Source organism: Pseudomonas sp. NPDC086581 (assembly GCF_044746165.1).
Classification (GTDB): Bacteria; Pseudomonadota; Gammaproteobacteria; order Pseudomonadales; family Pseudomonadaceae; genus Pseudomonas.
In genome coordinates this window covers 168,241-225,911 of sequence record NZ_JBIVBR010000007.1, presented here as the reverse complement: position 1 = coordinate 225,911, position 57,671 = coordinate 168,241, and the positions used below count along the sequence as shown (strand labels likewise).

Genomic DNA, 57,671 nt, shown 5'->3' with positions numbered 1-57,671 from the left:
GCCGTTGGCGCCGCCGCGCTTGTCGGAGCCACGGAAGGTCGACGCCGAGGCCCAGGCGGTGGAGACCAGTTCGGACACAGACAGGCCCGAGGCCAGCACCTTGGCCTTGAGCGCGGCGATATCCTGCTCGTCGACCAGCGGGTGATTGACCGCCGGGATCGGGTCCTGCCAGACCAGTTCCTCGGCCGGCACTTCCGGCCCGAGGTAACGGGCGCGCGGGCCCATGTCGCGGTGGGTCAGCTTGAACCAGGCGCGGGCGAACGCGTCGGCGAAGGCGTCAGGGTCTTCGTAGAAGCGCCGGGAGATCTTCTCGTAGGCCGGGTCGACACGCAGCGAGATGTCGGTGGTGAGCATCGACGGTGCGCGGCGCTTGGACTTGTCGTGGGCATCGGGAATGCTGCCGGCGCCCGCACCGTTCTTCGGCTGCCACTGGTGGGCGCCCGCCGGGCTCTTGGTCAGTTCCCATTCGTAGCCGAACAGATTCCAGAAGAAGTTGTTGCTCCAGCGCGTCGGCGTGGACGTCCAGGTGACCTCCAGGCCACTGGTGATGGCATCGCCGCCAGAGCCCGTTCCGAAGCTGCTGACCCAGCCCAGGCCCTGGTTTTCCAGGCCGCCGGCTTCCGGGTCGGCGCCGACGTGGTCCGCCGGACCCGCGCCGTGGGTCTTGCCGAAGGTGTGGCCGCCGGCGATCAGGGCGACGGTCTCCTCGTCGTCCATGGCCATGCGCGCGAAGGTTTCGCGGATGTCGCGGGCGGCGGCCAGCGGGTCGGGGTTGCCGTTGGGGCCTTCGGGGTTCACGTAGATCAGGCCCATCTGCACGGCAGCCAGGGGGTTTTCCAGGTCTCGCTCGCCGGTGTAGCGCTTGTCGCCGCCCAGCCAGGTGGTTTCCTCGCCCCAGTACACGTCCTGGTCCGGTTCCCAGACGTCCTCGCGACCGCCGGCGAAGCCGAAGGTCTTGAAGCCCATGGATTCCAGGGCAACGTTGCCGGTGAGGACGATCAGGTCGGCCCAGGACAGCTTGGCGCCGTACTTCTGCTTGATTGGCCAGATGAGCCGGCGCGCCTTATCCAGGCTGACGTTGTCCGGCCAGCTGTTGAGCGGGGCGAAGCGCTGCTGGCCGCGACCGGCGCCGCCACGGCCGTCACCAATGCGATAGGTGCCGGCGGAGTGCCAGGCCATGCGGATGAACAGCGGGCCGTAGTGGCCGAAGTCTGCCGGCCACCAGTCCTGGGAATCGGTCATCAGGGCGCGCAGGTCGGCCTTGACCGCTTCCAGATCAAGCGTCTTGAAGGCTTCGGCGTAGTTGAAGTCCTCGCCCATCGGATTGGACTTGGAGGAATGCTGGTGCAGCAGGTCCAGCCTCAGCTGGTTCGGCCACCAGTCGCGGTTCGAGGTGCCGCCACCGGCGGTGTGGTGGAAGGGGCAGCTACCTTTCTTTTCTTCACTCATTGCAGGCTCCTTGTGGACGCCTGTGCGGCGCCTCGTATTCGCACAACTCATCAGAAGATAGATCAAACGGGACGGGCTGCTATTGCAGTTATTGATTGGCTCAAGCGGTAAAAGGCTATCGATGCGGGGGGCAGCCTGGATCGCACGCCGGGAATCGGGAATGCAGGAGCGAGCTTGCTCGCGAACGCTCCGGAACCGAAGCATCCGGAAACTCTGTTCGCCAGCAAGGACTAGGCGTCCCCCTCGGTCCTACGAAGAGCCCGCCGTGCCGGGCGGCAAGGCAGGCTCCAGCTCACCATCAGAACGCGAAGCAGGAACAGCCGAACGCGCCCCAGAACCCGGCGAAGTCACTCACCGGCACGTCCTTGGTACGTGCCCGCTCGTGGCTGTGGCCATGTACGCCGCAGGAGCCGATGCACTGGTGCACGGCCTGCTGCAGCGGCGCCTGCGGGCGCCAGTGGCCGGGAACCATGGCCACCGGGGACCACTCCGGCACCACCGGGATGCTCGGCGGGGCGAGCTTGTCGAATTCGCGGTCGCCGTGGACGATCTTGCCGCCCACCACGGTGAGCACCGACTCGATGGTCTTGATCGCCTCTTCCTCGACGCTGAAGAAGTCATCCGAGAGCACCGCCAGGTCCGCCAACTGGCCGGCCTTGAGCATGCCCTTCTTGCCCTGCTCACTGGAGAACCAGGCGCTGCCGTGGGTGAACAACTGGATCGCCACCTCGCGGGACAGCCCCTCGGGGTAGAGACTCAGACCACCCACGGTTTTGCCGCTAACCATCCAGTACAGTGAGGTCCAGGGGTTGTAGCTGGACACGCGGGTGGCGTCGGTGCCGGCGCCGACCGGCACACCTTCGGCCAGCATGCGCTTGATCGGCGGCGTGGCCTCGGCGGCCTGCTTGCCGTAGCGGTCGACGAAGTACTCACCCTGGAACGCCATGCGGTCCTGAATGGCGATACCGCCGCCCAGCGCCCTCACCCGCTCGATGTTCTTCGGCGTGATGGTCTCGGCGTGGTCGAAGAACCACGGCAGGCCGTTGAACGGGATATCCAGGTTGACCTTCTCGAACACGTCGAGCATGCGCGAGATGGACTCGTCATAGGTCGCGTGCAGGCGGAACGGCCAGCGCTGCTCGACCAGGTGGCGCACCACAGGCTCCAGCTCCGCTTCCATGGTGCCGGGCAGGTCCGGGCGCGGTTCGAGGAAATCCTCGAAGTCGGCGGCGGAGAACACCAGCATCTCGCCGGCGCCGTTGTGGCGCAGGAAGTCGCTGCCCTGGCCGTAGGTCACGCTGGAGGTCCAGTTCCTGAAGTCGGCCAGTTCTTCCTTGGGCTTCTGGGTGAACAGGTTGTAGGCGATGCGTACGGTGAGCTGGTCGGCGTCGGCCAGCTGCTGGATCACCTGGTAGTCGTCGGGATAGTTCTGGAAGCCGCCGCCGGCGTCGATCACGCTGGTCAGGCCGAGGCGGTTCAGCTCGCGCATGAACTGGCGGGTCGAGTTGACCTGGTACTCCAGTGGCAGCTTCGGCCCCTTGGCCAGGGTCGCGTAGAGGATCATCGCGTTGGGCCGGGCGATCAGCATGCCGGTGGGTTCGCCATTGCTGTCGCGGACGATCTCGCCGCCGGGCGGGTTCGGCGTGTCTTTCGTGTAGCCGACGACGCGCAGCGCCGCTCGGTTGAGCAACGCCCGGTCATACAGGTGCAGGACGAACACCGGGGTGTCCGGCGCCGCCTTGTTCAGCTCCTCGATGGTCGGCAGGCGGCGTTCGGCGAACTGGAATTCGTTCCAGCCACCGACGACCCGTACCCACTGCGGCGACGGCGTGCGCTGGGCCTGCAGGCGCAGCATTTCCAGCGCGTCGGAAAGCGACGGCACACCCTCCCAGCGCAGCTCGAGGTTGTAGTTCAGGCCGCCTCGGATCAGGTGCAAGTGCGAGTCGTTGAGGCCGGGGATGACGGTGCGGCGGTTAAGGTCGACCAGTTGGGTCGAGGCGTCGCGATAGGCCATCGCCTGGGCATCGGTGCCAACGACCAGGAACTTGCCGTCGGCGATGGCCACGGCGGTGGCGTGCGGGCGTTCCGGGTCGACGGTGTGCAGCTTGCCGTTGAACAGGATCAGGTCTGCGTTGCGCTCTGCATTACTCATGCTCGTGCCCCTCAGCGTTGCAGGAAGGCCAGCAGGTCTTCGTTGAGTTGCTGCGCGTGGGTGACGGCGAAGCCGTGGGGTGCGCCAGCATAGACCTTCAGTTCGGCGCCCTTGATCTGCTCGGCGGCCAGCTTGCCGGTGGTTTCGAACGGCACGATCTGGTCGTCGTCGCCGTGGATCACCAGGGTCGGCACGTCGACCTTGGCGAGGTCCGCACGAAAATCGGTTTCCGAGAAGGCGCCCACGCAGTCCACGGTGCCCTTGAGCGAAGCCAGCAGGGCGATGTTGAGGGTCTGGGTCAGCACGCCGTCGGAGACCTTCTGGCCGTGGTTGGTGCCGTAGAACGGCGCGGCGAAGTCGGCGATGAACTGCGCACGGTCCTGCAGCAGGCCGGCCTTGATGCCGTCGAACACAGCAGTGTCCACACCCTGCGGGAAGTCGGCGGCCTTGCCGAAGATCGGCGTGACGGCGCCCAGCAGCACCAGGCCGGCGACGCGGGAGGTGCCGTGGCGGCCGATGTAGCGGCTGACGTCGCCACCGCCCATGGAGAAGCCGACCAGGGTGACTTCGCGCAGGTCCAGGTGCTCGATCAGCCCGGCGATGTCATCGGCGAAGGTGTCGTAGTCGTAGCCGTTCCAAGGCTGGCTGGAACGACCGAAACCGCGGCGGTCGAAGGCGATGGTGCGGTAGCCGCGGCTGCTCAGGTACTGCATCTGGTATTCCCACATGTCGCCGTCCAGCGGCCAGCCGTGGCTGAACAGCACGGGTTTGCCGCTGCCCCAGTCCTTGTAATAGATCTCGGTGCCGTCGCGGGTAACGAAAGTGCTCATGGAAACTCCTCTGCCTGCCATGCAGGACAATGTGGGTACGGGCGCCACGCGGGCGCCGCGGGAGGGGACGTCAAGGGAAAGGATCAATCGGCGTTGAGCCAACCGGCGCAGCGACGTGTTACCCAGGGCATGATCAGATAGACCACCAGCAGGACGATGCACAGGGTCACCAGCAGGTTGCTGGGCACCACGCCGGCCAGCACCGGGAAGCGTTCGAACGCCGGCCCCCAGAGCGGCGGGATGAGCATGGTCAGCGGGCTGATCACCAGGTAGGTGAGCAGCGCCTGCTTCCATTTCGGCGGCTGGCGCACGTTGCCGTGCTCGGGGGTGAACCAGAATTCGGCGTCGTTGTGGATCAGCGGGTGGTCGCCCTCCTCCAGCAACGGGAGAACTTCGGCGACCAACTCGGCGCGCTCGCGGGAGTCGATCCACGCCTGTAGCTGCGCGGCGGCGGCGAAGCGCACCACGGTGGTATACATCGCGCCGTCGCCGTCCGGGCGGATCACGTTCACCCCCAGGTGCCCCGGCTGCCGGCGCGCGGCCGAAACCGTGCGGCGCAGCCAGGCCTCGTAGCTGGGCAGGGCTTCGCAACGCACCTTGTGGTGGACCACCAGCGTGACCACGCTGTTCAGATCGATGGTTTCGGCGCTCATGGGGGACCCGGACTCATGATTGAGGTCCGGACACTATGGCGGCGGCTACGGTCGTCCTATTGGACGCATGTGCTGAATAGCTGCTCGACCATGGAGGTCTGCAGGTGCGTAGGAGCGGACTCCGTTCGCAATGGTGTCCGGCGCGATGCGAACCTATCGCGGACAAAGTCGCTCCTACGCCAGGGTGAAGCCAGGTAGGGCGCATAACCCGGAACGGGTTATGCGCTGGCGGCCGAACGGCGGATAACGCTGGCGCGTTATGCGCCCTACGCCGCTCGAGTCACAGCTCGCACCGGAGTCAGGGGATACATGAACGCAAGATGCCGGCAGCTGCAGCAGAAGGCGATTCAGGCAGCGGTGATGGCGAGCTCGGGCAAGGTCACCTGGCGCATGTAGGCGCGGGCGGTGTGGGGCACGCGGTAGCGCACTTCGCTGTCGCCCTGCTCCACCCACAGCAAGGACTTGTCCGCCAACTGCCGCACCGCGGCGAATACGCTCTCCCGGCACCAATGCTGGTCGTCCAGCGAGGCGACTGCGTTGTCCAGGGTGAAGTCATCCGCCATCTGGGCGAGCAGCCCCAGGCAGCGTTGCTCGGCGGTGTCCAGCAGGCCGTAACTCCAGTCGTAGGTCGCGCGCAGGCTTTGCTGCCGCGCGGGAGCAGTCCGGCGGCCGGGCATCAGCAGTTGCATGGGCGTGTCCAGCAGCGCCGGCAGCCCGGCGAGGCCAAGGATGCCCACCTGCCGCGCGGCCATCTCGATGGCCAGGGGAATACCGTCCAGGCGCCGGCAGATGTCGATGATCGCGCGCACCTGGCCGGCCTTGAGTTCAAAGCGGTCGCAAACCTCCCGCGCGCGCATCACGAACAGTTGCACCGCCGAACTACACATCGCCAGCGCCAGCGGCGCGTCGTCCTGCCCGGGCACTTCCAGCGGCGGCAGGCGCACCACGTGCTCGCCCTCCGTCCGCAGCGGTTCACGGCTGGTGGCGAGGATGCTCAATGACGGGTGCAGGCGCAGCAGGTGCTCCACCGCCTCGGCGCAGCGGTCGGCGAGGTGCTCGCAGTTGTCCAGCAACAGCAGGGTTGGTTCATAGGCCGGCTCGCGGAGCAGGATGGCGAGGCTCTGGCTGAGGGAGACGCCATCCGGGTCGGCGGACAGGTCGAGGAAACGCACCTGGCTGAAATGTTTGCCGAGCTGTTCGGCGGCGTGGATCGCCAGGGAGGTCTTACCCATGCCTCCCGGGCCGACCAGGGTCATCAGGCGAGTGACAGGCATCTGCTTCACCACCCGTTCGAGCAGCGTCTGGCGGCCGACCAGCCCCATCAGTAGAACCGGCAAGTTGCTGGCGCGCACTTCACACGGCAGCACCGAGGTCTGAGCCGGAGCGACCACGCTCTCCACCACACCGACGAAGCCGTAGCCGCGCAACGGCACGTTGGCGATGTAGCGCTCACCGGTACGACCTTCGCCGAGAGCACGCCGCAGGGCCGCGATGTGCACGCGCAGGTTGATCTCCTCGACCACGGTGTCGCCCCAGACCTGGGCAATGATCGTGTCCTTGCCGATGATCTCGCCGGGTTGGCGAATCAGCACCTGGAGAATGTCCAGCGCCCGGCTGCCAATACGCACTGGGCGGTCGCCCTGCAGTAACTGCCGCTTGTAGGGATGGAACTGGAAGCGACCGAACTGCAGGATGGTCTCAGTGCGGTTTTCCGTGCTTGCGCTCATGTTCTGCTCACGTCTGTGGTTCTGACGGATCGCTCTACAACGGGTCCTCCAGGCGATCTGGCCAGTACCGAGGTGACGCGCCCCTGATTATTGGTCAGGCTATTTTCCCGCCCTCGTGTGACAGTGCAATTCCCACAGGGGGAAGGATTCGGCCAACTTGGGTGCGCCGGACGGTCAACCGGCCGGAAATACGGCTTGTTGCCATCAGGCAAAGCCGAATTGCTCGCGGTACTGGCTCGGCGTCATGCCGATCCGCTCGCCGAAAACCGTGCGCATGTGCCGCGGGCTGCCGAAACCGCTGCGGCAGGCCACCTGTTTGAGCGGCAGGTCGCTGCTTTCAAGCAACTTGCGCGCGTGGTCGATGCGCGCGCTCTGCACGTACTGCATGGGCGTCATGCTCGTCTCGCGCTGGAAGGCGCGGGCGAAGTTGCGCGGGCTCATGGCTACCAGTTCGGCCAGGCGGTTCACCGTCAGAGGCTCGTCGATATGGTCCACCACGTAAGCCTGGGCGCGGGCGATGACCGAGCCATCGCGCACCACCGATACCAGCAGCGGGCCGAACGGCGTCTGCCCGCCCTGGCGCTTGAGCACCACCAACAGCACCTTGGCGACCTCCAGGGCGACCTCCTTGCCGTGGTCCTCGGCGACCACCGCCAGCGCCATATCGATGCCCGCGGTGACGCCACCGGAGGTGATCAGGTTGCGGTCGATGACGTAGATGCGTTCGGCCTGCACCTGGGTGCGCGGGTACAGCTGCGCCAGGCGCTCGAGGTAGTTCCAGTGGGTCGTGCAGCGGTAGCCGTCGAGCAGCCCGGCGGCGCCAAGCAGGAAGGCGCCGGTGCATACCGCGCCATAACGCTTCGCCGCGCGCGCCGCTGCCGGCAACCAAGCCTCGAGCGCCTCGTTGTTGCCGTTGTAGGCACCGGGTCCGCCGGGCACCAGCAGCAGGTCCACGCCCGCCAGCAGCGCTTCCAGTGGCAGGTCGGCGCTCAGCTTAAGGCCGCTGGAGGCACGCACGCCCTCGGGCTTCGCCGCCACCGTCAGCAACCGGTAATGCCGCTCAGGCGGGAGGTAGCGGTTGGCCATGGAGAACACCTCCATCGGCCCCGTCACATCCAGCGCCAGCACATCGTCGTACAGCACCATGGCCACTGTTTTCATTCTTCTACTCGCACGCAAACGGGGCTTGGCGGTCTCGCGTGCCCCGGTATAGGAAACCGTCACTGTAGCGACTCGCCGCGCTGGCGAATCGCACGTTTGCATCATTCTGCGCCGCGCAGCCCGAGCACACAGGTCCAATAAATACCGCGCCGGCGAAACCATAGTTTGCCTATCGACGCGCCCGGAAGGCCCTTGCAGAACTGCAAAGCCACCCTGCAGACCTGTCTGTTCCGCGCCTCGCAGCGTTCGGCAAAGATGTCTCCACGGTTTGCAGCCAAGCCCCGCAGGCCGACAAGACGATCCAGCCGCCGCTCTTCCCATCACGCAACCCAACAGGAAATCCGACCATGACCGCCATCGCCAAAGCCGTTCCCGGCAAGACTCTGCTGAACCCCACCGACCACACCCTGATCATGATCGACCACCAGTCGCAGATGTCCTTCGCGACCAAATCCATCGACGCGGTGACCCTGCGCAATAACGCAGCATTGGTTTCCAAGGCGGCCAAGGAATTCGGCGTTTCCACCATCCTCACCACCGTTGCCGAGAAGAGCTTCTCCGGCCCGATCTTCGACGAGATCAAGTCGGTCTTCCCCGATCACAACGTCATCGACCGCACCAGCATGAACACCTGGGAAGACCCGCGCATCGCCGTGGAAGTGAACAAGTTCGGCAAGCAGAAGATCGTCCTGGCCGGCCTCTGGACCTCGGTTTGCATCGTCGGCCCGGCCCTGTCGGCCATCGACCAGGGCTTCGAGGTCTACGTGATCGCCGACGCCTGTGGCGACGTTTCCAACGAAGCCCACGAGATGGCCCTGCAACGAATGATCCAACTGGGCGCGCGCCCCATGACCTCCCTGCAGTACCTGCTGGAACTGCAACGCGACTGGGCCCGCGGTGAAACCTACGACCAGACCGTGAAGACCTCCATCGAGCACGGCGGCGCCTACGGCCTGGGCCTGATCTACGCCAAGACCATGTTCAACGCCAGCGAAGGCCACTGAGCCTGAGCAGTAGAAAGGGGCGGCATTGCCGCCCCTTTTTCATTTCCGGGAAAACACCATGCCGACCCAAGACCGCTCCGGCGCCGTGGCGCTCCTATTCATGCGCGTCAGCGCCGCCCTTCTGCTGCTCCAGGTGCACGGGCTACCCAAGCTGCTGCACTGGCACACCGAGCTGCAACACATCGAAGACCCGTTCGGCCTCGGCGCCACATCGACCCTGGCGCTGGCGGTGTTCGCCGAAGTGCTCTGCCCGATCCTGTTGATCCTCGGCGTGTTCGCCCGCCTCGCCTGCCTGCCGGTAATCGCCGTGCTGCTGGTGGCACTGCTGTTCGTGCACCCGCAGTGGTCGCTGGAGGAAGGCCAGTTCGCCTGGTGGATGCTGATCCTCTTCACCGGCCTGGCGATGGCCGGCCCTGGCAGCTATCGCCTCCCCCTGCCCCGCCTGGGTGAACTTCGGACGGAGCCCAGACCATGAAAAACCTACTGATCCCCTGCGCACTGGCGCTTGCCTGCGTCCAGGCCCACGCTGCTGACTGGTCGCTGTTGTCACGCAACTACTTCCTCGACAACGACTACCGCAGCCCCGGCCCCAACGGCCAGAGCCTACGCCGTGAATGGGCGCAGGGCTTTATCGGCAAGTTCAGCAGCGACATCACACCCGGCACCATCGGCCTGGGCGTCGATGCACATGCCTTCCTCGGGCTGAAGCTCGACGGCGGGCGCGGCCACGCCGGTACCGGCCTGCTGCCGCTGGACAGCGACGGCCGCAGCGAGAGCGAGTACTCCGACGCCGGCGCGGCGCTGCGCCTAGTGCATGAAAAGACGTCCCTGGCCTGGGGCGAGATGGAAGTGGAAACCCCGGTATTCGACACCGGCGACAAACGCCTGCAGCCCGAGTACGCCACCGGCTGGTTCCTCGACGATCGCAGCCTGCCCAACCTGCGCCTGCAAGCCGGGCGCTTCACCGCCTTCAAGAACCAGGACTCCAGCTCCAGCCACGGCGAGTTCGAAGGCTACGGCGCCAGTACCCGCTTCGGCGGCCTGAGCCTGGCCGGCGCCACCTGGAGCGCACCCGATGCCACCTGGGGCGGCGCGCTCTACGCCAGCCAGCTGGACGATGTCTGGCGCCAGGCCTACGCGAACCTCAACGGCCATTTCGGGCGCTGGTCGGTGGACGCCAACCTGTACAAGACCGGCGATACCGGCAGCGCCCGCGCAGGCGAGATCGATACCCTGGCCTGGAGCCTGCTGGGCAAGGTCGCCCTCGGCAGCCATGCGCTGAGCCTCGCCTACCAGAAGATCGACGGCGACACGCCCTTCGACTTCGTCGGCGGCGACTCCATCTACCTCGCCAACTCGATCAAGTACGCCGACTTCAACGGCCCCGGCGAGCACTCCTGGCAGGCGCGCTACCAGTGGGATGGCACCAGCGCCGGTCTCGCCGGCTTTACCCTCTCCGCGCGCTACGTTCGCGGCAGCGGTATCGATGGCACCCACGCACCGTGCGGCGGCGCCTACAACCCCATGGAGGGCGGCGCCTGCCAGCCCGCTTATGGCGACGGCGGGCGCCACTGGGAGCGCGATCTCGACCTGCGCTACGTGGTGCAGTCCGGTCCGGCCAAGGACCTGGCGCTGAGCTTCGCGCAGGTCTCGCACCGCGCCAACGACGCCCAGGGCGGCGCGGATATCGACCGCATCTACGTGATCGTCGAATACCCGCTCAAGGGCATGTTCTGAACCGAGCCGACAGACATCCGGACCTGCAAAAAGGCCGACGCGCCGGGAGGGATCAGCCACGCGCCGGCTCACCGATGTTGGGCGCCACCTTGAACAGCAGCGCCGTTTCCATCAGTAGGGCCAGCACGACGGCTCCCGCCGCCACCGCGAAGAGCAGCGCGTAATGACCGTGGCTTGCACTGAACAGCGCCGAGTAGGCGTAACCGGCGATGGCCTGGAAGCTGGCGAAGGACACTGTCGCGCGGCTCCAGGTGGCATTCTGCGCGGCGTGACCGGGTACCAGTTGATGCACCCGCGCCAATGCCAGCGGCACGATGCCCGGCGGGAACGAGCCGATCACCACGCTCGCCACGCCCAGCAGGCGCAGGTCGCCGGTTTCCAGCAGCAGGACGAGGGCGATTAATTGCGCCATCAGCACCAGCCGAATCGCCGCCCGCGCGCCCAGATGATCGGCAAGGAAGCCATAGACCACCGGCCCGACGATGGCGCCGACGCCGTACAGCGTCCAGATCAGCGCGCCGCCGTGGGTGCCGGCGCCGAGGCCTCGCGCCACGTAATCCACCAGGAACATCATCGGCGCCACCAGCGCGGCGGCCATCAGCGCGTACTGCGCGAACAGCACGTAGATGCCTGCCGAGGCGCGTGGCCCTTCGACATTGTGCGCCTGGGCATGAGCCTGTTCCTGCGGCCAGCCGAACCAGCTGCTCAAGCTGAGCGACAGGGCCAGCGCGCCAAGGCCGAGCCAGGTCGGTACGAGCCCCAGGGCCAGCAACAGTGGCACCAGGGTGCCGGACGCGGCGATGCCCAGACCGATGCCGAGGAAGATCGCCCCGCTTGCCAGCCCACGCCGATTGGCCGCCACGTGCGGGAGAATGGTGCTGGCGGCCAGCACCATGATCACCCCGCCGGAAATCCCCGAGACCAGGCGCCAGAAGAAGAACCACGCCTGGTTCAGTGGCCAGGCACAGGCGAAGAACGACAGCGTGACCAGCAGCATCATGCCGCGCAGTACCAGCGTGCTCGACCAGCGCGCTGCCAATGGACGCCCGGCCAGCGCGCCGACGAGATAGCCGGCAAGATTGGCGGCGCCCAGGTAGACCACGGCGGATGCCGAGAACCAGTGCGCCTCGATCAGCGCCGGGATCAGCGGCGTGTAGGCGAAACGCGCCAGGCCGATGCCGACCAGGCTGGCGCAGAGGCCCGCCCAGATCGGCAACCAGAGGGAGCCTCGGCTGGCGAGGCGGGACGCATCGGTATTCATGACAACCCCTATCGCGCCGTCAGGGCGGCGCCGTTGAGTGGTGATGGGGGGATCATAAAGTTACGCGAAGATGAAATAATGCAGCGAGTTTTCACAGCAGCAATGCATTTCTGCATCACAAGGATTTCGCCATGATGAACTGGGACGATGCCCGGGTGTTCCTCGCCCTGTGCCGCGAACAGACCTTGCGCGGCGCCGCCCGCGTGCTCGCGGTGGACCAGGCGACGGTCGGCCGGCGCCTGGCATCGCTGGAGCGCTCACTGGAGGCGACGCTGTTCCTGCGCACCTCGGTCGGCTACAGCCTGACCGCTGCCGGGGAGATCGCCCTTGCCGCGGCGCAGGCCATGGAGTCGTCCGCCGCCGAGCTGCAACGGCAGATCCTCGGCATGGACGACCGCATGAGTGGCGTGGTGCGGGTCACCACCACCGACTCCTTCGCCGCCGATTTCGTCATCCCCGCGGTCGCCGCCTTGCACCGCGAGGAACCGGGCGTCGAAGTGCAGCTGCAGACCTCCACGCACATGCTCAACCTGAGCAAGCGCGAGGCCGACATCGCCGTGCGCACCCATCAGCCGGAGAACCCCGACCTGATCGTGCGGCGTCTGGCTCGCTGGGGCAGCGGGCTGTTCGCTTCCGCGCAGTATGTCGAGGAGCGCGGAATTCCCGAGCCGGGAACCGCCTTCGCCGGGCACGACCTGGTGGTCTATCAGCCGTACATCGACGCGGGCAAGGAAGTGTTCCTCGCCTCCGAGCCGACCATCCACGGGCGCATCGCCATGACCTGCACTTCCGGCTTCATGGTTCGCCGCGCGCTGGTCGCCGGACTCGGTGTGGGGGAGTTGCCGCTACCGCTGGGCGAGGCGGACGGGCTGGTCCGACTGTGGCCGGAACGCCCGCCCCTGCCGTACGACGTTTGGCTGGTGACCCACAAGGACGTGCGCCATACAGCGCGGGTGCGGGCAGTGATCGACGCCATCGCGCGGGCGTTTGCCGCAGCAACCGGGAGTGCATGAAGGCTCGCTCCTACAGGCTCGTGCCTGCGCCTGGCGTCACTGAATGAACGGCACCTTGTCCGCACGCTGGTAAGGCCCGTACACAGCGGGTGCCCAGTTGAACGCCTTGCCGTCGCGGGTGACATGGCCAATGCCGGGGAACGGCAGGTGCGCGGCAGCGACCCAGGCACCGTTTTTCGCCAACGAACTGAACTCGGCGTCGCGCGCCTTCACCGCCTGCTTCGGGTCGGTGTCGAAGCGGATCGCGACTTCCGGATGGGCGAACTGCACCGCGACGTTATGGATCAGATCGCCGATGAAGACAATCGCCGCGCCGTTGGATTCGAAGCGGTAGCTGGTGCTGCCCGGCGTATGGCCGCTGGTGGCCTCGGTCTTCAGTTCCGGCAGTGGCGATGCAGGCGGCACAAAGGTCTGCAGGCGGTGGGCGGCGCGGTACGGCGCCAGCGAATGCTGTGCCACTTCGAAGAACTCGCGAGCCTTTTCCGGCGCCTGGTCGCGGCGATGCTCATCCAGCCAGTAGTCCGCCTCGGCCCGCGCCGCATAAACAGTGGCGTTGGCGAACAGCGCCTTGCCCTGCCCGTCCACCAGTCCACAGACGTGGTCCAGGTGCATGTGGGTGAGCAGGACGCTGTCCACCTGCTCAGGCGCATATCCCGCCGCCTTCATGTTCTCCAGCAGGTGCCCGGCGGTACCGCCGATGCACTGGCCGGCGCCGCTGTCCACCAGCACCAGGTGCTTGCCGGTGTTGACCAGGAAGGCATTGAAATTGGTCTGCACGCGCTCGCCACTCATGGCGTTGCGTGCCAGCAGCGCGCGGATGCGTTCGCGGCTCAGGCCCTGCAGCAACCCCGGAGACAGGTCGTTGTAGCCGTCGTAGAGCGCGGTGACTTCATACTCGCCTACCGCCAGGCGGAAATAGCCCGGCGCCTGGGTTTTCAGCGGCACCGGCGGCTCGGCACAGGCAAAGGTGGAGACCAGCAGTGCGCTGGCCAGGAGCGGGAAGCAGTGGTTGCTGCGGGATGCCGGCATGGTCGGCGCCTCCTTGGGAAATGGTGGCGTCATGCTGCCCTGCGTTGGTCGGGCGGTTATTGGACGTCTGTGCCGCAAGCGCTCGGCGCAAGGGATCACTGCAGGAGCGCCTTGCGCGCCGGCTGACGCCGAGGTCGCAGTCTTCGACGAACGCCCCCTCTCCGCTTGAGGAGCGGGGCGCACAACCAGTTCGTTGTGCGCATACGGCTCCTCCTGCAACCGCTGAATCCATACGAATAACACGTCGCACAAAGTCGATGTGCGCCGCTTAGGGCACCGGCGCGCTCATGTACTCGACCATCCGCTCGCGCAGCCAGCGCTCGGCCGGGTCGTTGTCGTGGGCGGCGCTCCACACCAGCGAGAGCTCGGCCGGCTTGATCTCCAGCGGCGGGTCCTCGGCACGCAGGCAGCTGTCTTCGACCAGCGCGCAGGCCGCGTAATCGGGGACGGTGGCGATCATCTCGGTGTTGCGCAGCAGAGCGCGCAGGCTACCGAACTGCGGCACGGCCAACACCACGCGACGGCGGCGGTCGATGCGCTCCAGGTCCAGGTCGATGGCGCCGTTCAGGTCGCCGGAGAAGGACACCATCACATGCGGCCGCGAGCAGTATTCGTCGAGTGTCAGCGGACCGGGGCGGTCGTCGCCGCGCAGCACCTTCACACCGATATCACGCAGCTTGCGGCGCTTGGCGTTGGCCGGCAGGTCGGTGGTGTAGCTGACCCCGGCGGTGATCTCGCCGGAGGACAGCAGCGCCGGCATCAGCAGGAAGTTGGCGCGGCGCACCACCACGGTGATGTTCGGAGCCTCCTGCTGCAGGCGCGCCAGCAGCGCGGGGAACAGGCCAAACTCGGCGTCGTCGGAAAGCCCCAGGCGGAAGATGTTGCAACTGCTCTCGGGCTCGAATGACTTCGCGCGGCTGACCGCGGCGGAGATCACGTCCATTGCCGGGCGCAGCTCTTCGAAGATGTGCAGCGCCCGGCTGGTGGGCTCCATGGCCCGGCCTGCGCGCACCAGCAGCGGGTCGTCGAACAGGTCGCGCAGGCGCGCCAATGCGGCGCTGACGGTGGACTGGGTGATGAACAGCTTCTCGCCGACGCGGGTGAGGTTCCGCTCCAGCATCAGGGATTCGAAGATCACCAGCAGGTTCATGTCCAGGCGGCGCAGGTCGTTTCGGTTCATGGCTGGTCGCTCGGGGCAGTGGGAGTGGGCATCTTTGCACAAGACGAGGACCGCGCCAGTCGATCATGAAACGGGGCGTTTTTCTTGGACGTGTGTGCTCATTCACCTGCCGTTTGGCTTAATCCGATTGAGCAACGGATCACCTTGATTTACCTTGATTTTTTTACATTCCGAAGCGGCATTTCGGCCGCCGACAAAACCAGAAGAGAGACGCCATGCCCGCACCTGCCCACCAGGTAGCGACCATGCTCGCCCCCCAGACCCACCGCCTGATCCTGCAGCTCATGGAGGAGCTGGAAAGCCAAGGCGACGGCCTCCACCAGGCCAGTCAGCGCCTTTGCCAACATCTGCTGGAACATTACCGGATGCCCGAGCCCAGCAACGATGGGGCGGAGACTGGCGAACGCCTCGCCCTCGCCCCCTGGCAGGAGCGCAAGGCCAAGGACATTCTCGCCGGCAGCCTGCTCAGCCGCCTGTACATCGCCGATGTCGCCGAGAAATGCGGCATGTCACGCAGCCACTTCTCTCGCGCCTTCAAACAGGCCACCGGGCTCGCGCCCCGGGAATGGGCGCTGCGCCTGCGCATCGACCGCGCCCGCGAGCTGTTGGCCAGTGACGACACGCCAATCTCCCAGGTCAGCCAGGAATGTGGCTTCGCCGACCAATCGCACTTCTGCCGCAGCTTCCGCAAGCTGGTGGGCTGCACGCCGAACCGCTGGCGGCAGGCCAGTCGGGTGGGCGGGACGGATGAGATGGCGGCGAGCGTTTCATAGAACCGTAGGGCGGATAACGCTGGCGCATTATCCGCCCTACGATCTCCGTAAAGAGTCCTACGTCGTTCAGGAAGCGTTCAGCCAGGAATCGAAGAACTTTGAGGTATGACAGTTCCGGTGTAATCCCCGCGGTCTAGTCTGGGGGCAGTCCCACTTACCCAGCAGGCAGGAGCCGGGAGTCAGCGCATGACTGCACAGCAAACCACCGACGGCAAACCGCAAGGCACCGAACTCAAAAGCACCGACTGGTACCGCAAGAGCGTCGATCAGACTCTGGCCGATCTGCAGACCAGCGCGGAAGGCCTCTCCCCCGACGAAGCCGAGGCGCGGCTGTTGCGCTTCGGCCCCAACGCCTTGCCGGCCAAGGAGGTCGATCCGCTCTGGCTGCGCTTCGCGCGGCACTTCAACGACGTACTGATCTACATCCTCCTGGCCGCCGCCGTGGCCACCGCGCTGATGGGCCACTGGACCGACACTGTCGTCATCCTGCTGGTAGCGGTGATCAACGCCGGTATCGGCTTCTTCCAGGAGAACAAGGCGGAGAAATCCCTCGCCGCCCTGCGCGGCATGCTCAGCAGCACCGCCCACGTCGTGCGCAACGGCAAGAAGATCGAGATGGACGCCACCCAACTGGTGCCCGGTGACATAGTCATCCTGCGCCCCGGCGACAAGATTCCCGCCGACGTGCGCCTGTTCGACGTTCACCACCTGCAGGTCGAGGAATCCATGCTCACCGGTGAATCCCTCACCGTGGGCAAGCACTCCGACGCGCTCGACAAGGAAGCGCTGCTGGCCGACCGCACCAACCTTGGTTTCTCCGGCACTAACGTCAGCGCCGGCAACGCGCGCGGCGTGGTGATCGAGACGGGCGCAGCCACGGAGCTTGGGCGCATCAACAAGCTGATCGCCAACGTCGATGAGGGCGAGACTCCGCTGCTGCGGCAGATCGCCGAGCTGGGCAAGCGCATCTTCGGGCTGATCATCGGCATGATGGTGGTGCTCTTCATCATCGGTTTCTTCTGGCACGACTACCCCTTCGGTGAGCTGCTGCTGTCGCTGATCAGCCTGGCCGTCGCCTCTGTGCCCGAGGGCCTGCCGGCTATCGTCTCGATCATCCTGTCGCTGGGCGTGCAGCGCATGGCGCAGAACAAGGCGATCATCCGCAAGCTGCCCACCGTGGAAACCCTGGGCGCCATGAGCGTGATCTGCTCGGACAAGACTGGCACCCTGACCATGAACGAGATGACCGTGAAGGGCGTGCTGCTCGCCAACGGCCTCTACGCGGTCGAGGGCCAAAGCTACGAGCCCAAGGGCCGCATCACCTTCGGCAGCACCAGCGACGAGCTGGATTGGTCGCAGCACGCCGCACTGGAGTCCTTCATCCGCGCCGTGGACATCTGCAACGACAGCAGCCTGCAACTGGGCGATGAGGGCCGCTGGGGCGTAGTCGGCGGTCCCACCGAGGGTGCGCTGAAGGTCCTGGCGCGCAAGGCGAACCTGCCGGACGTCGAGTTCCAGAAGTTCGGCAAGATTCCCTTCGACTCCGCCTACAAGTACATGGCGCGGCGCTGTGACGTTGCCGGGCAGAGCCTGGTCTACCTCAAGGGTGCGCCCGACGTGCTGCTGCGCATGTGCCAGCAGCAGCTGGGCGCCAATGGCGTGGAGCCGCTGGACCACGAATACTGGGAGCGCGAAATGAGCTTCATCGCCGGGCAGGGGCTGCGCATGCTCGCCGCTGCCTACAAACCGGTGCAGCCCGATGACGGCGTGATCGACCACGAGGACGTGCGGGACGGCATGATCTTCCTCGGCGTCGCCGGCCTGCTCGACCCGCCGCGCCCCGAAGCCATCGAGGCCATCGCGCTGTGCAAGCGCGCCGGCATCCAGGTGAAGATGATCACCGGCGACCATCCGGACACCGCCGTGGCTATCGCCGGCATGCTCGGCATGGGCAATGACCTGCGCGCCATGACCGGCCAGGAGCTGGAACAGGCCGATGACGCCCAGCTGAAATCCCTCGCCATGCAGTACTCGGTGTTCGCCCGCACCAGTCCCGAACACAAGCTGCGCCTGGTGCGCGCACTGCAGGCCAACGAGGAAGTGGTCGGCATGACCGGCGACGGGGTCAACGACGCCCCGGCGCTGAAGCAGGCCGACGTCGGCATCGCCATGGGCATCAAGGGCACCGAGGTAACCAAGGAAGCCGCCGACATGGTGCTCACCGACGATAACTTCTCCACCATCGCCGGCGCCGTGCGCGAGGGCCGGCGCGTGTACGACAACCTGAAGAAGACCGTGCTGTTCATCCTGCCGACCAACATGGCCCAGGGCCTGCTGATCGTCATGGCGATTCTCGCCGGCGCGGTGATCCCGCTGGCGCCGCTGCAGATCCTCTGGATGAACATGGCGACCTCCACCACCCTGTCCTTCGCCCTGGCCTTCGAGCCTGGCGAGCCGGGGATGATGCGCCGACCGCCGCGCAATGCGAAGGAGTCAATCCTCAACGGTTTCGCGGTCTGGCGGGTGCTCTACGTTGGTGGCCTGCTCACCGCCGCGGCCTTCCTGCTGGAAGCCTGGATGGTCAGCAACGGCCAGGACACCGACCATATCCGCACCATGATCCTGCACACCCTGGTCACCGCGCAGTGGGCGTACCTGTTCAACTGCCGCCTGCAGGAGGAGTTCTCGCTGAACCTGGCGCTGCTACGTAATGGCGCACTGCTCACCGTGACCCTGGCGCTGATCCTGCTGCAGTGCTTCGTGATCTACGTGCCCTTCATGCAGACTGCCTTCCATACCGTCGCCCTGCCCTTCAGCGGCTGGCTGATCTCGCTCGGTATAGGTATTGCGGTGTTCTTCGCGGTGGAACTTGAGAAGCTGGTGATCCGTCGCTGGAAGGCTTCGCGGCGGTAGACCGGAGGGTGCACGACGTCGAACATCGTGCACCAGCGCCTCATGTCCCATAGCAGCGGATTCCATCCGCTGCTATGGGACAGCCAGCAAGCCGGCATCGGCAATCGCCAACCCTCCCGGCGCACGGCGGACAAGGTCCGCCCCCTCTAACGCGAAGTCCCGGCTCAACCCTCAAGCGGCATCCGATATTCGATCACCCCCGGCCGTTCAGCGATCCAGTCATAGAGCCGCTGCGCCCTGTGGTTGGTTTCCTGGGTATGCCAATACAACCGGTCGCACTGGTGCTCCCGCGCCTGGCCTTGCACGTACTCGATCAGTTTCTTGCCAATCTGCTGGCCTCGCACACTGGAGGAAACGTAGAGGTCTTCCAGGTAACAGAATTGGTTCCGTCCCCAGGTCGAACGGTGGTAGACGAAATTGACGAAGCCGAATATCCGCTCGCCATCCGTAGCAACGGCACAATGCATCGGTTCGGCGCTATCGAAAAAGCGCGCCCACGTGATCCGGGTGACTTCCTCGCCCAGGTCCACACCGTAGAAATCCTGATACCGGGCCCAGTACTCGGACCACTTCTCGAAGTCTTCCTGCACTACCGGGCGAATCGAGATGAGCTGTTGTATCGCTGTCATGTCCTGTCTCCTTGATCACGGCGGGAGCGTGTCCTCTTCATCCATCCACGATGACGGACAATCGTCCCGGTCTGCAGACCCCCTGCTTGACCGGGCTGATTTATATCGCCCTAATGGCATGCAAAGCCCAGCCAATTCACGGATGAGTAACAGACCAATTGTTCAAGACCGCCCTGCTCGAATCGGTCAAGGCCGCGATGGCCCATCCGGAACTTCTGTCCCTGCCGCTGCATTCGCGCATCCAGCGGACGCTACGCCAACTGATTCTCGAAGGTGCGCTGGGCGCCGGTAGCGCTCTTCCTGCTTCACGTCTGCTGGCCCGATCGCTTGGGGTATCGCGCGACACCATCGAATCCGCCTACTCGCACCTGCATGCCGAGGGTTTCATCGAGCGCCGTGTCGGCAGCGGTAGTTTCGTCGCCGAAGCCACGCGCCTGTCGCCAGGCCGCCGTACCCGGAGGCGCCTGAGTGGCGCGCCACCCGGTGCGGCAAACCTCAGCCAGCGCGGCCAGGCAATGCTCGACAACGGCGGAGTACGCGAGCAGCTCACGCCCCGTCCCTTCGCGCCCGGCGTGCCAGAGACCCGCACCTTCCCGCTGTCGACCTGGGAGCGTCTGCAACGCCAGGTGCTGAAGGAGTTCGGCCCACGCGCGCTGCTGCATGGCGATCCGCAAGGCATGCAGCCCTTGCGGCAGGCCATCGCCGACTACGTCAACCTGGAGCGCGGTGCCCGAACCACGGCGGATCAGGTGCTGGTGCTGACCAGCTCGCAGCAGGCGCTGGGCCTTTGCGCCAACGTGCTGCTGGATGCCGGCGAGAGGATTTTCATCGAAGACCCGGTCTACTACGGTGCGCGCAAGGCATTCGCCGCGGCAGGGCTGGACTGCCAGGCGATCCCCGTCGACGCACAGGGCATTCGAGTGGATGAGTTGCTAGCCCACCCACATCCGGCCAAGGTCGCCTACCTGACCCCGTCGCACCAGTTCCCCAGCGGGGCCACCCTGTCCCTGGAGCGGCGCTTGTCGCTGATCGAATGGGCGCGGCGCGAGCAGGCCTGGATCATCGAGGACGACTACGACAGCGAATTCCACTACGCCGGCAAACCCACGGCCTGCGTGCAGGGCCTGGACGCCCATGAGCGCACCCTATACATCGGCACCTTCACCAAGTCGCTGTTTGCAGGCTTGCGTATCGGATACCTGGTCCTGCCGCCTTCGCTGGTCGAGCCGATGACCATTGCCCGCTCGCTGCAGGACGGCCACACCGCCTCCATTGCCCAGCTGACGTTGGCCCGCTTCATCACTGGCGGCCATTTCGGCGCCTACGTGCGCGCAATGCGCAACCTCTACGCAGAGCGGCTGGAACTGCTGGCAGACCTGCTTGAGCAGCGCCTGGGTGGGATTCTGCAACCACGTCGGCCCGCTGGCGGCCTGCAGATGCCGTGCCTGCTGAATGGCGAGATGACGGAGCATGCGGTGCTGGGTGCAGCGCGCACGGCGGGTATCGAGTTACTGGGGTTGAGCGGACTCTTTGTTACCCGGCCTCCGCAGCCCGGGTTCCTGATGGGATTCGCCGCCTATACGCCACAGGAACTGCAGCGCGCCGTTGATGATCTGGCGCGCGGCCTGGAGATGCTGAAACCAGCGGCGCCGCGGCCGCGATGAGGCAAAGGTGGCTCCGGCCGCCGTAGGAGCGAGCCCCCGCGCAAGCCCCGCCCGGACAACCATGACAGGCAGGCTCGCCCCTACAGGTGTCACGCCCTTGTCCTCCCCAGGTTCCCGGCCCTTCGGCAGTTGCGCAAAGGGGGCGTTTGCCGGGTGTTCCCGCGTCTACTGAAATCTGCTGCTTCGTGTTCCTTTGAGGGCATCCGCCTCGATCCGTTCCCGCCTGGTTGTGAATCGACACCGGCGCCGGGCGCAGAATGAACAAGGCCCGCCAATGGCGGGCCTTGTTCTACAGCGAAATTCGGCTCAGAGCGCCATGTCGCTGGAAGCCTTTTCCGAGGCTGGCGCGGCATCGGTCGACGTCTCAGTCGGAGCCTGGTCGATGGCCGGCGGCGGGGCCAGTTGCAGGACCTTGGTGGTGTAGCTCCACTCGGCGAAGGTCTTCTCCGGGCTGTCGTTGAGCTTGGTGCCGTAGCTCGGGACGATCTGGTGGACCTTGGCCTGCCATTCAGGGGTGGCGAGCTTGTCCTTGAACACCTTCTCCAGCACGTTGAGCATGATCGGCGCGGCGGTGGAGGCACCCGGCGATGCACCCAGCAGGCCAGCGATGCTACCGTCGGCGGAAGAGACGATCTCAGTGCCGAGCTTCAGCACGCCGCCCTTGTCCGCGTCACGCTTGATGATCTGCACGCGCTGGCCGGCCTGCCACAGGCGCCAGTCCTCGGCCTTGGCGTCGGGGAAGTACTCGCGCAGAGCAGCGAGGCGATCGTCGTCGGAGAGCATCAGTTGGCCGGCGAGGTATTCCACCAGCGGGTACTCGTCGATGCCCACGCGGGTCATCGGCCAGACATTGTGGATGTTGGTGCTGCCCAGCAGGTCGAGATACGAGCCTTCCTTGAGGAACTTGGTGGAGAAGGTGGCGAACGGCCCGAAGAGGATCACGCGCTTGCCGTCGAGCACGCGGGTGTCCAGGTGCGGCACGGACATCGGCGGCGCGCCGACCGACGCCTTGCCGTAGGCCTTGGCCAGGTGCTGCTGGGCGATGGTCGGGTTCTCGGTGACCAGGAACGAGCCGCCCACAGGGAAACCGGCGTAGTCCTTGGCTTCCTCAATGCCGGACTTCTGCAGCAGACGCAGGGCACCACCGCCAGCGCCGATGAAGACGAACTTGGCGTCGGTCTCGGTAACGCTGCCGTCCTTGAGGTTCTTGTAGCCGACGCGCCAGGTGCCATCGGCGTTGCGGGTGATGTCCTCGACCTCGCTGGAGAGCTTCAAGCTGAAGTTCGGCCTGGTCTGCAGGTAGCCGGCGAACTGGCGGGTGATCTCGCCGAAATTCACGTCGGTGCCGATCGGCGTCCAGGTGGCGGCGATCTTCTGCGACGGGTCGCGGCCCTGCATCATCAACGGGACCCACTTGGCGATCTGCGCCGGGTCCTCGGAGTACTGCATGCCGCGGAACAGCGGGCTGGCCTGCAGCGCCTCGTAGCGCTTCTTGAGGAAGGCGATGTTGTCGTCGCCCCAGACGAAGCTCATGTGCGGGGTGGTGTTGATGAACGAGCGCGGGTTCTTCAGCACGCCGTTCTGTACCTGCCAGGCCCAGAACTGACGGGAGATCTGGAACGACTCGTTGATCTCCACGGCTTTGGCGATGGTGACGTTGCCGTCCTTGTCCTCTGGGGTGTAGTTCAGCTCGGCCAGGGCGGAGTGGCCGGTGCCGGCGTTGTTCCAGCCATTGGAGCTTTCCAGGGCGACGCCGTCCAGGCGCTCGACCATCTCCATGCTCCAGCCCGGCTCCAACTCGTTGAGCCAGACGCCCAGGGTGGTGCTCATGATGCCGCCGCCGATCAGCAGCACATCGACTTTCTTGGGTTCCGCGAACGCGGGCGCGCAATTCACTGCCAGAGCGAGGCCCAGCAGCGCCCCGCTAACTTTCTTGATCATCGAAAGGTTTCTCGTCGTTAGGGCTTGGCCTTCCCCACCGGCGTCATTCAGCGTGAAGGCCGCGCCCGGCGCGCAGGGCGCGAAAGGCAAGGCGACAGATGACGAGGATGAGTCGGGACTCAGTTCCCTCCTCCGCCGGCTCTGGGGCCTGCTTGATGGAATGAGGGACGTCCTGCGCAGAGAGACACGCAAAGCCTTCGGCCTTGGCTTTTGTTGTGGGAGGGATGCATGGTCTGCTGAAACGTTTGCGCATTCTATCGAAAGCGAACTGCATCACCAACCTTTGTAGTCAACTATCAATGGTCCGAGTGATGCGCAGGCCGTTTCGTCTTGTTTCAACGCGCGCGTTCCGAGATGCGTGGACTCCGTCCGCGATAGGTCAGCATCGCGCCACAACGATCGCGAGCCCTCGCACCATAACGTTACCGAAGCGCACCGTGAGCGCGCACGAATAACCCTGTGCGTTACGGTTCCGCCCCGTTCCCGCACGCTCAGCCCCACGCCATATTCCTACGTCTGCCGCTCTATCCCGCCCAATTCCATTCACATCGCCCTCATTGGCACGGCATCTGCTTTGCTGCATGCATGGATAATTGGATCCAAAAATCCACGAGGAAACATCCCATGCGCCTGGTACCCGCTGCCCGCCCACCGATGAGCGCCGAAGACGAGGCCTACGACTACCTGCTCCAGGCCATCTGCACCGGTCGCTACAAGACCGGTGACCGCCTGGTGGCCGAAGACATCGCCAGCGACATCGGCATGAGTCGGATGCCCGTGCGCGGCGCCTTCAAGCGCCTTGACGCCGAGGGGCTGGTGACCCTGCGACCCAACCGCGGCGCCATTGTCAGCGGCCTGAACATCGAGGAAATGCGCGAAGTCTTCGAGATGCGCAGCGCTCTGGAAGGCTTGGCCATCCGTATCGCCGTGCCGCAACTGACCGACCGCGACCTGTCCCGCCTGGAGCGCATGCTCGACGAGATGGACGACTACCGCGACGACAGCGCCGAGTGGGTCAGCCGCCACCGCGCCTTCCACGAATACCTCTGCAGCCTCGCCGGGCGTCCGCGCCTGCTGCGCCAGATCACTGCGCTGTACTCGGTGATCGAGCCGCACATGCGCCTGTGGCTGCAGCATGTCGACAAACCCATGAGCGCCCGCGAGGAACACACGGTGATCCTCGACGCCCTGCGCTCGGGCGATGCCCGCGAAGCCGAGCGGGTCATCTGCGACCACATCGAGGGGACGATCCCGTCCCTGGCCAGGTTTCTGGAGGCGCAAGCCACCTGAAAGCGCGTGCCACCCACGTGCAATCCACCCCAACGCAATCCACGAAGAAGCGAATCGAAGCAACGGGCGCCTAGACCCGTACTTCTGTGTCCCTGAACTGCCCCTGGCAACCCCACCCTGGAGCTCAATATGTTCGAACGCAGGATCCCGCAGTGCCTTCTCGCCCTTTGCCTGGCCGCCCCGCTGGCGCACGCCGATGTGAAGATTCCCGACCGCCTGCAGAACGCCAGCAAGGTGACCTTCTGCGGCGGCATGGATTCCCCGCCCATGGGCTTCTATGACGCCAACCAGAAGCTCACCGGGGTCACCATCGACCTGGGTGAAGCCATCGCCAAGCGGCTGGGCGACAAGAAGATCGACTGGCGCATCACGCCCTTCTCCGGGCTGATCCCGGCGCTGCTGGCCGGCCAGTGCGACATGCTGGTGGATCAGCTGTTCGACAAGCCCGAGCGGCGCGAAGTGATCGACATGGTCAACTACATGTACTCCAGCCAGGCCGTGGTGGTCGCCAAGGGCAACCCCGAAGGCATTCGTACCCTCGACGACCTCTCCGGCAAGAAGGTCGCGGTGCTCAACGGCTCGACCATCCGCACCTTGCTCGACGCCCACAACGAGAAGCTGGCCAAGGCCGGCAAGCCGCCGATGAAGGTGGTGGTCTACAACACCGACACCGATGCCTTCCAGTCCCTGCGCATCCGCCAGACCGACGCCTACGGCACCACCGTGGAAACCGCCGGCTACTACCAGAGCATGGCGCCGGACCTGTTCGAGATCGGCGTGCCGGCCTTCGCGCGCATCCTCACCGGCCTGGGCATCCGCAAGGAGGACAAACAGCTGAGCGAGGCCGTCACGCAGATCATCAAGGACATGCAGGCCGACGGCAGCTACGCCGCGCTGCTGGCCAAGTGGCACATCGAAGGCGACAAACTGGACTGAGGTAACGAGACATGAACTTCAGTTGGGACGTGTTCTGGCAATACCTGCTACGGCCGAGCGACATCTACCTCTACGGCCTCTGGTTGACCTGCGTGATCGCCGTCAGCGCCATGCTGCTGGGCTGCGTGCTCGGGCTGCTGGCAGCGCTGATGCGTCTGTCGACCAATCCGCTGCTGCAATACCCGGTGCGCTTCTACGTATGGCTGATGCGCGGCACGCCGCTGCTGGTACAGATCGTCTTCCTCTACACCGCGCTGGCCGCCGGCGGGATCTTCCGCTTCGAGGACTTGGACCTGGGGCTGTTCATCCTGCCCGGCAACATCCAGGCAGCGATCATCGCTCTGAGCCTCAACGAAGGCGCCTACATGGCCGAGATCATCCGCGCCGGCATCGGCGCGGTGGACAAGGGCCAGTACGAGGCCGGCAAATCCCTGGGGATGACTTTCCCCAAGCTGATGCGCCGCATCGTGCTGCCGCAGGCCTTCCGGGTGATCGTTCCGCCGCTGGGCAACGAGTTCAACGTGATGCTGAAGAACACCACGCTGGTCAGCGTGATCGGCGTGCAGGAACTGCTGCTGAGCACCCAGATGGTCACTTCGGCGACCTTCCGCGTGTTCGAGCTGTACCTGGTCGTGGCGATCTACTTCCTCGCCCTGACCACCCTGTGGGGCTTCTTCCAGCGCTGGCTGGAAGTGCGCTTCGGCAAATCCGACGGCCAGGCCGCCGCACCGAACCGCATGTTCGGCCGGCAGGCGATGAAACTGCTGAGGGGGCGTTGAGATGATCCCGGACATGAAAGATGTAGTGATCCAGGCCCGCGATGTGCATAAGGCGTTTGGCGAGCTGGAAATCCTCAAGGGCGTTTCCCTGGAAGTGCACCGTGGCGAAGTGGTGGTGCTGATTGGCGCCTCGGGCTCGGGCAAGACCACCTTCATCCGCTGCATGAACCACCTGGAAGACATCCAGGGCGGCAGCATCCGCGTCAATGGCGAGCTGATGGGCTACCGCGAACGCCCGGACGGCAAGCTGGTGCGCGATTCGGAAAGCAACATCGCCCGCCGCCGCCGCGACATCGGCATGGTGTTCCAGCGCTTCAACCTGTTCCCGCACATGACGGTGCTGGAGAACATCATCGAAGCGCCGACCCAGGTGCTCGGCGTACCCAGGGGCGAAGCACTGGACCAGGCCCGCCGGCTGCTGGCGCGAGTGCGCTTGTCGGACAAGGCCGAGCACTACCCCGGCCAGCTTTCCGGCGGCCAACAGCAGCGCGTGGCCATCGCCCGCGCCCTGGCGATGAAGCCCCAGGCCATGCTCTTCGACGAACCCACCAGCGCCCTCGACCCGGAAACCGTCGGCGAGGTCCTTCAGGTGATGAAGGAGCTGGCCGACGAAGGCATGACCATGGTGGTCGTCACCCACGAGATGGGCTTCGCCCGCGAAGTGGCCGACCGCGTGGTGGTGCTGCACCAGGGTGAACTCATCGAGGAAGGCCCGCCCGCGCAGGTCTTCGGCAATCCGCACCACCCGCGTACGCGGGAATTCCTAAGCCGCGTTCTCTAACGATAAGGACAAGTCATGCGTAAACGCGTTCTGTTCGCCAGCACTCTGACCCTCCTCGCCTGCGCCACCGCAGCCCAGGCCAACGACAAGCTGGTGCGCTTCTACAACTGGTCCGACTACATGGGCCCGGACACCCTGAAGAACTTCGAAAAGGACAGCGGCATCAAGGTCCAGTACGACGTCTTCGACACCAACGAGATGCTTGAGGCCAAGCTGCTCTCCGGCCACTCGGGCTATGACCTGGTGGTGCCGTCCAGCCAGTTCCTCACCAAGCAGATCAACGCCGGTGTCTACCAGAAGCTCGATCGTGCCCAGCTGAGCAACTGGAAGCACCTCGACCCGCGCCTGATGAAGCGCCTGGAAGCTGCCGATCCGGGCAACCAGTATGCCGTGCCCTACATGTGGGGCACCGTCGGCATCGGCTACAACTACGACAAGGTCAAGGCCGCCCTGGGCGACAGCGCCCCGCTGGATTCCTGGGACCTGATCTTCAAGCCGGAAAACCTCGCCAAGCTGCACGGCTGCGGTGTCGCCTTCCTCGACGCGCCAGTGAAGATCATCCCGCAGGCGCTGCACTACCTCGGCCTGAACCCGAACAGCACCAACCCGGACGACTACACCAAAGCCTCCGCCCTGCTGCAGAAGCTCGCCCCGTCGATCACCTACTTCAACTCCTCCAAGTACACCACCGACCTCGCCAACGGCGACATCTGCGTGGCGGTCGGTTACTCGGGCGATGTGATGCAGGCGCAGACCCGCGCCCAGGAAGCCGGCAAGAAAATCGACGTGCGCTACGTGATCCCCAGGGAAGGCGCCAACCTGTGGTTCGACATGCTCGCCATCCCGCGCGACTCGAAGAACCCCAAGGGCGCCCACGAACTGGTGAACTACCTGCTGCGTCCTGAAGTAATCGCACCGATCAGCGACTATGTCGGCTACGCCAACCCCAACCCCGACGCCACCTCGCTGCTCGACGCGAAGGTGCGTGACAACCCCGGCATCTACCCCAGCGACGCGGTGATCGAGAAGCTCTACGTCTCCGCCGACCTGCCGCCGAAAATCCAGCGCGTGATCACCCGCGAATGGACCCGGATCAAGACTGGCCAATGACCTTCGAAGAGCCCTGCCATGCTTAAGTTTTCCGCTCACGAGTATCCCTACGCCTCCCAGCGCCAGAGCGTGTTCGCCCGCAACGGTATGGTCGCCGCCTCGCAGCCCCTGGCTGCCGAGGCCGGCATCGCCATGCTGCGTGCCGGTGGCAACGCCATCGACGCCGCCATCGCCACCGCCGCCGCGCTGACCGTGGTCGAACCCACCGGCTGCGCCATCGGTGGTGACGCCTTTGCCCTGGTCTGGGTCAAGGACCAGCTGCACGGCCTGGACGCCAGCGGCCATGCGCCCGCCTCCATCTCCATCGACAAGGTCAAGGCCGCCGGTCACGACAAGATGCCCGTGCACGGCTGGCTGCCGGTCACCGTGCCGGGCATTCCCTCGGCCTGGGCCGAGCTGTCCGCGCGCTTCGGCAAACTGCCCTTCGCCGACCTGCTGCAACCGGCCATCGTCCTGGCCCGCGACGGCTTCCCGGTGTCCCCGGTGGTGGCCCACCAGTGGGAAATCGCCCGTTGCGAATACCAACAAAGCCGCGCCGCCGTGCCGGCCCTGGAAGCCTGGTTCGACACCTTCACCGTCAACGGCGAGGCACCGCATGCCGGTCAGCTGTTCCGTAACCCGGCCCAGGCGAAAACCCTCGCCGAGCTGGCCGAGACGAAGTGCGAAAGCTTCTACCGTGGCGCCATCGCCGAGCGCCTGGCCGCCCACTCCGCCGCCACAGGTGGCGAGCTGAGCGCGGCGGACCTGGCCGGCTACAAGCCCAAATGGGTCGAGCCGATCAAGACCAACTACCGTGGCTATGACGTCTGGGAAATCCCGCCGGCCGGCCAAGGCCTGATCGCCCTGATGACCCTGAATATCCTCCAGGGTTACGACTTCGACCAGCGCGATAGCCAGCTCACCTGGCACCGCCAGCTCGAGGCGATGAAGAAGGCCTACGCCGATGGCCTGCACTACATCACCGACGCCGAGCACATGCGCGTCAGCACCGCCGCGCTGCTGTCGGACGACTACGCCGCGCGCCGCCGCGCCGAGATCGACGAAAAGGCTGCCGAGCCCAGACATGGCGACCCGCACGCCAGCGGCACCGTGTACATCGCCACCGCCGACGGCGAAGGCAACATGGTCTCGTTCATACAGAGCGCCTACCACGGCTTCGGCTCCGGCGTGGTGCTGCCCGACAGCGGCATCGGCTTGCAGAACCGTGGCTCGGAGTTCAGCCTGGACCCTGCGCATTCCAACGCCCTGGCACCGGGCAAAAAGACCTTCCACACCATCATCCCCGGCTTCCTCAGCAAGGATGGCGTGGCCGTCGGCCCATTCGGCGTGATGGGCGGCTACATGCAGCCGCAAGGCCACGTGCAGATGGTGATGAACCTGGTGGACTTCGGCCTCAACCCCCAGGCCGCGCTGGACGCCCCGCGCTGGCAATGGCTGGGCGGCATGAAGGTAGGCATCGAGCAGCACGCCAACCGCGATCTCGCCTTCGGCCTGGCGCGGCGCGGCCACGAGGTGGAGATCGCCTGTGACCTGACCGACTACGGCCGCGGCCAGATCATCGTCCGTGATCCGCACACCGGCGTGCTCTGCGGTGGCACCGAACCGCGCGCGGACTCGCACATCGCAGTCTGCTGACGCCACACCCTCACCGAAAGCCGGTCACGGCTGGCCTTCGGTGAGGGTCGAAACTCAGGTCTCCGGCGTTTCTCCGGCCTTGCTGCAGGCACCGCCTTCGGGAACCAGGGTAATCTCGACCCGTCGGTTGGCGTTGCGTCCCTCCTCCGTTTCATCGCTGGCCACCGGTTGGCTGTCTCCGGCTCCCCGCACCTCGAAACAATCGCTCGGGATATCGCCCATCCGCTGCATCCAGTCACGCACTGCCGCCGCACGATCGCGGGACAGCTCGAGGTTGCGCCGCGCATCCCCGGTAGAGTCGCTGTGCCCGGTGATGACGATCAGCCAACCCGGCTGAGCCTTGATGTCGATCAGGCTGTTGATCAGCACCTTGTCCGACTGCGATCGCAGTTCCGCCTTGCCGGGCGGAAACAGCAACTGGCCGTCCAGTTGCACGGCCTTGCTTGCGGGCGGCGGCGCGGGCTCGACGCGCACGACCTGCCAGCCCTGGCCCAACCAACCGTGAGCGTGTGCCCAGGCAAACAGCCCCGACAGCACGATCGACAGGACCAACGTCAGCAGCCACGGCCAAAGTCTGCGGCGCCTTTCCGGTACCGGCGCTTCCTCGCGATCCAGCTTGAGCACCACCACTTGCGGCACATCACCACGCTGTGGCTGTCCCGGCAGCTGCTCCTGCGCCGGCAGGGTGACCGTGGTCGGTTCCGGCCTGGGCTCCGCCGGAGCGATACTGACCACCCAGTTGGTGGTGGCGTCCTGCTCCGGCGAGAGGCGCCGGACCAGGCCCTGCAACTGACTACGCAGCGCCTCCAGCGCAGGCAGGCCAGCCTGCTCCCGCCGTGCCAGCAGTTGTGCCAGTTCCTTGAGCGGCTCCTCCAGCTGCAGGAGGTCCGGCACGTCCGTTTCCGACAGTGACAAACCCCGCAGCCAGGGGCGCAGCTGGCTGAACAGCCAGCCGAGCATCTCCAGGCGTACCGCCGGCGCGGGCGGCCAGAGGCTGTCCCAGTCATCGGCAAACAAGGTGCAGGCCAGGTTCAGGCCCTCGTCCAGCCCCTGCAATCCGTACAGATGTGCCCTGGCGAGGACGAACGCGGTAATCGACTGCAACTCCATGCCGTGCTCGCGGAACAGCGCCAGACACAGGCGCTCCACCCGCGGCCAGTCCACGTCCGGGCGTGCCGGATGATTCAGTTTCGCCAGCTCGGCGCCCAGCGCCGCCGACTGCTCGTGCCCCTGGGGATCACCACCCAGGCGCAGTTTTTCCTCGACCACCGTCATCCCTTCACTCCACTCCCTTGTTTTCAGCGTTGCAGGTAGTCGCGCTGTTTCAGATGTCGCATGAGCACCTTGCCCTGCGGTTCCAGCGTCGTGCCGAAGGTCGCGCGGGCGCCGTCGCGCAACTGCACTTCCAGGCTGTACTCCAGGTGCCCCGGCAGTACCTGCGGCAACAGCACCACCTCCACCGAGGCCAGGCGCGGCTCGTACTTGAGCAGCATGCCGCGCAGCGTCGCCATCAAGCCGTGGGCGCTGCCCGGCATGCCGTGGAGGATCTGGCTCATGTCCGGCAGGCCATAGTCGGGCAGGTGGCTGAGGGTGCCGGCGCGGCAGTTGAGGATGCGCTGCAAGTTGTCCAGCACCGACAGCATCAATTGGTCCTCCTCGCGCACCTGATGCAGGTCGAGCTCTCCGCTGAAGTTCTGCAGCAGCAGTTCGTAGAGCGACGGGGTCTGTTCGCTCACCACCAGGAATCCTTCTTCGGCAACGGCACCAGGCTCAGGGCGTTGTCGCCCAGCTCGATCAACCGCGCCTTGTCCGGGTCCAGCTCATCGCGAGCCAGTACCAGGCGCCAGCTGTCGTCCTGCTTGTCGGGCGAGCGGAACAGCGCCACCACCGCCACGAACTGCGCCTCGCTGGCCATCGGCACATTCAGCTGCGCTCCCTCCTCCGGCTTCACCACAAGGCGGCGCTGGTCCAGCAGGTCGGCGGACAGCACCTGGTCGCCATCGCCCAGCAGATCCTGGTAACTGGCCTTGTCCAGCGCCTTGCGGTCGCGCAACTGATAGACGCGCACCAGCGTCGACACCGACAGCCCGCTCATGTCGCGGGTGTCGGTGTTCAACGCCGCACGGCCGCTGAAGTCCAGGTGCAGGTCCTTGACCTGCTTGTAGAAGATGGCGTTGCCGACGGATTTGCCGGCATCCATGGTGCGCTGCGTCAGGCCGCAGCCAGCCAGGATCGACGCCAGCAGCAGTAGCGCCAGGCGCGATCTAGAAACGGTAAGTGACATCTCGTGTCTCCCTGCTCATGATGTTTTCGCTCAATCCCTGGTAACGCCCCAGGTTCACCGTGACGCACTGCTTCCCCGCCGTTTGCCGCCTGCGCTCGTCCAGCCCTGGCACCGCCGTCATGCCCAGCAGCACGACTGAGCTGCCCAGGCTGGGAGCCGGCAGGCAGCCCAGCGGCAATGACAGCTGCAGTCGCGCCGTGCAACGCCAGCCGAGGTAGACCCGCAGCAGCACCAGCAGGTCGCTGTGCAGCTGGCCGCCGGGCAGCCAGCCACGGGCTTCGTCCAGGTCCTCGGTGCTCAGCACCAGCAGCAGCTGGCTGTTGGCATCCGCACCACTGGCGCCCAACGGCGTGCCCTGCCCCAGGCGCACCGGCTGGTTGCGCGACAGGCTGGCCGGACTCGCCAGCGGCACCTTGCGCGGCCAGTGCGGCGTTACCCGGGCATCTGTCCCCGGTGCGAGCAGCTTCACCAGCGCCACGACGCCTTCGGCATTGCGCGTCGGCAGGCGCATCACACCCAGCAGCGCGAGGAAGCGCGACACCGGTGTGGCAATGTGCTCTGCCGTGCCGGGAATGCCCAGGCCGATAAGCCCCAGCAGGCACTGCGATGTGGCGTCCGCGCCACCCGCCTCGAACGAAGCGGGATAAGAGTACTTGCGCCAGATCCGGTAGAACTGGGTGAAGACCCGGTGGTTGAAGATATCGAGGAAGGCCTCCAACGCCTCGTGCCCCTCGCGGCGCTGGGCGATGTCGTCCAGGTAGGCGGTGGGCATCGGCGAATCGACGCCATAGAGCCCGAGCAGGCGCGTACGCACCGTGACCGGACGCAACGGATGCTCCTCATCCTCTTCGAAGCCCTTCAGTTCGCTTGCCGGGAACCCCATGCCCGGATGCGGGCGGAAGCGCACGGCATCGTCCGCCGGGTTCGCCGTACTGCCCAGCGGCGGATTGCCCGGCAACGCTGCCTCCAGCAACTGGCAGAAGCGATACAGGCCGGCCTCGGGCAGCCGATCACCGATTGCCTCCAGCAGCCCGCTGGCCTTCAGCCGGGAATACGCTGACTGTGGTTCTCGTTCCATCGCAGGCACTTTCCAGTGGGTTGCAGGATCAGCGTGAGCTGATTGAACAGGTGAATATCGGCGTACAGCGCGAAGAAGCGGTTGAGCATTTCGCCGAACAGGTAGATATCGCCCTCGCCCGAGAAGCCGTTGGCATCGAGCGTCACCTCGATGTCCACGCCACGCAGCAGAAAGCCTTTTTCGAAACGCTGGATCAGGTGATGACGGACTTCGGCGATGGCCTCCAGGCGGCGGCGGTTCAACTCACTATGGGTCCAGTCATACAGCGCCAGCGTGCCGCGCAGGACCTGGGCGTTATCCAGCATCGGCAGGAAGTTCGAACCCAGATGGCTGAGTACGCGCCAATGGAAGCGGTCGCGGTTCGGCGGATAGCAGGGCAAGGTCGGCGCACACAGGTTGCGCACCCGCAACTCGACCTGCGCCGCCTTCAGCACGGTATCCAGCAGCGTGCTCTGCAGTGCCTTGCGCGGCAGCAAGCCGTTGGTGCCGGTGAGGCGCAGCGACAGGCTCTCGCCCTCGCGCAGGCGGTCACGGTCGAAGCCCTCGCCGCCGAGAATCAGCCACGTGTCGTGCATGCCGTTGACGCCGCGCTTCAGGCGCGTGTGGAAGTAGCGCTCCGGTGCCTCATCGCGCAGCATCCCGCCCTTGTGGCGGAAGCTGGTGAACGGCACGTAGTCCTGGCGCTCGGTGCTCTTGGAGGAGGTGACGCTGTCTACCGAATAGATCTCCGTATGACCGTCCTGCAGGCGCATCGGGCGCAACAGGTAATCGGTCTGCAGCGGTGCCAGGCGCATGGGGTCGGCTTCCAGCGGGAACAGGTTGATCACCGGCACCGCATGCAGGCGCAGATGCTCCGCACTGAGCAGGAACTCATGAGGCCATTGCTCGCCCAGCACCACGTCAAGCTCGAACCAGGGCAGCCCTTCGCGGATCGGCATGTGCTCCAGCCCGTGCAGGGTGACGAACATGAATTTCTCGCGGAAGGTAAAATACTCCAGCAGCAGTTGGTACCCGCTGAAGGCGCTGTCGGCTTTCGGCCAGAGTCGATCCTCGGCAGCAAAGCCCTTGGGCGAGAAATGCCCCTGCAGCGGCTGGCGATCTGCCTCGCCGGGCAGGCGCAGGTATAGCGCCTGGGTCTGCAGCGTCAGTGCCTGGTGCAAGGCGCTGGCCAGCGGCGCGTCGGCGTTGAGGTACAGCGGCAGCTTGCCCAGGTCGATCTGTTTCCAGTCCGCCAAAGTGCCGCAGGAAAAGCGCAGGCGCAGCACCGAGCGGCCGTCGGGCTCGCTGGCCACCCGCAGCGATTCCAGTGCCAGCGGGTGCAGGTTCACCGCCTCGGTAGTGGTGTAGCGGCAACGGGTGCGCTGCGGACCGACGGGGCGCGACAGCACCTCGAAGCCGGCGTCGATCAGTTCGTCGCGCTTCATCTGCAGGTGGTCTGGCGTCAGCTCCACCACCGACAGCGACGGAATGGTGCGCAGGTAGTGCGGCCAGAGCAGGCTCACCAAGCCTTCGGTGAGCTCCGGCAGGTCATCGTCGAGCTTCTCGCGCAGGCGCCCCATGAGGAAGGCGAAGCCCTCGAACAGGCGCTCCACATAAGGGTCGCGCGCGCCAGCCTTGTCCAGGTTGAGTTGCGCGGCGCGATCCGGAAAGGCTTCGGCGAACTCCTTGCCGGCCTCGCGCAGGTAGCGCATTTCGGCGTCGAAATAGCGCAGGGTCCGATTGTCCATTTACTGTCCTGAGAATGGGGGTCAGCCGCAGAGCACGGCGGCGCGAATGGGGTCGAGGGCCACCAGGGCGGCCAGCAGGCTTTCCATGCGACGGGCCAGGGCGGGCTTGTCGGCGTCGCTGCGCTGGGCTTTCTGCCGCAACAATTTGAGCAGGCGCGCCTTTACCTCGAAGCACAGTTCGGGCTCCCAGTCGGCGAGTGCCTGAGCCTGGCTGTCCAGCTCGCTCAACAGGTGCGCCGCCAGCTCGGCCTTGCCATGCTGCTCGGCCACGCGGGCCATCAGCAGGCGCAGTAGCCAGCGCTGACGACCGCTGCGCAGATCCGGGCGGGATGCCAGCCAGGCCAGCGCCGCCTCCACGCCGTCGCTGTCGGCCTGGGCCAGGGCTTCGCTTTCCAGGGCGAGCACATCGTCGCTGGTGGTGCTGGCAGCCACGGCCGTGCCCATCCAGTGCGCGGCCTGCCCGGTGCTGACGTGCTGGGCGATCCAGTTGCGCGTAGTCTCGTCGGCGAACGGCGTGCCGTCGCTCCAGTGCAGCTGCTCAAGCCCCGGCAGGCGCTCCAGCAGCATGCGCAGGTCACCTTTGACCAGCTCGGCCCAACCGTCGTAGGGCGTCTCCAACCGCCCCAACGCCTGGCACAGGTGCCATTGCAGGTCGAGCCAGAAGTGATTCACCCCTTCGGCGAACATACGCTCGGCGTGATCGAGCAGCTCGGTCCAGCCCTGTTGCAGGTTCAGGCGTTTGAGCTGCGCGCGGTACTCGGTGCGCGGAGGAGCCAACCGCGTATTGCCATTGGAGTCCTGAGGTGGCAGCTGGTGCACAGTGTCCCAGCGCAGGCTGGTCAGCAGCCGATGGGCCGCCAGCCAACCCTGGGGCTGGTCGCGCAGGTAGTTGGCGAGGACCTTGCCGCTGTCGAGCAGGTCGCGGCCAGACTGTACCTTGCCCGGCACCGGCGCCGGGGACGCCAGCAGGGTCTCGCTCTGCGCGGCGCTGTTCTGCGGCACCAGCGCGTGCACGCCGCCGGACTGCGCCAGGCGGCTGCCCAGCGCGGCGTACAAGCCGCCCAGCCCCGGCCTTTCGGCCTCGGCCCAGGAGGCGAAGATCTCCTCCAGCCAGGCCAGTGCCGCGACCGTGCGCTGGGTCTCCGCCTTCACCACTTCGGGGAACAGCGACAGGCTGTCCAGCACCTTAGCGCTGGCCAGCCACTCCAACGCCATGCGCCGGCTGTTCGGCCGCGCCGGCAGCACCTGGGCGCCGAAGCGATCGAGCAGCACCGCGAGCAGTTCCAGGCCATCGGCGAAGCCCGCCTCGCCATCGCCCTGGGTCCGCGCCCAGAGGTAGTAGCTGACGATCCGCACATCCTTGCAGCGCTGCTTGAGCAGTTGCTCCGCCAGCTGTGCCACCAGTTCCACGTCGGCCGACGAGAGCTTGTTGACCTCCTCGCGCATGCGCTGGAAATCGTCGTCGTAGCCGGGGTCCTCGCCCACAGCGGTGTCGCCCTCGATGGGCTTCAGCCAGGCTTCCCACTGCGCCGCCTGCGCCTTGGCCAACGCCACGGCGTCCTGCCCTTCCAGGCAGGTCGATATCAATCCCTGCAAACTCATCGATGCGTCCTGAATTGCCTTGCTCTGATCATTCGTCGTAACCCAGCGGATCGCTCACGGCATAGGGCGTTACCTGCCCTGCTCCAACATCGAAGATGTTCTCCGGCAGCGCGAAGCTGCGCAGCTCCAGCACCGCCAGCGGACCGCGGCCCAGCTCCGTCTGCAGCTGCCAGGTCAGGGGCAGCTCGTCCGCCGCCTTGAGCACCAGTTCGAAGCGGGTGTCGCTGCCGTCCAGCGAAGTGACCTGCGCCTGCTCCAGCAGGCGGATCAGCCCCCAGACGCCGGAGTAGTCACCGAACAACCGCGCGCCGCCCTTCAGGCTGGTCCAGCTCAGCGAGGCGCCCGGATGGTCGGTGCCGCCCGGCCAGGTGAACTGCTGCCAGCTCTCCATCTGGTTGAAGTACTCCAGCTTCACGCCATCGAGGATGAAGGTGGTCTCCACCACGTTGCGCACCGGCTTGGCCTGCAGCTGGAAGTTCATACCCATGCCGCCGTCGGTGTAGAGGATGTCCGCCAGGTCGCTGAGCTGGTTGACCGCGCGCAGGAACTGCGGATTGAAATGCAGGCCCTGGCTGTGGGCGCTGTCCGGCACCCAGCGATTGCCTTCCTTGCGTAGCACGCCGCCCAGCTGCGTCTTGATGAACTGGTCGATCCGCCCGCTGCCGGAGCGGATCATCTGCCCGAGCATGGGCAAGGATGCGTCGCTGCCGGTGGAGTCGAACGGATAGCGGCCCTTGAAGGCACGGTTCCAATTGTCCACCACGGCGCGCTGCCACTGGCGGTTCAGCCCGGCCGCCGACGGCTGCAGGACGCCTTCCCAGGCCTGGTTGAGCGGCTGCACGAAGAGGTTCTGGCCAAAGCCGCTCCATTCCCCGCCCAGGCTGGCGGCGATCAGGCCGCCGTAGTCGAGGGTGTCGGTGAGGTCCACGCTGGTGCCCTGGAAGACCGTCTGCGCCAGGGCCTGGGTCATCGCCTGCGGGTCGCTGGCATTGGTCACGTGCTGCAGCTTCAGGCGCACGCGCGTGACCCGGGTCAGGAAGGCCTGCAGGCTCAGCGCCTCATCCCCCCGCGCAGCACCCTTCTCCTTGCCCAGCAGTGCCAGCAGCGGACCGAAGGTATTGTCCAGCGGGCCCTGCGGCGCGCGGGTCTTCTGCTCGATGGCCGGTTGCTTGTCCTTCTCCAGCAGTTGCTGCGCCGAGCGCATCAGCGAATCGGCCAGCGCCTCGCTCTTGGCCTCGGTGCGGCCCTGGTAGGCCAGGGTGTTCATCAGTGCAATCAGCGGTGACTGGCGCACATCGCTGAGCAGGGTCAGCTGGCTGATGGAGTCGGAGAGGCTGTCCGCGTTGCGCCAGCGGATGCTGTTGAGGAAGCTCAGCCAGGCATCGCTGAAGTCCTGGAAGTAGCGCTCGGTCAGCTGCGACTTGAGTACCTCGGGTGTCAGCTCGCTGTCGAGGGTGCTCTGCTGGTCGCTCAGCACCCAGTCGATTTCCTCGCGGCGGGTCTCGGCCATCTCGTCGATGGCCTTGCTCACCTGCCCTTCCCAGGCCTGACGGGTGAAGACCCCCGGCACGCTATTGGGCGTATCGAACAGGCTCGTCGAATCGGTTTCCCCGACCATATCCATCAGCGTCAGGTCAGCGTAGTTGTTGCTCGCCTGCTCTATGACCTGCTGGTACAGGTTGGCCACGCCATTGCGCCGCCCCAGCTGCCCCAGCAATACCTGACGAACCTGCGCCACCAACGCCGGCTGCGCCTTGATGCGCCACTGCGGATGCGCCGCCAGGTGCTGCGCATAGAAGGCCCACAGATTGGGCGAAACGCCCTGCCACAGACCCGGCACCACGCCCGCGCGCGTCGGCTCGGTCTGCGTCAGCACCTTGGCCAGGAAGGCCGCATCGACCTTCTCCGGCCGCGCCATCATCAGGTAGGCCTTGAGCTGCCCGTGTGCCTCCTCGGCACGCTCGCCCCGCTCGGGACTGTCCGCCGGCAACGCCGCCAGATCGCCCAGCCGCGCTTCCAGCGCCTTGGCCACCACATCGCGCATCAGCCGATTGTTCGCCTGCGCATAGCGCGGCCACAGCGACTCCAGCAACGCATCGTTCTGGCTCAGGCCGAAACGCTGGTACCAGGGCACCCCATGCTCACGACGATAATCCAGCCGCGCGATCTCGCGGGTCAGCTCGTTCAGCGCCGAAAGCTGGGCATCCGGATCACCGGGCTGGCCGATGGTTGCCAGCGCGGTTTCCACCGTGGCGATCTGCGCGCGGTTGCTGGTGAAGGACACCAGCAGGGCCAGGAGGCAGAGACCGGCGACAGCCAGGACGGCGGTGTAGAGGCCGCGGAGCCAGGTCCAGCCACTCGGCTTGCCACCCAGGGAATTGTCCGCGAGCACGCCCCGCCACGCCGGGTCCACTTGCCATCCGTGCTCGATACCGCTGCTCATTCCACGCAGAGGCAAGCTGAACCACAGCCCTCGCGCCGTCAGGTTCTTCGCCTGCAGCAGCGGCTCCAGCGCCTCCTTCCAACGTGCGATGCCTTCACTCTGAAGGTCGCGGCCAAGGCGCAGCAGGAAGTCGTGGGAGCTGTCCTGCTCCATCTGAGCCAGGCCCTTCTCTCGCAACGGCAGCTCCAAGCGTTCCAGCCGGCTCGCCAGTTGCGAGCGACTCAGACGCGGCGCCAATTGGCAGCCCACGGCCTCCACCGGACGCTGCTCCTGGGCCCACTCACTCTTGCATACCTCCCAGACATGCACGGGAGCCTGCCAGCGCAGCGCCTGGGTCATCTTGCGCAGATGACGCACGGCATTGCCGATGTGCCCGGGGTCGGCGCTCTGCTCCTTGTTCAGTGCCCAGACGATGCCGTCCAGGGGGCGACGCGGGCAGAGAGTGCGCCAACGCTCCAGCAGGTCGTCGTTCACTGCGCCCTGCAGGCTACCGCCCCAGAGCAGGATATTTCCTTCGCCTTCGAGCCATTGCTGTCCCGACAGAGCCGGTGTGATGGCGCCGGTTTCCCCAGGCTCGCCGACGACCAGCAGCAGGCGAACTTTGCGGCGCCAGAAGTAGCCGAAGTTGTCGCGCAGATAGTCGCGCAGCTCCTGCAAATCGGTGCTCGCGTCCTTCTTACCAGCGTCCCTGTCGGGCTTCGCAGGCGCATCGTCAGCCGTTGCCTGCCGGTAGCTCTTCAAGCCCACCTTGCGCGCCACGAGTCGATAGCCGCCCAACAGAGTGACCAGCAGCAACGTCAGGCCAGAAACCAGCCACCAGCCGACCCGTTGCGCATCGCTGCCCGGACGTATCCCCAGCAGCTCCGGCCGCAACCACAACAGCAGGCAAACCGCCGCCCCCACTATCGCCACCAGGGCAATCAGCCCCCAAATCTTCACCTTACGCATCGGACTTCCTTACTCCTGGGGTACTGCTGCCGGCATCACGACCGAACACCACATGCACACGTCTTCCGCGCTGTCGCCTGTGAAAATGAACTGTGGCTCGGCCTCGTTCGCCGCTGCCTCAACCGCCGACGCAATGGCCATCCACGGCGATGCCCTGCCCGCATCGCCCAACAACGCGCCGAGGTTATGAGTGGCCTTGGCCGGCAACTCAACCGACTCCATTGCCGAAGTAATGAGCGCATTGCTTGGCGTGTCAGTACCCGCCAACCAGACCCGGCCAATGGAAGAGGCTGGCAACGGAACCCAGTCCAGCGCTTGTGTCGTGGCCTGCAAGGCAGCCTTTTTGTCAGTTCCGTGCGCAGGTTCCGGGCGATGCAGATAGGCCAGCGGTTGCAGCCGGTCCTGCGTCAGACGATTGCCCAGCAGCAGGCCCACCACGGCCTCTGCGGAACCTTCCACATCCTTGGGCGCAATCTGGAACGACACCACCATCAGCAAGGCTTCGTCCTGTATGCGCTCATCCAGCCACTGGTCGATGGCCGCCAGACCACCGCCATCGATGGGCTTGAGGGTCTGGCGGATGCCGGATTCAGCCAGGGTTTCATTCCATATCCTGCCGGCGAGCCCTTCCTCAAACCCACCCTCCATCTCCAGCAACAACGCAACGGGCCTATCCGTGGGGAGTGCGGAAAGCTTTGCCGCCAGTTCCTCCAGCACGGTTACCAGCACGCGGCGGAGCAACCGCTGCTTGGTCTCGATCTCCATCAGCGGTAATCGGCTATGACGCGCATTGCCTACCCAACCCGGCTGCGCTCGCAACTGGCTTCCATCATTGGCCACCAGAGCAAGGTGCTGCGCCTGCCCGTTATCTGCCGTGAGGTCACGCAGCGCCGTGTGCAAGCTCACGGCCAGCACCTGCTGCGAGCGCCTGCCCCGACGCATCTTCTGCGTCAGATCCGCTTCCCGGGCTTCGTTCCAACCCTCCACGGAACTGAGCTCACCGAGGTAAATCAGGCCCCGCACAAGAACCGCTGCGCACCAGACAAGTGCCGGGATGCCCAGTGCGAACAGCCAGAAACGAGCAGGGGCCACCCCCTCGCCGCCGAGCCACAGCGTCAGTGCCACGCCAACCGCCAACAGCGCAGGCAACGGCAGCAGCCACAGCCAGAGACGCGGCTTCTTCGGCTCGTCCAGCGCGGGGGGAACCTTGTCCAGCCTCACCACCATGATCAGCCCGCCGTCGCCTCAGGCAGCGAAGTCAACAGCGCGCAACCACAAGCACACCGGTGCCCGTGGAAGGCCACCAGGGCGCCATTGTCCTCATAGGAGGGATGACCTTCCGCCACTACGGTCGGACCATGGCCGGGGATCGGACAACTGACCGGATCACCGACACGGGCGACTCCGATGCCTGCGAAGATCATCTTTACCGACCCCGATAGCACGGTGCCGCCGCTGGTGGTTTTGTCGCCAATGCGGATAACGCCTTTCATGAAAAACCTCCACCTAAATATTTGAATCACAAACCCAGCAATTAGGTCGACAAATATTTAAATTTAAAATTGAATAAAAACTGAGCAAATTTAAAAATAAAATCAGAAAAGACAAAACCACAGGCAGAATATACCGAAGCGAAATCTTCGCATTTCAGCCAAAAACAAATCATTCACCGCCAGCCACTCTCACTCCAACTCTTGCCGGAATACTTTCCTTTCTACCAGACGCAACCATTTGCGACATATATTCTTTATAATAACCTCGCGCCTTATTCTTTTCTCCAGACTGCCAAAGCACATCTGCGATATTTATTTTTAGAACAACACGGGAAGGGTCAACCCCCTCCAGCGCCCTATATATTTTCAAGGAATTATAAAAATCCCCTCCCTCCGCCAAATAAAATGCCATATCATTTAAATCAGCCACATTCTTCCGCCCTGGCCTATAGCAAGCCAAATATGACTCAACCCCCTTATACAGATAATCAGATATAGCTGACGCCTTCGATCGCACATCTGAAAGCCTGGAAACACCATCAAGAATCTCTTTAGGGGACTGAGTAACAACAGCCAGACCATCTTCGCCTTGGTCATCCGCACCATATAATTTCCACTCCCCCTGAACCCACCGCCCATCACAACTACTGCCCGGTAACGTTTTCGAAACGCAACCAGTCGACATATCGATTACATCGCAATAATTATTTTCAACCTTCTTTTTTGAACCATCTCCAAAATAGAGCCCCCCTAAGACCAATCGTTGAACTCTTAAAGCCCTCTTATCCTGAGACAAGCCCGCCTGTATCGGCGAAATAAATTCGCGAGCAACCTGATGAGACCTGGTTACATATAACAAAAAATTGGCACCGTCATTTCGGTATGACGCCACGCCCCAGCCATTCGCGTTACAACCCCAAGCTGAAAGCGTAATTTTTGACTTTCCAATACCCTGCACTTCAAGCGGATGCGGCTCAGCACCACAAGCGGCAACCACACACCTAGAAAATAAAAGAATAAGGATGAATGATAAGCACCTATTCAACTCAATCACTACTCCCAACTGCAGCCTGTGTAGTCCGGCAAGGTAGCAGAATCATTGTATTTGAAATCTACAACCCTACCGGAAACAGCCTTATAGCTGAACCCATAAATATTTGCACCCTGCGAGACAACCGTATACTCCCCGCCAAATTTTGACTTAAAGACTTCTCTCCAAGTGCTGGTCACCTCCACGGGTCGATCCTCCGAGAAAATCACTTCCTCGGCCCCGACGTACGACAATTGAATTGAAGTATTGGACTTTTCATACTGAGCATATCCAATATTCAGCTTCCCCTCAGGGATGTATGTCGTTGCAAATTTTAAGTTTACAGCTCTCTCCCCTTCATGAGTGAAGCACCGAACCCAAAACCTCACAGGTTCGCTTTGAGCGAAAACCGAAAAAGCACCAAAAATAACAAATAGAAAAGTTCTAATCATCGCTATAACTTACAAAACTTAAAATTAAGCTTATTTAGATCCCCACCCATATAACGCTTGAAGTCATACCCACTAACATCATCCAAAACCATAACCCCGACTGGATCTTTTGGTCTTGCCACTGAATAATCAATGAAAACCTTGCCATTGGGAAACTCAAAGCACTTACCGCCTTTTTTCAAATATATCTGCGGAGCTGCATCCTCAAGCTGAGAAATAGCCTTATACACTTGGTGAATCTCGATACCTTCAACCACTCCATCAACTATATCTAAAGGATTTCCGCGAACCACCAACGAACTGACATCGACACTCGCAGCCTGCCCCTTCCATTGATCAGTGTAGGAATACCCCAGCTCGGAATAATTCGACCACAGCTCTTTATTAACTCCACACATGGACTTCCTTATGGAGATCCCAGTCTGATTGCTTCTTGCCTCGGCAATAACACAGTCTATTACTGCCTTACCACCCTCAACTTTCAATGTGTATATAACATCCTCCCTGCCAGAAGCGAGCAGGGCGGGGGCGCTATTTAAAAAGATCAAATCCCTATAAACCCCATCTTTCGAACCAAGTACATCCCTGTATACTGACGAACTCGAACCACCTTTTAAAATTAAAACACCGCTCTCCCCCTTCAATATTTCCGCCGCACTGGCAGAAAATGAGAAAAGCATCGCCACAAGGACTGTTAAGACAGCCACGCCAAGCCACTGACCATTATTATAATTCGACCACCTCATTGAATAACTACCTGTACTCCTTACGACTATTAATATACTTCTTGATAGACAAGGCATCCTTCAATAAAAACGAAACCTTCTGCCCTTCTTGATATCCATCAATCCCAAACATATTACTGTCTTTTAAAGTTTTATCATTTCTAACCACTTCCCCTCCCTGGCTTTTGTATGCATAAACCTGATAAAGCTTTCCGTATGTCCCTGCCCCGCGGCTACCGACATCCCAGGAAATAAGAACTAGAATATTCTTCACCCCATTTATGGGATAATAAAACACCGTCTCTACAGTCGGAGCAGAACCAGAAACCTCATACCTATCAATAAACTCAACAACTTCCTTAGCCTTCCTATGAATCATAAAATACACTGGATAATTGTCATCATTGGATTTGGAAAAGAATATATCAGCGCCGTCTACTATTTTTGCAGGGAACGGACCACTAACTATACTGCCCCGATACAAGTCGGGATCACCCTTACCACTTCCAGCAACATCGATATTTGATTTATTCAATGTATCCTCAAGCGCTTTGACATTCACGACATCACCATCGCGCCGGAGCTTGGTCAGTAAATCTTTGTACGATGACTTATTACTCTCACTTGGTGGATCGCAGACTAATAGATTCTGAAAACTGGTGCCTTCCAAAAGGTAAGACATCACCTTCGGATTAGAAATCTGACTTCCCTCTTTTCGTCCGGCGGAATATTCCTTATAGGTCTTCTCTATCGACGGAGGAGAATTGAATAACGACTCAGTCTCACCCCCCATTTGGCTCACCCATCGATTAGGAGGAACCCACTCTCCCCCACATTGCTCTCCCGACTCAACAGCTGTAATACAACCATCGGACATTCGCACAAATGCACAAAGATAAACATCGTACGCTTCAGATCTAGAGCCACTATCCAGCACACCAGACTCCGAAAAATTCACCACTGAATAGGACTTATCCGGCGAAACCTGATCACTATCAAAACTATAATTAATATCCACATCAAACGGCCTAACCAAATCACCAGACTCTCCCTTAAACACCAGAGCATGGTAATCCCCACCGCTTTTATTCGAATAAACCAGTGAACCTTGCGGACCATCCAGACTGGCAGCCAGTGCCCCATTAGCCATCAGAAGCAAGCCAAAAAAATTCAGCCTCATAATTCCCACCTAAAGCAATCCACGAAGATGATTGTATCTTTCTTGCGCATGATGCATATGCCGAGCTGGCCCATAGATTGCCACTAACTCATTTTCATACTGGGTACGATTTGCGCCCCATGCATTAGGATCCCCACTTAAACCAGGATGCTGCTGCCGCAACCGATCAACAGCTCTTTTCAAATCACCAACAACATTCCCAGGTGCATTTACGTCGTGATCCAAAACCAATGCCCGCCCAAGTCTCGACTTAAAAAAATCACTCGCTGCGTGACTATAACCAACCGGTTTTTTTCTAAGAGCCGTATGCATACGGCCGATAAAATCCACCACCTGCTTGCTTTGGAAGCTGTCATTAAGAATTGCGTGAGCAATTGAGGCAAGGGGCTTTGATTCTTTTGGAAAACCAGAGTCAGCCTGCTGAAACCCTAACTTAATGAAGTTATACAACTCCTCTCCGGTAATATTTCTACCCCCAGTTTCTGGAGATGAATAATAAATTCGCGACTTTCCGTTCTCTTTCTCAACTGTCCATCCACATTGAGAAAATAGATCATCATACAGATCTGGATTCTCGTCTTTGAACTCATAAATCTGCTGGGGCAACTCACCAAATCCTTCGGGTGTTACAGTTTTTTGCATCGCTCCTGCGCTAAGTGTTTGCCAATCCCATGCTTGGACAGCATCTAGCGCCCCTTCGTTAGACGACATTGCAATTACAATCTGCCTTTCGTCATCTGTAGCTTTTCCTGCAGCGACGAGATCGGCCCACCCGGAGAAGCTATCCAGTTTTTTAGTTCCATGGTAGACGGGCCCATAATAGGTAGTATCAGGATGGTTAGCTCGTACTCTGACCCACCTGTATCTTGAAAAGACTTTCCCTAAGCAGCAACCACAAGCACACGCATCTTGTTTGTCGAATCTGACCGTCAATCCTATTGGATGGAAGTGGTACACCTCCCCACTTCCCGGCAATCCAAGGCCCGGCGCCACATCACTCCACCACCCCAACTTCCCCATCCGTTCTTTGCTAGCCACCCAGTTGGGATTTGGCGTCGAACCGCTGTGCCCCAACAAGTCGTCCAGTGGGTCCCACTTCTGCGATCCGCCAAACCACTCACTTTCGTAGTGAATGATCAGTCTCGACACTGATTGGGCGACGGCGGGCAGGTGCAAGCCAGCCTGCAATTCGTCCGAGGTCAACATGCCGTCGGTGCCGTCGGGGACCAGGTCATGCAAGCGTTTGTGCAAGGGGCCTTTTGTCGCTTGCTCGATCCAGGGCTGATAGCGCACGAGTTGCTCGTCATTCAACTCCTGCGCTGCGCACATTGAATAGGCGAGTTCTTCCCGTGGTGTGCTGTCGTTGTAGATCAGTTCAAAGCCTTCCCAGGCCCACGGATTGACCCAAGGCGTTACGCCGACCTCTTCGCATACCCAGCCATCGAGCGATGCGAACTCGGCGCTATTGAACAGACCTTCGAGGCGATACCAATTACGAGCTTTTTCGCTGCTGGTGGCAGGAACCTGGATCTTGTATTCCGCACGCAGGCCGCTAAGCAGGCTTTTCGGCAGTATCAGATCGGTACCGGTGGGCGTGCCGGCGGCGGTGGGGCTGGGCGGATGGCTGGCGCTGAAGCTGTCCTGATGGGCAATGACAGTTGTGCCCTTGGCGAACTTCAGCCATGTCTTGCCGCTGGCGGGCAGGTCTTTCGCCCAGTCACGGCTGTTGTTGATGAAGGTCTGGACGTTCTGGCCGCTGAAGACTTCCAGGTGCAGGCGGCGCTGTGGACGGGTGTCTTTCGCGTCCTGGGTGTCACCGATATGGCCGATCAACGCACCTGCCTTGATGGCAGCGGGTGCGGCCGGTACCACAACGGCATCTCGCGCTTGTGGCTCAGGCTGCCCTTCCAGTGACCCAAAATGGACGTACTGGTTGACGCTTTCGAGCTTGCGAAAATCGCCTTCTCCACTGACGGTGACTTCTGCGCCTTTGGGCAGCTTGCCAATGATGGCGGTCCCGGCACTGCTGTTGGGTTCGGCGCGGACATTGAGTAAGGTAGTTTTCACTCGATAGAGATCGCCCGCGATTAGCTCCAGATGCTGGAAAGACAGGTAGCCTCGCAGCGCGCCTTCCTCCCCCATGAGCCAGGCAGGCCCGCGTGTACCTTCAAGTTTCCGGAAGGTTCCCTCGCCGCTGACGGTCACTTTGCTACCGCGCTCCAGCAGATCGATGACGGGGGCCGGGTGTGCAGAGTTGTGGTTGGCGCGGCTACGGACGTTCAGACCTCGCCTGCCGGCGCGGGTGTCGTTCACCGTCTGCTTCACCCGCAGCTCGGCGCCTTCGGGCCAGAACGCCGGTCGCGCGATGGAATCATCGTCCCGATAAGCCGCCCAGTGTTGCAGATGCATGTAGAGGCTATAGAAGATGAGCTCCGGCGGTGCCGCTTCGCTTCCAGCGATCGCTGGGGCCTGCAGACGATGCCTGACCAGCACGAAGCCGGTGGCAAAGGGAGCCTGAAAGGCTTCGTTCGATGCGTTGTAGAAGGTGCTCTGCGGGTATTCGGAGTCGATGCGGTAGGCGACCACCTCTCCATCGGCGATGCAGCGCACATGGGAGGGATCGGTTTTGCCATCGGTGCCGACGTCGAAATGGATGCCACCATGCCAGAAGCCATTGCGCCCCAAGGGATAGTAACCACCTGCCGCGTCAGCCAAATTGGTGAGTTGTACCAAGGGGTTGGAGCTATCACCCAAGGGGTGGCTCCAGCTCTTCAGCGATTGCTCCGTCATTTCAGAACTTCCTTTTCCACTGCCATATCAATCTGCCTGTCAAATTCCGCAGGCGGCACCGAAGGTCTCGACCGAGAAAGCTCGTCCAGCGTTGGTAGCCTTCAGCAGCATCAAGCGGTTGGAGGATTCTCCGAACTCTTTGGTATTCGTCGTCTTCAAGACAAAAACATCTACCTGGGTAGTCTTGCTTGAGTAACTCGAATGCCTGTCAAAGGTACTGCTCCGATCCACTGCCAATAGCTTTCCATCAATCCTCAGGTAGATTCGGTCATCGAATTCGACAGCCAAAGGTATTGCGCCTGTTTGATTGTTCTTTCCCACCGGCACGTGAACGCATTGAAATGTTTCCAACTCGCCGGAGGCGTGATAGTCGGCAAGAGCCTCGGAAAGTGTCAGGGGTTCGAGCTCTGCTGGTGTGCTAACCACTACAGGTGCCGCGAAACAGGGAAACGGCATAACCACCCATGCTCCCCAAATGAATAATCCAGTCAGAATCAAGTTCACGGCCGGCCCCCCTTCGAATCGACCCAGACTGGCCTTGCAACCCCGCTCAAGGAGCTGGCATCAGCAACCTCGCTATTAAGGTTGGTCGTTTGCGAGCCCAAACTTGAGGACTCACCTTGGGGAAGGATCCGACTCTCCTGTGATGGAAGAGTTGGTGTCGATGTATCAGCCATTTCAAACCATCCTTTTTCTGTACCTGATGACAAAATCACCGTGCCGGCCCCGAACTAAACGTGATCGGATGGGTTTCCCTTGCCAACTACAGCGATAGCGTTCGGTCGCTCATCCGGTGCGGTTGGCTTTCGGTGAGCTTGGGCATCGTGGGCGTCTGCAGCGGTAGTGATGCCGCGGTCTTCAGGTACTCGTAGTGCGGCGACTTGACCTTGTAATCACCTTGGGTGCCGGACTCGATGCCGCTCGGATCCAGGGTTATGTACGTACCCCCGGCGTTCAGCACGATCTTCTTCTTCGCCGTGATGCGGATTTCGTCTTCGGTGCTGGTGATATCCAGCGCCTGCCGGGCGATCAGCTCCATGCGGTCGTTCTGGGCCTGTACCTGCACAGCGCCCTGGTTGGCGATCAGTTTCATGCCGAGCTTGCGCACGAACAGGCTCATCCCTTCGCCAACACCGATGAAGAGGCGCTTGACCACGCTGACGTCCGCCTGGTTGCCGGCGTTGAGCATGAGGTTGCGTTCGGCTGCCAGTTGCAGGTGCGTGCCGCTGGTCACGGCGATGCCCTTGGGAGCACTGAGGAGCAGGACGGAGGATTTCAACTGGTCAAGGTCCTTGCGCAGCAGGTCGATTTGGGTCTGCACCTGGGCTGGATCGGCCTTGGCGGTTTCGGCATCGGTCGAGAGGCTCCGTATCTCTTCGCCGGCTTGCTCCAGGCGGGCGATGGCTTCCTGCATGGCCAGCACCTGACCTTGCGCGCTGGGCTGGACGTCGGCGCTGATGAACACGCCCTTCCCTGCCCGCACCGAACCCCAGCCGTCGGTACGCAGCTCGAAGCCTTCACCGCGCTGCTCACGGTTCGCATCCACCAGATGCCCGAGGTTGAGCTGGCTCTTGCCGCTGTACTCGGTGCTGAGCTTGATGTGTTCCTTGCCGCGCGAGTCGTCCATGCGCAGCTTGTTATTGGCCGGCGTGCGCAGCACGTTGCGCTTGTAGTTCTTCAGCGTGACGTGGTCGGGGTGCTGGCTGTCGTGGATCGCGTGGGCGATATAGGGCCGGTCGGGGTCGCCGTTTTCGAAGGCGATGCGCACTTCGGTGCCCTGGATCAGTGGCAGGTGCAGACCGTAGGTGTCGCCGGCGTAGGGGCGCGCCAGGCGCAGCCAGAGGCTTTCGCGGCCGGCGGGCCAGGTGTCGCGGTCGAACAGGAAGTGGCACTTGTAGCGGCCTTCCATGTCGATGTGGCCATAGAGGTCGTTGGGCTCGGGGCTGGTGACACGGGCCGGGATGGTGCCGGCGATCACCGGTTTGGCCGGTACGTCCGGACGGAAGCAGATGTGCTCGGCGTAGGGGATGGTTTCGAACTGCGCCTCAAAGCTGCGGTCGCGGGCGGCGCTGCTGTGCAGGCGCACGATAACTGCGCCGGAGGCGAAGGCTTTGGGCGCGCCGTCGAGCTTCAGTACCTGGCCGGGGGTGATGGCCGGGGTACTGGTGACGCCGGTCAGGCGGATGCGCTGGTTGAGATAGCGCTCGTGAGCAAGGCGCGCGTAGAAGTAGCCGCTCTCGCTTTCCAGGTCTTCGTCCTGGGCATAGGCATCGCCGAGCGTCTGATGCGGCTCGCCATAGTGGTAAGCCTCGCCATAGGTGGTTTTCGGCGAGTTGAGCTGATCGATGCTGGCGTCCAGTTGCGCGCCAGCATCGCGATAGTAGTAGGCGCGGTTGCTGACCTGCTGCTGCACGACTGCATGGCTGACCTGGAGGTTCCAGACGGCATCCTGCCCGGCGGACTCCAACGATGACAGCGGGCGTAAGGGCAGCGGCGGCGCGGGGAGGTAATGCCGCTGGTCGTCCGAGAATTCGCATACATCGATTTTCAGCCGTGCATCCATGCTGAAGCGGTACCAGATGCCAACCTCGGAGGTGAGGCGCTGGATGAACGCCAGGTCGTCCTCGCCATACTGTATCGTCTGTTCGCGCTGCGGGTATTCGCGGGTCAGGTCGAAGAGGAAGTCCTGCCCTTCGAAGTCGTTGCGGCGTAGCACCTGCTCGACGATCTCCGGCACGCTCTGGTTCTGGTAAAGGCGGTACCGGCGGGCACGGTCCAGCAGTTTCAGGCGTGGCTCCAGCGTCACCTCGTAGTGGGCTTCGTCACGCGACCCGGAGAGCCGTTTGAACGAGGTGATGCTGCCATGCAAGGTACGCAGCGGTGCGGCAATCGGCGGCGTATAGCCGGGAATACCCAATTGCTCGGGCGGCGCGCGCAAGCTAAAGCTGGCGTCCTTGAGCAGGAAGGTGTCGGCGTCGAGGTCGAGATCGGTGCTGGTGAATTCGATGCGGTAGGCGAAGGTCTGGCTCAGCCCTTCGCTGCCGCTGAACGCCAGCACATCGAGTGGTGCAGCAACGCCCTGGACTCCGAGGCTGTGCCGAGAATGATCGAAGAACGTCCGCAATTCATTAAGCATGGTTCAACTCCTCCTGGTGAGTCCCATTGCTGTCGCCGAATGTCAGAACGGCGCCCTCTTCTTCGCTGTAGCCAAGGCTCACCCAGCGGCTGGCCTGGTGTGCGGCCTGACGCTGCAGCAGTTGCTGGCTGAGGACGGGAAGGATCTGCTGGTTGAGCAGGCTGTCGATGTTGCGCGCGCCGCTGTCGGGCAGCAGGCATGCAGCCACCAAGGCGTCTTCCAGCTCTGCCTCGGCACGGCATTTCAGGCCGTAGTGACGTTGCAGTCGGCGTGCGACCTGGGCGAGCTTGATGGCGACGATTCGCTTGAGCGCGCTGGCATCCAGCGGGCGGTAGATCAGTGTCTGGAAGCGTGCCAGCAGCGCTGGCTGGAAGTGGTCGCGCAGGGCTGGCCTCAACAGCTCCTGCAAGACGCTATCGGGTGCGTTGGGCTGTTCGTCGACCAGTGTTTGCAGGCAGTCACTGCCGAGGTTGGAGGTCATCAGGATGACGGTGTTGCGGAAGTCGATCTCGCGCCCTTCCCCATCACGCATGAAGCCGCGGTCGAAGACCTGGTAGAACAGGTTGAGTACGTCGCGGTGGGCCTTCTCCACTTCGTCGAGCAGTACCACGCTGTACGGACGCTGGCGCACGGCTTCGGTGAGCACGCCGCCCTGGCCGTAACCGACGTACCCCGGAGGCGAGCCCTTGAGCTGGCTGACGGTGTGGGCTTCCTGGTACTCGGAAAGGTTGAGGGTGATCAGCGATTTCTCGCCGGCGAACAGGCAGTCGGCGAGTGCCAGCGCGGTTTCGGTCTTGCCCACTCCACTGGTGCCCACCAGCAGGAAAACTCCCAGTGGGGCGTTCTCGCTGGTCAGGCCGGTCTTGGCGGCACGCAGGCGCTGGGCCAGTGCCGCCAGCGCGGTGTCCTGCCCTATCACCCGCTCGCCCAGGCGGTTTTCCAGGTCGAGCAACCCGGCCTGTTCGTCCTTGAGCAAGCTGCCTAGGGGGACACCGGTCCAGTCGGCGATGACCTCGGCGACGCTACGGGCTTCGACGTCCAAGGTGAGTAATGGATGGTCCTGCTGGGCGTCGGTCAGTTGTGCCTTGAGCGATTCGATATGAGCGTGATCGGGCGACTCGGCCTGGCGGGCCTGCAGCAGTTGCCGGGTCAGCTCGCACTCCCGCTGGTACTGCCGTTCGAGACGACTCTGGCGCTGCGAAAGATCGGCTTCGTTTATCGCTATCGCTTCCAGGCGCTCGCCTGCACAGGTGCCGGCCAATTGCGCATCCTGCTGCAGTGCCTGGCGCTCCAGCTCCAGGGCCGCACGCTCGGCCTTGACCTGCACCAGCACCTGGGGCTCGCAGTCCAGCCCCATGCGCACGCGGGCGCTGGCGGTATCGAGCAGATCGACGGCCTTGTCGGGCAAATGCCGCCCGGTGAGGAATCGCCGCGACAGGGTGACAGCGGCCTGCACCGCCTCATCCTGGATATGCACGCCGTGGTAGCTGGCGTAGCGGGACTTCAGGCCGCGCAGCATCAGGCAGGCGCCGGCATCGTCGGGCTCGTCCACCTTGACCATCTGGAAGCGGCGTTCCAGGGCCGCGTCACGCTCGAAGTACTGCTTGTACTCGGACCAGGTGCTGGCGGCGACGGTACGCAACTCGCCACGGGCCAGGGCCGGCTTGAGCAGGTTGGCCGCATCGGCGCCGCCGGCCTGGTTGCCGGCGCCGATCAGGGTGTGGGCCTCGTCGATGAACAGCAGGATCGGCGTGGGCGATTGCTGGACGGCGTCGATGACGTTCTTCAGGCGCTGCTCGAACTCGCCTTTCACGCCAGCGCCGGCCTGCAGCAGGCCGAGGTCGAGCGTGCGTACGCTCACCGGTTTGAGGCTGTCCGGCACGTTGCCTTCAGCGATACGCAAGGCCAGGCCCTCGACCAGCGCGGTCTTGCCCACACCGGGCTCACCCACCAGTATCGGGTTGTTCTTGCGCCGGCGACCGAGGATATCGATCACCTGGCGAATTTCATTGTCCCGACCGTAGACGGGGTCGATACGTCCTTCCCGCGCCTTGGCGGTGACGTCCTGGGTGAACTTGTCGAGGATAGCGAGCAGTGCGTCCTGCTTGTCTTTCGGCGCCGCCAGTTCCGTACGCGGGATTTCGGCCAGGGCCGCCTCGCGCTGTTGCTGCGGCCGCTCTTCCGACTGCTCGTCCAGCCAGGGCAACAGGCGCTCCAGCTGCACTTCGCTGAGGCTCAACAGCGGCCACGCCGCTTCGCATTCCAGCAATGCCGGCGTTTCGAGCAACGCTGCCAGCAAGTGGATCGAACGCAGGCTCTGGTTGTCCTCATTCAGTGAGGCGCGCAGCCACGCGTTCTTGATCAACTGCTGCAGCTTGTCAGCCAGCTGCGGCTTGCCGCGCACCTGCCGCGGTAGGCTGTCGAGATGGTCCAGCAAACCTTGCCAGATGCCGTCCAGGTCCCACTCATAGCGTCGCGCGATCAGCGTCAGATCGCCCTCGCCCTGCTCCAGCAACTTGAGTAGCCAGTGCTCGACACTGATGCCTGGGTGGGCACGCGTCTGGCAGAGCGTAGCGGCGACGCTCAGTGCCTGGGCGCAATAGGGGTTGAGGCGGCGAAGCAGGTGGGTGGACTGCTGTCCCATGATGCGTTCCTTGCTCGTGGCGGTGGAGCTGCCGATCGGCAGCGGTGACGAATCACCCGTGATATCTCGGGGAAGTAGCTGGCCACCGGACACCCGGCGGCCAACCCGATCACGGCAGTCGAGCAATGCCGACTGCCGGGCGAACGGCGTCAAGCGGTCTGACGTTCGTTCCAGGCGTCGGCATGGATGATGTTGCCGTCCTTGTAGGTCCAGGTGATTTTCTCGTAGCGCAGTTCCACCTCTTCGAGGTGGTTGTGCTTCTCCTTGGAGGGGTCCTTGATGTCGTGCATCTTGGGCGCCACTTTCACGACCTTGACGTTCTCCAGCAGGGTGTTGAAGTACTCGACCTCCTGGCCGGCGTCGTCGATGCGATACCACTTGAACTCAGCGCTCTTGAGGGTCTGGCCGGAGCTCACCGCCTTGTAGAAGTACGGGCTGGACGCATCGATTTCCTTGGTGAACTTGAACGGCGTGTGGATGCGGGTGCCAGTCAGCTTGCCGGTGTTGTTGTCGGTGGGGATGTACAGGCTGTGATCCTGGGCCACGACTTCGACACTGCCTTCACGGCTCTGGACGTTGACCGAACCCTTGATGTCCGCGCCGCCGTCGTCTTTCAGCCACAGGTAAACGGGAATTGCCATGGGAAGTTCCTTCTATTGGGTAGAAAGCGTCGCCTGGTAATGAGGCGACTGGGGTTGTCCTTCCAGCGCCCTGACGGGAAGCACGCAGGCCCCCGTTTCCGGCACCAGACGGATATCGACCCGGCGGTTGGCCGCTCGGCCCGCCGGTGTGTCATTGCTGGCGATGGGTTGCGAGGCGCCATGGCCTTGCACTGCGAAACAGCTGTCGGGCAGATCGCCCATCTTCTGCATCCAGTCGCGAACCGCACCTGCGCGATTCCGTGACAGAGCCAGATTGCGCGCGTCGTCGCCGGTGGAGTCGGTGTGCCCGGCGATGACGATCAGCCAGCCCGGCTGCGCCTTGATGCCGACCAACGCGTTGACCAGCACCTTGGTCGAGCCCGGTTTGAGCTCGGCACTGCCGCTGCCGAACAGCGAGAGGCTGTCCAGCCGGACGGGGTCGGGAATCTTCATCGCGGGCTGGGCGCTGGCGATCGGTGGGCGATAGGCAGCGATGGCGGCCAGTAATGGCGGGCGAATCCGCTCCGCCGTATACAGGCCAAGTCCGAGAGACAGGGGTTCGCCTTCGCGGTAGTAGCGATCCAACCTGACGGCGTCCTTCCGAAGGACAGCTATCGCCTGCTCCCTGAGGCCATGCTCGGGCTGGCCCGGCGTGGAGGGTTCGGGGATCGCCTGGTAGCGGCGCAGGTCATCGCCCACCTGGCGGAGCAGCAGCACGTTCTGCCACGCGGAACTGCACAGCGCGACGAACCCCGCGAGAACGAACAACCACAGTGCACGCAGCAGAGCCCGCCGGATGGGCGTGAGCCCGGGTTGGCGAGGCAGTAATGTCAGGAAGGGATCGGGAAATGGCAGGGTTGCCTGGCTGCCGGTTTCCACGACCGTAAAAGGCTCCAGTGCGGTCCGCTCCTGCAGCCAGGTCGACCAGAGATTGCCGGGGTGCATCACCGACGCGCCGGGAACCAGCGCCATAGTACAAGCAACAGGGGGACACAGCGCCGCCCTCGCCTCTCGGGACGACAAGTGCGGCAGTACCGCAATCGCCAGCCAGCTCGCCAGGCTTTCGGCCTCGACGCATAGGCGCATGCGCTGCGCGCGCGAAGGGATGTCCGTGCAGCTCAGTTGCCAGTGATCCAGCGGAACGCTCGCTGAACCATCGAGAACCGCCAGCCCTTCGTGGCCCACCTCGCTGGTGAACCACGAGCGCTCGCTGCGCGCTGCATGCAGATAGCTTCCCAGCAGTACCGGCAGCACCACGCCACTGCGGCGAACGCGAGTGACCTGAAGACGGAACGACTGAATGCTCCCCGCCAGCCGGGCCTGATCCGGTCGCTCAGCGGGATTGACTATGTAGAAGGCGCTGATCTGCCCTGCCCAGTGCGGACGACTCGCCAACAGATAGTCGACGACTGATGTCAGGCGTTCGAGGCTCGGCACCCGCACATAGCAGCCCTGCTCCGTCACGCGCACGACCAGCTGCTCGGCCGGTGCATCACCGAACAAGGCGAGCAACCCATCGCCACAGACAACGACGACTGGCTGGCGATACTCAGTGGAAGGCAAGGCACAACCCTGGGCCAGAACCATCGTCTGACGCTGGCGTGAAGCAATGCGACCGGCGAACAACCAGCCGAGGGCTGCCAGCAGAATGACCAGCGATGCCGACATGCCGCGCTGCAAGGGAGACAAAGGAAGTATCGCCAGGATCAGGACCAGTCCCAGCCCCCCGGCCCAAGGCCACAGGGCGCGCGTCCAATTGAGCTGCATGGGCATCCTTACACCTGGCCGGGCAGCAAGGTGGCGACGGTATCGACCAGCAGGCGCTGCAGTACCAGCCACAAGCCCACCAGCAGGGCAACCGCCACCGTCAGGTGGATCCAGGGCTCGCCCAGCCAGCGAAGCCAGCCACCTCCGCTCGCGCGGATCAATAGCGGTACCTTTCCAGCCGCACCAAAGGGCTTCACCTGCTCATTCAGCGCGTTCAGGAGGCGCTCGCGTTCGGCGTGATCCTGCTGCGCGTAGCGCCCCAGGAAGCCCAGCATCAGCACACGCTGGTAGCAGGTCAGAACACGCAGGTCCGGGGCGGGTTCAGCGAGGGCTTCACGCATGTCTTCGTAGAGCTGCTCGCCGGCCTGGTGGCGGTTGAAGAAGTGTGCCTGCAGGGGCTTGGCAGTCCAGACCGAACGCGTCTCGTCGCTGGCCTTGCGCAACACCATCTCGTCGAGCAGCGCGCATTGCGCATAGCAGATCTGGTTGATCGCGCGCTGGCTCATCCCGGCTTCGATGAGGCTGTTGCGGCAGCTTTCGATCTGCGCTGCGCAGTGCTTCCACAAGGCTTCGCCGCCTTTCGCCGCAGCGCCCTGCTGCAGTTCGACGACCAGCAGATAGCTGTCCTGCAGGAGCGCATCGATATCAACGCTGCTGGATTTCCCGAGCATCTTCGTCATGAGCGCAGCACCGCGAACAGATCAAGCTGGACGTCCCCGAGCGTGCCGGGGACATAGAGTGCGCAGGTGCCCGAGGACAACATGGCGCGGCCCATCGGATGGTTCAGGTCGAGGGCGAAGTACTGGTTGCCCAGGCGAACCGGTATGGCGGCGGGGACGTGGCTCAGCGGTAGCAGCGGAACGCCGTCGAGCGCCACGTTGACGAGGTGATCGACTTCATCCGGGCTCCCCACTTTGCACAGCCTGGGGAACTGGCTCTGGATTTGCGCCGTCGGCACGCTGGAACGCACCGACAGGTAGAAGTCCGCGCCGTCGGCTTCACGCAGACGCCCGTCGTGCAATGCCACTTGCCAGCGGTTCGCGGTGGGCCTCTCGAGGTCGAGTGCGATGACCCGCGACGGCAGGCTGGCTTCCAATAGCGTGGAAATCAGCCGGAAGAGCGGCGGGAATACCGCCTCCAGCTGCTCATGCCGGTAGGCTGGAATGGCGCTGATGTCATGCTCCAGCGAGAAGGTCAGCAGGCTGCCCGCGAGCTTGATCAGTTCCAGGTAGACCAGTTCCGGATGCCGCCCCGGATGCGCAAGGAGATCTGCCAGAACCGGCTGGTAGCTGTTCAATGCGTTGAGCAGCCAGAACAGCGAGACGTCCGCCACGGCAAAGTCGGCCATGCGCTGATTGCTCTCGCGGCGCATGCCCATCAGGCGGCTGCGCTTGGCGGCCAGCTGGGTCATCAGGTTGTCCAGTTGCTCCAGCAAAGGCGGATGCGCGTCGAAACTGAGCAGAGGCGGAACGAACGACGGGTCCAGTGTCCAGACCCCTTGCCCGTCGCGCTGTACCCGAGCCACCGGGCAGGTCAGGTAATCGGCGTTTTCGTCGCTGCCCAGGCGTAACGACAGGATGTGCTCCAGCGCGGCCATGGACTCTGAGTCGTCGCCGTAGAGATCCTGCACGCGCCGCCAGTCCTGGCGATAGCGAATCGGTTGGGCTGGCTTGCCCTCGCTGATCTGGCAATTACCGCCATTGGCATGCTCCAGTGGCAACGCCAGCAGCAAGGTGGCTGACATTTCCTGCTCGGGGAGACGGTCAAGATCCAGCGCGGGCGGCAGGCGGTCGGCCATGTCGCTGTCGATCAGGGCTCCGTCCGGGAGCCGCACCCGCAGCCGGGCAGCCTTGAGCTTGCCCAGCCGCAGTGCGTCATGGTCGAACACTACAGCCTGCACCCCCCAGGGGTGGACCCACGACATGCGCGCCACGCATTCGTTGGTCCAGGCCTCCCAGCGTGCCTGTTGCTGGAATTGCTGCGGGGACAACAAAGCCCCCGCGGCCCATAAGGGGCGGTCGATCTTCATGAATGCCTTCCGTAACGACGCTTAGGCTTTCGCCTTGGGCATTTGCGACACCAGG

The 57,671-nt window shown here is 63.6% G+C and carries 45 protein-coding genes (2 of these 45 only partly in view); 13 read left to right on the top strand and 32 right to left on the bottom strand.

The features are described 5' to 3' along the window. The 6 genes from katG to ACIPK7_RS16040 all read right to left on the bottom strand — a co-directional run. Positions 1-1,449: the 5' portion of a catalase/peroxidase HPI gene (katG, locus tag ACIPK7_RS16065; RefSeq protein ID WP_401088843.1), read on the bottom strand. It extends 744 nt beyond the left edge of the window; the window shows 1,449 of its 2,193 coding nt (coding positions 1-1,449); it begins with the start codon at positions 1,447-1,449; its stop codon lies off the left edge, out of view. Between the two features lie 298 nt (positions 1,450-1,747). After that, a complete protein-coding gene (locus tag ACIPK7_RS16060; RefSeq protein WP_401088841.1) occupies positions 1,748-3,601 on the bottom strand; it encodes an amidohydrolase in 1,854 nt (617 codons plus the stop codon). A gap of 11 nt (positions 3,602-3,612) precedes the next feature. Further along, entirely contained in the window at positions 3,613-4,431 is an 819-nt protein-coding gene (locus ACIPK7_RS16055; protein WP_192432608.1) for an alpha/beta fold hydrolase, read from the bottom strand. An 83-nt stretch (positions 4,432-4,514) separates the two neighbouring features. After that, positions 4,515-5,084, bottom strand: a complete 570-nt coding sequence (locus ACIPK7_RS16050) for an antibiotic biosynthesis monooxygenase (protein WP_192432609.1) — start codon at positions 5,082-5,084, stop codon at positions 4,515-4,517. Positions 5,085-5,431: 347 nt separating this feature from the next. Beyond that, positions 5,432-6,811, bottom strand: a complete 1,380-nt coding sequence (locus tag ACIPK7_RS16045) for an ATP-binding protein (RefSeq protein ID WP_401088839.1) — start codon at positions 6,809-6,811, stop codon at positions 5,432-5,434. A 204-nt stretch (positions 6,812-7,015) separates the two neighbouring features. Further along, positions 7,016-7,972 carry a GlxA family transcriptional regulator gene (locus ACIPK7_RS16040; RefSeq protein WP_192432611.1) on the bottom strand — a complete coding sequence of 319 codons (957 nt, stop codon included), beginning with the start codon at positions 7,970-7,972 and terminating at the stop codon, positions 7,016-7,018. A 347-nt stretch (positions 7,973-8,319) separates the two neighbouring features. Here ACIPK7_RS16040 and ACIPK7_RS16035 point away from each other — a divergent pair, with 347 nt between their 5' ends. The 3 genes from ACIPK7_RS16035 to ACIPK7_RS16025 are packed head-to-tail and all read left to right on the top strand — an operon-like array spanning position 8,320 to position 10,713. Beyond that, positions 8,320-8,976, top strand: a complete 657-nt coding sequence (locus tag ACIPK7_RS16035; RefSeq protein ID WP_192432612.1) for a hydrolase — start codon at positions 8,320-8,322, stop codon at positions 8,974-8,976. A gap of 58 nt (positions 8,977-9,034) precedes the next feature. After that, positions 9,035-9,451 carry a DoxX family protein gene (locus ACIPK7_RS16030; protein ID WP_192432613.1) on the top strand — a complete coding sequence of 139 codons (417 nt, stop codon included), beginning with the start codon at positions 9,035-9,037 and terminating at the stop codon, positions 9,449-9,451. Further along, positions 9,448-10,713, top strand: a complete 1,266-nt coding sequence (locus tag ACIPK7_RS16025) for an OprD family porin (protein ID WP_401088836.1) — start codon at positions 9,448-9,450, stop codon at positions 10,711-10,713. Before ACIPK7_RS16030 ends, ACIPK7_RS16025 begins: the two co-directional genes overlap by 4 nt. 52 nt (positions 10,714-10,765) lie before the next feature. Here ACIPK7_RS16025 and ACIPK7_RS16020 read toward each other — a convergent pair whose 3' ends face one another. Next, entirely contained in the window at positions 10,766-11,974 is a 1,209-nt protein-coding gene (locus ACIPK7_RS16020; protein WP_401088834.1) for a YbfB/YjiJ family MFS transporter, read from the bottom strand. A 134-nt stretch (positions 11,975-12,108) separates the two neighbouring features. Here ACIPK7_RS16020 and ACIPK7_RS16015 point away from each other — a divergent pair, with 134 nt between their 5' ends. Further along, a complete protein-coding gene (locus ACIPK7_RS16015; protein WP_192432794.1) occupies positions 12,109-12,987 on the top strand; it encodes a LysR family transcriptional regulator in 879 nt (292 codons plus the stop codon). Positions 12,988-13,023: 36 nt separating this feature from the next. On the opposite strand, the gene ACIPK7_RS16010 is transcribed toward ACIPK7_RS16015, so the two are convergent. Then, the gene (locus tag ACIPK7_RS16010) at positions 13,024-14,016 is read right to left on the bottom strand and encodes an MBL fold metallo-hydrolase (protein WP_401088832.1); all 993 of its coding nucleotides are present in this window, start codon (positions 14,014-14,016) and stop codon (positions 13,024-13,026) included. 268 nt (positions 14,017-14,284) lie between these two features. Further along, a complete protein-coding gene (locus ACIPK7_RS16005) occupies positions 14,285-15,196 on the bottom strand; it encodes a LysR substrate-binding domain-containing protein (protein ID WP_192432617.1) in 912 nt (303 codons plus the stop codon). A 215-nt stretch (positions 15,197-15,411) separates the two neighbouring features. Between ACIPK7_RS16005 and ACIPK7_RS16000 the strand changes: the two genes are divergently transcribed. Further along, positions 15,412-15,969 (top strand): helix-turn-helix transcriptional regulator, encoded by a 558-nt coding sequence (locus ACIPK7_RS16000; protein ID WP_401088830.1) that lies wholly within the window; start codon positions 15,412-15,414, stop codon positions 15,967-15,969. A gap of 186 nt (positions 15,970-16,155) precedes the next feature. Then, positions 16,156-18,882, top strand: coding sequence for a cation-transporting P-type ATPase (locus ACIPK7_RS15995; protein ID WP_401088829.1), 2,727 nt, complete (start codon positions 16,156-16,158; stop codon positions 18,880-18,882). Between the two features lie 164 nt (positions 18,883-19,046). On the opposite strand, the gene ACIPK7_RS15990 is transcribed toward ACIPK7_RS15995, so the two are convergent. Then, positions 19,047-19,511 (bottom strand): GNAT family N-acetyltransferase, encoded by a 465-nt coding sequence (locus tag ACIPK7_RS15990; protein ID WP_192432620.1) that lies wholly within the window; start codon positions 19,509-19,511, stop codon positions 19,047-19,049. A gap of 158 nt (positions 19,512-19,669) precedes the next feature. Between ACIPK7_RS15990 and ACIPK7_RS15985 the strand changes: the two genes are divergently transcribed. Then, positions 19,670-21,175, top strand: a complete 1,506-nt coding sequence (locus tag ACIPK7_RS15985; RefSeq protein ID WP_192432621.1) for a PLP-dependent aminotransferase family protein — start codon at positions 19,670-19,672, stop codon at positions 21,173-21,175. A 306-nt stretch (positions 21,176-21,481) separates the two neighbouring features. On the opposite strand, the gene mqo is transcribed toward ACIPK7_RS15985, so the two are convergent. Then, on the bottom strand, positions 21,482-23,116 hold the full coding sequence (gene mqo / locus ACIPK7_RS15980) for a malate dehydrogenase (quinone) (RefSeq protein ID WP_192432622.1): 1,635 nt from the start codon (positions 23,114-23,116) through the stop codon (positions 21,482-21,484). Positions 23,117-23,740: 624 nt separating this feature from the next. Here mqo and ACIPK7_RS15975 point away from each other — a divergent pair. From ACIPK7_RS15975 to ACIPK7_RS15950, 6 genes are all read left to right on the top strand, one after another. Further along, complete coding sequence (locus tag ACIPK7_RS15975) at positions 23,741-24,406, top strand: GntR family transcriptional regulator (protein WP_192432623.1); 666 nt, start codon at positions 23,741-23,743, stop codon at positions 24,404-24,406. Between the two features lie 129 nt (positions 24,407-24,535). After that, positions 24,536-25,342 carry an ABC transporter substrate-binding protein gene (locus ACIPK7_RS15970; RefSeq protein WP_192432624.1) on the top strand — a complete coding sequence of 269 codons (807 nt, stop codon included), beginning with the start codon at positions 24,536-24,538 and terminating at the stop codon, positions 25,340-25,342. A gap of 11 nt (positions 25,343-25,353) precedes the next feature. After that, positions 25,354-26,121 (top strand): amino acid ABC transporter permease, encoded by a 768-nt coding sequence (locus ACIPK7_RS15965; RefSeq protein WP_401088826.1) that lies wholly within the window; start codon positions 25,354-25,356, stop codon positions 26,119-26,121. Position 26,122: 1 nt separating this feature from the next. Then, complete coding sequence (locus tag ACIPK7_RS15960) at positions 26,123-26,902, top strand: amino acid ABC transporter ATP-binding protein (RefSeq protein WP_192432626.1); 780 nt, start codon at positions 26,123-26,125, stop codon at positions 26,900-26,902. A gap of 15 nt (positions 26,903-26,917) precedes the next feature. Continuing rightward, positions 26,918-28,012 carry a polyamine ABC transporter substrate-binding protein gene (locus ACIPK7_RS15955; RefSeq protein WP_192432627.1) on the top strand — a complete coding sequence of 365 codons (1,095 nt, stop codon included), beginning with the start codon at positions 26,918-26,920 and terminating at the stop codon, positions 28,010-28,012. Between the two features lie 18 nt (positions 28,013-28,030). Further along, positions 28,031-29,647 carry a gamma-glutamyltransferase family protein gene (locus ACIPK7_RS15950; RefSeq protein ID WP_192432628.1) on the top strand — a complete coding sequence of 539 codons (1,617 nt, stop codon included), beginning with the start codon at positions 28,031-28,033 and terminating at the stop codon, positions 29,645-29,647. Between the two features lie 54 nt (positions 29,648-29,701). On the opposite strand, the gene ACIPK7_RS15945 is transcribed toward ACIPK7_RS15950, so the two are convergent. The 21 genes from ACIPK7_RS15945 to tssC form a co-directional block, all read right to left on the bottom strand. Further along, positions 29,702-30,922, bottom strand: coding sequence for an OmpA family protein (locus ACIPK7_RS15945; RefSeq protein ID WP_401088823.1), 1,221 nt, complete (start codon positions 30,920-30,922; stop codon positions 29,702-29,704). A gap of 23 nt (positions 30,923-30,945) precedes the next feature. Then, positions 30,946-31,383 (bottom strand): type VI secretion system baseplate subunit TssE, encoded by a 438-nt coding sequence (gene tssE, locus ACIPK7_RS15940; protein ID WP_401088822.1) that lies wholly within the window; start codon positions 31,381-31,383, stop codon positions 30,946-30,948. Beyond that, the gene (tssJ, locus tag ACIPK7_RS15935) at positions 31,380-31,931 is read right to left on the bottom strand and encodes a type VI secretion system lipoprotein TssJ (protein WP_401088820.1); all 552 of its coding nucleotides are present in this window, start codon (positions 31,929-31,931) and stop codon (positions 31,380-31,382) included. The genes tssE and tssJ overlap by 4 nt, the downstream gene beginning before the upstream one ends. Beyond that, positions 31,912-33,009, bottom strand: coding sequence for a type VI secretion system baseplate subunit TssG (gene tssG, locus ACIPK7_RS15930; protein WP_401088818.1), 1,098 nt, complete (start codon positions 33,007-33,009; stop codon positions 31,912-31,914). The genes tssJ and tssG overlap by 20 nt, the downstream gene beginning before the upstream one ends. Continuing rightward, entirely contained in the window at positions 32,973-34,736 is a 1,764-nt protein-coding gene (tssF, locus tag ACIPK7_RS15925) for a type VI secretion system baseplate subunit TssF (protein WP_401088816.1), read from the bottom strand. The genes tssG and tssF overlap by 37 nt, the downstream gene beginning before the upstream one ends. A gap of 21 nt (positions 34,737-34,757) precedes the next feature. Next, positions 34,758-36,338, bottom strand: coding sequence for a type VI secretion system protein TssA (gene tssA / locus ACIPK7_RS15920; protein ID WP_401088814.1), 1,581 nt, complete (start codon positions 36,336-36,338; stop codon positions 34,758-34,760). A 28-nt stretch (positions 36,339-36,366) separates the two neighbouring features. Beyond that, positions 36,367-39,729 carry an ImcF-related family protein gene (locus tag ACIPK7_RS15915; protein WP_401088812.1) on the bottom strand — a complete coding sequence of 1,121 codons (3,363 nt, stop codon included), beginning with the start codon at positions 39,727-39,729 and terminating at the stop codon, positions 36,367-36,369. 9 nt (positions 39,730-39,738) lie between these two features. Then, positions 39,739-40,956 carry a hypothetical protein gene (locus ACIPK7_RS15910; protein ID WP_401088810.1) on the bottom strand — a complete coding sequence of 406 codons (1,218 nt, stop codon included), beginning with the start codon at positions 40,954-40,956 and terminating at the stop codon, positions 39,739-39,741. A gap of 2 nt (positions 40,957-40,958) precedes the next feature. Continuing rightward, positions 40,959-41,222 (bottom strand): PAAR domain-containing protein, encoded by a 264-nt coding sequence (locus ACIPK7_RS15905; RefSeq protein WP_401088808.1) that lies wholly within the window; start codon positions 41,220-41,222, stop codon positions 40,959-40,961. Positions 41,223-41,391: 169 nt separating this feature from the next. After that, on the bottom strand, positions 41,392-42,276 hold the full coding sequence (locus tag ACIPK7_RS15900; protein ID WP_401088806.1) for a type IV pilus biogenesis/stability protein PilW: 885 nt from the start codon (positions 42,274-42,276) through the stop codon (positions 41,392-41,394). Positions 42,277-42,706: 430 nt separating this feature from the next. Continuing rightward, positions 42,707-43,450, bottom strand: coding sequence for a hypothetical protein (locus ACIPK7_RS15895; RefSeq protein WP_401088804.1), 744 nt, complete (start codon positions 43,448-43,450; stop codon positions 42,707-42,709). Positions 43,451-43,457: 7 nt separating this feature from the next. After that, on the bottom strand, positions 43,458-44,609 hold the full coding sequence (locus ACIPK7_RS15890; protein WP_401088803.1) for a hypothetical protein: 1,152 nt from the start codon (positions 44,607-44,609) through the stop codon (positions 43,458-43,460). 9 nt (positions 44,610-44,618) lie between these two features. Continuing rightward, a complete protein-coding gene (locus tag ACIPK7_RS15885) occupies positions 44,619-47,399 on the bottom strand; it encodes a hypothetical protein (RefSeq protein ID WP_401088801.1) in 2,781 nt (926 codons plus the stop codon). Positions 47,400-47,438: 39 nt separating this feature from the next. Beyond that, positions 47,439-47,903 carry a hypothetical protein gene (locus ACIPK7_RS15880; RefSeq protein WP_401088799.1) on the bottom strand — a complete coding sequence of 155 codons (465 nt, stop codon included), beginning with the start codon at positions 47,901-47,903 and terminating at the stop codon, positions 47,439-47,441. Positions 47,904-48,162: 259 nt separating this feature from the next. After that, the gene (locus ACIPK7_RS15875) at positions 48,163-50,535 is read right to left on the bottom strand and encodes a type VI secretion system Vgr family protein (RefSeq protein ID WP_401088797.1); all 2,373 of its coding nucleotides are present in this window, start codon (positions 50,533-50,535) and stop codon (positions 48,163-48,165) included. Beyond that, the gene (gene tssH / locus ACIPK7_RS15870) at positions 50,528-53,179 is read right to left on the bottom strand and encodes a type VI secretion system ATPase TssH (RefSeq protein ID WP_401088795.1); all 2,652 of its coding nucleotides are present in this window, start codon (positions 53,177-53,179) and stop codon (positions 50,528-50,530) included. The genes ACIPK7_RS15875 and tssH overlap by 8 nt, the downstream gene beginning before the upstream one ends. A gap of 149 nt (positions 53,180-53,328) precedes the next feature. Further along, positions 53,329-53,820 carry an Hcp family type VI secretion system effector gene (locus ACIPK7_RS15865; RefSeq protein ID WP_017519252.1) on the bottom strand — a complete coding sequence of 164 codons (492 nt, stop codon included), beginning with the start codon at positions 53,818-53,820 and terminating at the stop codon, positions 53,329-53,331. Between the two features lie 12 nt (positions 53,821-53,832). Then, complete coding sequence (locus tag ACIPK7_RS15860; RefSeq protein WP_192432653.1) at positions 53,833-55,587, bottom strand: OmpA family protein; 1,755 nt, start codon at positions 55,585-55,587, stop codon at positions 53,833-53,835. Positions 55,588-55,595: 8 nt separating this feature from the next. Beyond that, positions 55,596-56,267 (bottom strand): type VI secretion system protein TssL, short form, encoded by a 672-nt coding sequence (gene tssL, locus ACIPK7_RS15855; protein ID WP_192432654.1) that lies wholly within the window; start codon positions 56,265-56,267, stop codon positions 55,596-55,598. After that, positions 56,264-57,616 carry a type VI secretion system baseplate subunit TssK gene (gene tssK, locus ACIPK7_RS15850; protein ID WP_192432655.1) on the bottom strand — a complete coding sequence of 451 codons (1,353 nt, stop codon included), beginning with the start codon at positions 57,614-57,616 and terminating at the stop codon, positions 56,264-56,266. The genes tssL and tssK overlap by 4 nt, the downstream gene beginning before the upstream one ends. Before the next feature lie 21 nt (positions 57,617-57,637). Continuing rightward, on the bottom strand, positions 57,638-57,671 hold the 3' end of the coding sequence (gene tssC / locus ACIPK7_RS15845) for a type VI secretion system contractile sheath large subunit (protein WP_192432656.1). The gene runs 1,505 nt beyond the window's last position; the window shows 34 of its 1,539 coding nt (coding positions 1,506-1,539); its start codon lies off the right edge, out of view — the gene reads right to left on this strand; it ends in the stop codon at positions 57,638-57,640.

Bases quoted from the DNA above. Each gene is read 5' to 3' on its own strand.
- ACIPK7_RS16005 (WP_192432617.1), bottom strand. From the start codon at position 15,196: ATGAACCGAAACGACCTGCGCCGCCTGGACATGAACCTGCTGGTGATC.
- ACIPK7_RS15965 (WP_401088826.1), top strand. From the start codon at position 25,354: ATGAACTTCAGTTGGGACGTGTTCTGGCAATACCTGCTACGGCCGAGC.
- ACIPK7_RS15990 (WP_192432620.1), bottom strand. From the start codon at position 19,511: ATGACAGCGATACAACAGCTCATCTCGATTCGCCCGGTAGTGCAGGAA.
- tssK (WP_192432655.1), bottom strand. From the start codon at position 57,616: ATGAAGATCGACCGCCCCTTATGGGCCGCGGGGGCTTTGTTGTCCCCG.
- ACIPK7_RS15945 (WP_401088823.1), bottom strand. From the start codon at position 30,922: ATGACGGTGGTCGAGGAAAAACTGCGCCTGGGTGGTGATCCCCAGGGG.
- ACIPK7_RS15875 (WP_401088797.1), bottom strand. From the start codon at position 50,535: ATGCTTAATGAATTGCGGACGTTCTTCGATCATTCTCGGCACAGCCTC.
- mqo (WP_192432622.1), bottom strand. From the start codon at position 23,116: ATGATCAAGAAAGTTAGCGGGGCGCTGCTGGGCCTCGCTCTGGCAGTG.
- ACIPK7_RS16045 (WP_401088839.1), bottom strand. From the start codon at position 6,811: ATGAGCGCAAGCACGGAAAACCGCACTGAGACCATCCTGCAGTTCGGT.
- tssL (WP_192432654.1), bottom strand. From the start codon at position 56,267: ATGACGAAGATGCTCGGGAAATCCAGCAGCGTTGATATCGATGCGCTC.
- tssJ (WP_401088820.1), bottom strand. From the start codon at position 31,931: ATGTCACTTACCGTTTCTAGATCGCGCCTGGCGCTACTGCTGCTGGCG.
- ACIPK7_RS16000 (WP_401088830.1), top strand. From the start codon at position 15,412: ATGCCCGCACCTGCCCACCAGGTAGCGACCATGCTCGCCCCCCAGACC.
- ACIPK7_RS16060 (WP_401088841.1), bottom strand. From the start codon at position 3,601: ATGAGTAATGCAGAGCGCAACGCAGACCTGATCCTGTTCAACGGCAAG.
- ACIPK7_RS15865 (WP_017519252.1), bottom strand. From the start codon at position 53,820: ATGGCAATTCCCGTTTACCTGTGGCTGAAAGACGACGGCGGCGCGGAC.
- ACIPK7_RS15950 (WP_192432628.1), top strand. From the start codon at position 28,031: ATGCTTAAGTTTTCCGCTCACGAGTATCCCTACGCCTCCCAGCGCCAG.
- ACIPK7_RS16035 (WP_192432612.1), top strand. From the start codon at position 8,320: ATGACCGCCATCGCCAAAGCCGTTCCCGGCAAGACTCTGCTGAACCCC.
- ACIPK7_RS16030 (WP_192432613.1), top strand. From the start codon at position 9,035: ATGCCGACCCAAGACCGCTCCGGCGCCGTGGCGCTCCTATTCATGCGC.
- ACIPK7_RS15915 (WP_401088812.1), bottom strand. From the start codon at position 39,729: ATGCGTAAGGTGAAGATTTGGGGGCTGATTGCCCTGGTGGCGATAGTG.
- ACIPK7_RS15905 (WP_401088808.1), bottom strand. From the start codon at position 41,222: ATGAAAGGCGTTATCCGCATTGGCGACAAAACCACCAGCGGCGGCACC.
- ACIPK7_RS15975 (WP_192432623.1), top strand. From the start codon at position 23,741: ATGCGCCTGGTACCCGCTGCCCGCCCACCGATGAGCGCCGAAGACGAG.
- ACIPK7_RS15960 (WP_192432626.1), top strand. From the start codon at position 26,123: ATGATCCCGGACATGAAAGATGTAGTGATCCAGGCCCGCGATGTGCAT.
- tssA (WP_401088814.1), bottom strand. From the start codon at position 36,338: ATGAGTTTGCAGGGATTGATATCGACCTGCCTGGAAGGGCAGGACGCC.
- ACIPK7_RS15885 (WP_401088801.1), bottom strand. From the start codon at position 47,399: ATGACGGAGCAATCGCTGAAGAGCTGGAGCCACCCCTTGGGTGATAGC.
- ACIPK7_RS15910 (WP_401088810.1), bottom strand. From the start codon at position 40,956: ATGGTGGTGAGGCTGGACAAGGTTCCCCCCGCGCTGGACGAGCCGAAG.
- ACIPK7_RS16040 (WP_192432611.1), bottom strand. From the start codon at position 7,972: ATGAAAACAGTGGCCATGGTGCTGTACGACGATGTGCTGGCGCTGGAT.
- ACIPK7_RS16025 (WP_401088836.1), top strand. From the start codon at position 9,448: ATGAAAAACCTACTGATCCCCTGCGCACTGGCGCTTGCCTGCGTCCAG.
- ACIPK7_RS16050 (WP_192432609.1), bottom strand. From the start codon at position 5,084: ATGAGCGCCGAAACCATCGATCTGAACAGCGTGGTCACGCTGGTGGTC.
- ACIPK7_RS16010 (WP_401088832.1), bottom strand. From the start codon at position 14,016: ATGCCGGCATCCCGCAGCAACCACTGCTTCCCGCTCCTGGCCAGCGCA.
- ACIPK7_RS15860 (WP_192432653.1), bottom strand. From the start codon at position 55,587: ATGCAGCTCAATTGGACGCGCGCCCTGTGGCCTTGGGCCGGGGGGCTG.
- ACIPK7_RS15895 (WP_401088804.1), bottom strand. From the start codon at position 43,450: ATGAGGTGGTCGAATTATAATAATGGTCAGTGGCTTGGCGTGGCTGTC.
- ACIPK7_RS15995 (WP_401088829.1), top strand. From the start codon at position 16,156: ATGACTGCACAGCAAACCACCGACGGCAAACCGCAAGGCACCGAACTC.
- ACIPK7_RS15970 (WP_192432624.1), top strand. From the start codon at position 24,536: ATGTTCGAACGCAGGATCCCGCAGTGCCTTCTCGCCCTTTGCCTGGCC.
- ACIPK7_RS16020 (WP_401088834.1), bottom strand. From the start codon at position 11,974: ATGAATACCGATGCGTCCCGCCTCGCCAGCCGAGGCTCCCTCTGGTTG.
- ACIPK7_RS16055 (WP_192432608.1), bottom strand. From the start codon at position 4,431: ATGAGCACTTTCGTTACCCGCGACGGCACCGAGATCTATTACAAGGAC.
- ACIPK7_RS16015 (WP_192432794.1), top strand. From the start codon at position 12,109: ATGAACTGGGACGATGCCCGGGTGTTCCTCGCCCTGTGCCGCGAACAG.
- tssH (WP_401088795.1), bottom strand. From the start codon at position 53,179: ATGGGACAGCAGTCCACCCACCTGCTTCGCCGCCTCAACCCCTATTGC.
- ACIPK7_RS15955 (WP_192432627.1), top strand. From the start codon at position 26,918: ATGCGTAAACGCGTTCTGTTCGCCAGCACTCTGACCCTCCTCGCCTGC.
- tssF (WP_401088816.1), bottom strand. From the start codon at position 34,736: ATGGACAATCGGACCCTGCGCTATTTCGACGCCGAAATGCGCTACCTG.
- ACIPK7_RS15890 (WP_401088803.1), bottom strand. From the start codon at position 44,609: ATGAGGCTGAATTTTTTTGGCTTGCTTCTGATGGCTAATGGGGCACTG.
- tssG (WP_401088818.1), bottom strand. From the start codon at position 33,009: ATGGAACGAGAACCACAGTCAGCGTATTCCCGGCTGAAGGCCAGCGGG.